The sequence below is a fragment of the Amycolatopsis sp. NPDC114478 genome (assembly GCF_055633805.1).
Window position 1 is genome coordinate 1 of record NZ_JBVKDO010000040.1, and the last position, 56,252, is coordinate 56,252.

Here is a 56,252-nt window from a genome sequence, read left to right on the forward strand (position 1 = left end):
TTGCCAACGGCGATTCCGTGAGAGCCATACCCGGAGCCCCAGGGCCCACCGATCCTACGAATGACCAGTTCAGACCCAACAAAGAAGGTAGGACACTCCCGTGTCGTCTGATGAAGCGCTGGTGTTCATCGTCAGCAAACACACCACTCCGATCCGCCAGCGGGTGCTCTGGCGCGTCAGCGTCGAAGACGCCAAGAAGATCTGCAGCGACTCCCGCACCGCCGGCCCCCACTACATGCTCTGCTTCACCACCAAGAACATCGACGATCCCGCCGCCTTCGCATACGTGCCCGACGACGGCCGCCACGCCGAGGTCCTGCACGACCACCACATCCGAGTCATCCGCGATCACACCACGCGCCAGCCGGCCGCGAAACCTCAACCGCGGTAGGGCCCCGCGCCAGTCCCGGCCGTCGACCGCAGCAGCGAGACCGCCCGAGCACCTGGTGCTCGGGCGCGGACGATCGCTTCCAGGAGAGCACACCCCGGCACCCGGCGCCGACCTCATGCAGCCCGGCGGCGCCGAGCTGCCGAGCGCCGGGGCCCCAGGGTGTGCTGGGTGGGCGCGGTCATCCATACCCGACACGGAGGTTCTCATGACCGCATCCACCGTCCACAACGCCAGTGACCACAGCGATTCCGCGTACGAGCTGGCGTGCCGGCTGATCGAAACCGAACTCGGCGGCCGCCGCATCACCGCCGATCCCGCAGAACTTGGCGGCCACCCCGCGATCTGTGAGGGCCCGACCTACGTCGCCGACCGCGACAACACGGTGGAGGCCTGACCGATGCCCGAGAACCAGCTGTGGTTCACCCACTACGACTGGAGCCGCTCCTACGTGCTGCCCGAGTCGGTCGCCTGCAACATCCCCCGCCGCGGCAGCCTCGACGACCTCGGCGCCTGGAACATCGCGCGCGGTGTCCTCGTCGAGCTGTGCCAGGAGCTGCCCGCGACACCGGTCTCGCTGCTCTACGACGAGCCCGTGCAACGCCGCGACCGGACGCGAGTCACGATCCGGGTCACCGCCCGCGCCCGCCGCCGCGACGGACGGGACGTGATCGTCATCTACCGCAGCGAACGCACCGACACCGACCCCTGCCCGGACTTCTGGAGCGTCGCGGTCAACGGATTCATCCCCGCCTCCGGCCGGGACGTCCGACGACCGTCACCGCCCTGGATCGCCCGTACCGCCGCACAGACGCTGCGCGCCGAACTCGGCCACTGATCCCGAGCCGGTCCCCGCCGACGGCCCTTACTCCCAACTTCCCGGGAAGGACGCTCATGTCCCTCACTATCGCCAGCACCACCGCCATCGTCGCCAGCCTCCCGGCGCTGCTCGGCTTCATCCCCGACGACTCCCTGGTGCTGATCACCGCGCTCACCAACGACGATGGCTCGGTCACCACCGGCCCGCTCGCCCGGATCGACCTCACCCGCCTCACCGGCCACGCCGAGGACTGCGCGCGACACTTCAACCGGCAATGCGGCGACCTGCCCGTCTTCTGCGTCATCGGCATCGTCATCGACGCGGGGGACAAAGACACCACCGGCAACGACTTGCTGCCCCTGGGTGCCGACGTCGACAGCGTCATCACGAAGCTGGCCGAACACGGATTCACCGACGTCGACGTCGTCCACGTGGGAGCCGTCGCCGAGGGCGCGTGCTGGCGCTCCTACCGCGACGCCGACCGCACCGGTGTCCTGCCTGATCCCACGACGACCGCCGCCGCGGTGGCGGCCGTCGCCGCCGGGCACACCATCGCCGCCAGCCGGGACGACCTCGCGGCGCGGTTCACCCCCGCACCCGAGCACCTCCGCGCCCGTCTGCAGCCCCACATCGCCGACGCCGTCGAATCCGCCGCCATCGACGAAAGCTGGCACCTCGCCGCACACCTCCGCCTGGCCCGCGCCGACGCCGCGATCCGCGCCGCCGCCCACGGCGCACTGCCCACCGACGACTCCGATGTCGCCGATCTCGCCGCCACCTTCGCCACCCTGTCGTTCCGCGATGCCCTGCTCGCCGTCCCCGACAACGCGACGCGCCTGGCCGCCGAGAACCTGGTCCTGCACCTGTGGCGCCACAGCTGCGACCCGGTCGCCGGCCAGCTGGCCATCGTCATCGCGGTGCACGCCTACCTGCGTGGCAGCGGAACCGTCGCGCGGATCGCGCTCGAGCACGCCGACCCCAAGCACCCCATGACGCTGCTGCTCTCCACGGTGCTCGACCACGCTGTCGCACCGTCGGAGATCCGACACGTAATCGAGAACGCCAGCGCCGACGCTCGCCGCACCCTGCTCAGCGAGACCGCGATCGACCAGGCATGACGCCCTACCCCCGCCACGCCGGTCGCCCCGCTCGCCGAAGTGCCCCGGCTGAGGCAGCCCGCAGACCGAACTCCTGCCGCGCGTGCTCGGGAGCGTCGTGGGTAGTGGCGCGCCGGCGTGTGGGGTGTCACCGGCGGTGGCCTCGCCCGGCTCGCCGGGTCGTGGATCGCCCGAAGGTAAGCACACCCCGGCCGGGGGCAGTGCGTCCCCGAAGCCCGGACCGATCCGCCCGGGTGAACCAGCCCCTCGCCTTGACGAGCTCCGATGCCGGTCGCGCGCGGGCTGGTTCACGCCGGGCGGATGAGCCGGGCCGGGGACGTCGCCTGAAGGCGACCCCCGGCCGCCGCGTGCTCAGGCTGCGCCGCGTTCCACACCCCAACGAGCACCAGGGAGGCCGCCATGGCCGGCGACACCATCCTCACCATCATCGGCAACCTCACCGCCGACCCCGAGCTGCGCTTCACCCAGGCCGGAAACGCGGTCGCGAACTTCACCGTCGCCTCCACTCCGCGCACCTTCAACCGCGCCACCGGCGAGTGGGAGGACGGCGAGGCGCTGTTCATGCGCTGCACCATCTGGAAGCAGGCCGCGGAGAACATCGCCGAGTCCCTGACCCGCGGCGCCCGCGTCGTCGTCCAGGGCCGGCTCAAGCAGCGCTCGTTCCAGACCCAGGAAGGCGAGAAGCGCACCGTCATCGAGCTGGACGTCGACGAGATCGGCCCGTCCCTGCGCTACGCCACCGCGAAGGTCACCAAGAACGCGAAGAACGGGTCGGCGAAGGTCAACCCGGACCTGGTGACCAGCACGTCCAGCGGCGCGACCCCGGCCGGTGACCCGTGGACCGCGGACGCCGAGCGGGAGCTGGTCGGCGCGAACGCGGGCGGGTTCAGCGACGAGCCGCCGTTCTGATCCAAGCCCGGTGTCCGGCCGGACCTTCCCCTCCGGCCGGACACCACCCCATGGCCGGGGCCAGCTTGACGGCTGGCCCCGGCCTTTGTCATGCCATGCCACGACGTTCCGGAGGTCACGATGCCCGTCACCCACAACACCACCTCCTCCAGCACATCCGATGCGAAGACGAACAGCTGCGGCGCGCGCGAGCGGCGACTGCGCGCCCTGGCCCGGAAATCACCCTTTGGGGTGGGAGAATCGCTTTGCGCTCGAAGTATGAGCATTCGTTACGGCGTCACGATCCCCGGGCTCGTCCTCGCCGGAGGCACCGGCTTCTACCTCGGCATCCAGCCCTTCGGCTACATCGGACTCCTCGTCACACCGTTCACCGACCCCGCCGGCCTGCTCGCCCTCCCCGGCGCGCTCCTGTTCGGTGCGCTGCTCGGGTGCGTCGGCGCCCACCTCAGCCGCAACCGCATCAAGCCGAAACTCGCGCACCGCTACCGCCGCGGCGCCATCCTCGGCGCCGTCACCCTGCCCGGCTACCTGTTCATCGGGAACTTCCCCGGCGCCGAGAACGGAGGTACCGCCAGCCAGTGGGCCGTCGGGATCGCGTTCTGCTGCGGCATCGCCGCGATGATCACCTACTACCAGCGACGCAAGCGCGCCGTCCTCGCCCGCCACGCGCGACGCCTCGCCCAGCAGCAGACCGCGTCGCACTGAACAGCCGACAACATCGCGGCTATTCCGCCGGGATTCTCGCCTCCGGCTCTGCTTCCACCACCGGCTCCTGCAGCGATCCTGCCACCGGCAGATCAGCTGAATCCCGCGTCGTGGCCGCCTCGCCCGCAGCCGAGGCCGAGACAGAGCCCGCAGCCTCATTCTGCCTGCCTCTCACCTCCGACGCGGCGGCGCTACGCGTCAAGGCGGTGACCACCTTCGCCGAGATCCCCAGCAGCGCCGCCGTCTCCGCCGCGCCGACATCCGCCGCACGAATCGCCGCGACCGACGTCGCCATCACCGCGCGCCACTCGCCGATCTCCATCTCCGCATCCGCGCGGACCTGCTCGGCCGAGCGCTCGAACTCCGCGACCCGCGCCGCGCGCTGCCGATCCAGCTCCGCAAGCTTCCGATCCAGCTGCGCACTCAGCGCGCCGATCCGGTCCTCACGCCGGCGCTCCACTGCCTCGATCGCCGTCACCGCATCCGCGAACGGCCCCAGCGCCGCATCAACGCGCCGCTCGTTCTGGCGCTCGCGCTCCAGCTGCTCCGCGCGGCGACGCCGCGCCGCCTCCAACCGCTCCAGCGTCGCCGACGATCGACGCTTCCGACCTGAGGCTGTTGTGTGACGTTCAACCATGACGCACCTCCCGCGCGGGGAGGGCTGCGGTTCTATCCACCAGCCTACCCGCCGCAGCAGCGCCACCGCGCCGTATCGGCGGCGCAGCGCTCACGCCGCCGACAGGACGAACCGGCAGCGTCGACCGTGTTCACGCCGCCAGCTGGCGAGCAAGGAGAATGGCGCGGTACCGCCGCAGTAGCCCCGAAGGGCCACGCCACCGAAGTGGCGAGCTGCAAGACTCGCGGCGGCCCGCTGACGCTCCGCCAGAGGGCCTACGCAAGCCCACGAAGCGCTGGCTGCATGATACCTGCAGGTCAGCAGCCTCACCGCACATGGGGCGGAGCAACCGTTTCAGCTGCTCAGGCGCGCGCTTCTAGGGCACTCAGTCGCGGAAACCGTGAGATGTATGCGTTGCGCCCGCGGGTGGTGGGTGGCCCCGAAATTGTATCGGTCGCTCCCCCAAATACAAGGGCACCCCAAACTATTTTTGACCGAAAAGCGTGGTCAAAAATAGTTTGAGGCCCCACCCTTGTATTTGGGGCCCCTACTCCCTTGGGCAGACATTAAGGGCAGGCCGGGGGCCTGCCCTGGTTGCTTCGGGGCCACCCACCACCCACTCAGCACAAGGTCACCCCTACTGCGCCGACCAGCGACACTAGGCGCAGCTTCAAGGCAGCCAGGAACCACCATGCACGACCCTCGCCAACTTTGATAGCAAATCAGAAGAAGAACTTTTATCGACCCCTCAAATTGCCTGAGATAATGCCTTAAATCCCTTGATTAAAGTGGCATTGAAAGCCGCCTCGCGGTAATATTAATTCGTAAGGCAATCGGGACTGCAAGCCCGAGACCCACAATTCCCTACGTAAAGGCTGGCTATTATGGTTTCGACCATTCATCACAAGCACCACTCCAGCATTATCAACGCGGTAGAGGCGTTGCAGGCGCGGCCGCCGCGTGTCCGGTCCGCGCTGCAGGAGTTGAAGCGGGTGTTCACCGACAGCGGGGCGAACCCGCCCGCGATCCTCACCGCGTGCGCGACCTTGCTCAACACCGATGCCGCGATCAGCGGTGACGTCCTCGCCGCCGTGCGCACCGCTCACGCCGAGTGGGACAGCTACGGTGAGACTGAGCGCGAGCTGATCAACCTGTGCGTCTACAGCAGCGAGAGCCGCCGGACTGTCGCCGTGACCGAGGTCAACGACGTGACGGTGATGCTGCGCGAGACGCCGCCGCGCGTCGCCGACGCGCTCAACGGCCTTCGGTGGCTCAACGCCCAAACCCAGTACACCCACCAGGCCGTGTTCACCGTGTGCGGCACGCTGCTCAAGAACCCCAGCGCCGACCACCCCGCCATCGTCGAAGCCATCCAGACCGCACACACCCTGTGGCCCAGCCTCGCCGAGGACATGCGCACCCTGGTGATGACGTGCGTATACGCGAGCAAGGCACGCGCCGCCCACGCGCGTGCCCGCGTCGCAGCCCGGCAGCAGGCCGCCGAGGCCGAGTCCGAGTCCGCCGACGTCCACCGGTGCGCCAACTGTGACGGCAACCTCGCAGGGCTCCCGGAAATGCGGTACTGCTCCGACGCCTGCCGCAAGGAAGCCGAAGCCGCCGAGCGCCCGACCGACGGCGAGCACACCGTGGCCGTGCCCGCCCACCGGATCGCCGCCAGGCACGAGCCGATCGAGCAGCGCGCCGCGCGCCGCTACGTCGACAGCGCGGCGGAGCCCGACTACGACGAGCAGTGGCGGCAGGTGGAGCACGCGATCCCGTCCGCCGGTCTCGTGCGCAAGAACGAAAGCGGTGTCGACGCCTACGAAGCCGAGCGGCAGCGGCACGGCGACCTTGACGACACCGGCGACGTCCTCAGCGAGCTGAACGGCCAGCCGATGACCGACGACGACTATGACCGGCTCGCGTTGCTCCCGGTCGCGCCCGGCGGGTTGTGCGTGGCGTGCAACCTCGAACGCACCCCGAGCGAGCAGCGCACCCCGAGTACGGACGGCCGGTGCGAGATGTGCCGGGACCGGGCCATGCCGCCGCTGATCGAGTTCGCGCCGTTGCTCGAACTCGCCGCCGTCGCCTGACCACCCGCCGCTAGCGGGGGCACCCGGACCGGGTGCCCCCGCCCCGCCCGACAGGAGCCGCCACCGTGCGCACCTTCCATGACGTGATCACCGACATCGACCGCGAGCTAGCCGCCGCCGACACCATCCCGACCCACGCACCCGCACCCGTCGCCGCGTACCTTCGCGAACTTCTCGCCCGCCACGCACGGACGCTCACCGCGTCCAACGGCCAGCCGTTCGACGTCGTACCCGCCACCGCGATCCGCTGCGAACTGGAACACCTCACCCGGACAAGCCACCCCGCCCGCGACGTACGGCCCACCATCCGGTGCGCCACCGACTGTGGACACATCGATTGCGACAACCGTCCGTTCTAGACCCCCACCCAGCGCACAAGCGGTAGCGCGACCTACGCGCAACGCCCCCTAGCCTCAGGAGAACCATCATGTCCGACACCACCAGCACCCCCGGCGCCCCCGACTGGATCGCCCAGCACGCCGCGCGCCGCACCGCAGCAGAGATTCCGACCCGTCAGCCGCGCGCCGTCGCCGCCTACCTCCGTACGCTGCTCAGCCAGTGCACCGAATACGCCACCACGCCGACCGGCGGCCCGATGACCGAAGTCGTTCCCGTCGAGCAGATCCGTCACGCTTTGCGGCACCTCACCAGCCTGTAGCAGCCCTCGCGCCGACAAAGCGGCCGCCGATCTTACGATCAGCGGCCGCTTTGTCGTGTCGGCACAGCCCGGGGACCGCGCAGGCGCCGGCACACGGCGCCAGGGGCGCCTCAGTGCAGGCGCCGGCGCTCGCTGGCAAAATTCCGTCGCCACCACCTCACCCCACCGCCTACCTCACCCCGCCCACCACCTCACCCCAGCCCGCCACCACACCACCCCCGCACCTCCCCGCCGCCCCTCACCCCGCCCGCCACGCCACCGCCCCCACCTCACCTACCTGCCCCCTGCCCGGCCCACAGCACGTCTTGCAGACGTTCTGAACCGGGTGGGCTCCGCCGACTTTTCGGCGTAGTCTGATGTGGACATGATGGGCTTGCGCAAGCTGAGCCCTGGTGGTCATGAGTACCTCACGAACACGGTGGCGTGCGCTGATCGCGACCGTGAGCTCGAGCCCGGCGAGCTGTTAAGTGACTACTACCTCTCCCGTGGTTACCCGGCAGGCCAATGGTTCGGCGCCGGAGCAGAGCACTTAGGACTCTCCGGCGCAGTCACCCCTGCCCAAATGAACGCCCTGTTCGGCGAAGGCCGCAACCCGCACGCCGACGCCATCGAAGCCGAGCGGATCGCCGCCGGCGCCACCGCCGAAGAAGCCCTGAAGGCAACCCGGCTGGGCCGACGATTCCCGCAGTACTCCGCGCTGGATCACCTACGCAGCCAGGTGGCGCAGGCCTACAAGGACCACAACCGTCTACAAGGCCGCCCGGTCGGCGCGCCGATCTCCGCGGCGATGCGAGCCGAGCTCCGCCGCGGCGTGCAGCTGCAGCTCTACCGCAAGGACCACGACGGTCACGGCCCGGCCAGCGACACCGAGCTGAGCAAGTGGCTCGCCGAGCAGAAAAGCAAACTGAAGTCCGCGGTGTCGGGGTTCGAGATGGTGTTCGCGCCGGACAAGTCGGTGTCGATCGCCTGGGCCATGGCCCAGCCGGCGGAGCGGGAACTGATCGCCGGGATGGTCCGCCAGGCCGCGCGGGACGCCTTGTCCTATGTCGAGCAGAACGCCGCGTTCACCCGTCGCGGGAACATGGGCGAGGCTCAGGTCGACGTCGACGGGATCACCGCGGCGCTGTTCGAGCACTGGGACTCGCGCGCCGCAGACCCGCATCTGCACATCCACGCCCTCATCTCCTCCAAGGTCAGGCGCAACGACGACGGCGAATGGACCGCGCTCGACGGCCGCACCATCCTCGCCGCGACCGTCACCGCCTCGGAGTACTTCGACAACCGCCTGCGCGATCTGTTCCGCGAACAAGGCGCCTCCTGGGTGCAGCGAGGCGCCGAAGGCGTGGACATGAAACGCCCGATCTGGCAGCTCGAAGGTATCCCGGTCGAGCTGGTGAAGCTGTTCTCCCAGCGCCACCGCCAGTTCGAAGCCGCCCGGGCCACACGCATCGTCGAGTTCAAAGCCCAACACGGAAAGGAACCAGCGCCCAAGGACATCTTCGCGATCGACCGGGCTGCGCAGTATGACAACCGGCCCGGCAAACAACCGCCGAAGACACTGCCCGAGCACCTCGCCGCGTGGCGCGAGCACGCTCTCACCCTTGTCCCGGCGACGGTGCTGGACACGCTGAGCCGGAAGGTGTTCCTCAGCGGACACGCTGAGCCGGACGCGCTCGACATCGCCAAACTCGCTGAGGTTACCCGGGAGGTGGTGTCGGACAACTACGCGCACTTCTCGTGGTGGAACCTCGCCGCCGAAGCGCACCGCCAGTCTGCGCACCTGCGGATGCCGGTCGACAAGCGCGGACAGTTGATCGTCGACGTCGTCGACACCATCCTCGCCCAGCCCGACACCCTCGCCCTCGTCGGCCCGACCGCAGTCAACGAGCCAGCCTCGTTGCGCCGCCGAGACGGCGAGTCGGTGTTCGTCGAGCACCACTCGACCCGCTACACCACTACCGCGACCCTCGCCGCCGAAGGCGACCTAGTGGCGTGGGCTCGCCGCGGCGGTGGGCACCGCTTGCGCGTCGACACCGTGGAGAAGGCCCTCGCCGGTCAGGGGTTGAATGCCGGTCAGACAGAGATGGTGCGCCAGTTCGCGCGCTCGGGCCGGCGGGTTCAGCTCGCGCTGGCTCCGGCCGGTGCGGGGAAGACGTCGGCGATGAAGGTCCTGGCGACGGCGTGGCGGCGCACTGGGCACCGGGTCTATGCCTTCGGCCCGTCCGCTCGGGCGGCGCAGGAGCTCGGCTCCTCGATCGGGGCGAAGCCGCACACGCTGCATCAGCTGACCACCGCGCTGCGGTTCGGGTTCGCCCATCGCGCGTTCCCGATGGAGGCCGGGGACCTGGTGATCGTCGACGAGGCCGCGATGGCCGGCACCCACACGCTGCACAAGGTCGTCAAGTACGCCCTGAACAAGGGCGCCGACGTACGTCTGATCGGCGACGACGCGCAGCTGGCCGCGGTGGAGGCAGGCGGTGCGATCCGGTTGATCGCTCACGATGTCGGAGCGATGCGGTTCCGGGAGATCGTGCGGTTCCGCGGCGAAGACCGCAAGGAACAGGCCGCTGCCTCGTTGCAGATCCGGGCCTGGAACCCGAAGGGGCTTGAGTACTACTTCGAGTCCGGCCGGGTCTCCGGCGGGTCGATGGAGACGATGCGTGACGCCGCGCGCTCGAACTGGCAGGCCGATCTCGACGCCGGTGTGCAGTCGTTGCTGATCGTGCCGACCAACGAGGACACCGTCGCGCTGAACATCGACGCCCGCGAACGTCGCCTGAATCAGGGCGCTGTCGACCGCGGCCGGGAAGTGGATCTGCACGACGCCACCACCGCCGGCGTCGGGGACTGGGTCGTCACCCGTCACAACCAACGGCTGCTCTCGCTGTTCGGAGGGAAGGACTTCGTCAAGAACGGCGACGTCTGGACCGTCACCGACGTCCACGCCAACGGCAAGATCACCGTCCAACACAAGGTGCACAAAGCCGCAATCACACTGCCGGCTGGGTACGTCCAAGCCCACGTCGAGCTCGCCTACGCCGCCACCATCAACCGGGTGCAGGGCATGACCAGCACCGGTAACGCCCACCTGCTGGTGCCGCCGACGATGACCCGGGAGCAGTTCTACCCGGGTATCACCCGCGCCATGCTGCGCAACTTCATCTACGTCGTCACCCACCATCACGTCATCGACCAGCACCGCGAGACCCCCGAACCGGTGTCGCCGGAGTCGGTCCTGACCGGCGTGCTGAACCATTCCGGCGCGGAGGTCTCGGCGACCGAGACGTTGCGGGAGGCGCAGGACGAGGCGGTGTCGATGGGCACGCTGGTGCTGCGCTACAACTACACCGCCACCTACCGCGACGAGGATCGCTACCGCGCCATCCTCAGCCGCCACGCTCCCTTCACCGTCGATCTCGACAGTGAGCCGGCGCTGATCCAGACGCTGCGCAACGCCCACGACCTCGGCTGGGAACCCGACCCGCTCGTCGCCGCGGTTATGCGCTGGCGCCAGTCCCTGGATGACGCCGAGAATCCCGGCGCGGCGCTGCAGGCCCGGATCCGAAAGCACCTCGAACGCCGCCGGCCGCCCTCACCGACCGCACCACCGCAGCCCGCCGACGTGACCCGGTGGCGGGGCATCGTCGACGCGATCGCCCCGCACGCAGCTGTCGAAGACCCGGAATGGGAGAAGGTCTGGCTCCGCGCCGCCGGTGCGCTGGCGGTGGGGTTCGACATCGACGCGGCGGTGACCGCCGTCGCGCATCAGCTTGCTGCGCGTCCGGTGGGGCCGGATCCGATGCCGGATGACCGCTACGCCGCCGCCGCGTTGGCCGCCGAGCTGGAGCACCGGGGGGAGCGTGGGGAAGCCCATGTGCGTGCCGTTCCGTGGCTGGCCCGGCCCGACTTCGCCCACGTCCGCCACCACCCAGGGCACGCTCAGTACCTGCACGAGTTGAACAACGCCATCTCCGAGCGCGTCGAGCACCTGCGCGCCGCGGTGATCCGCGACCAACCCGACTGGGTAACAGGGCTCGGGTCGCGGCCGAACAACCCGATCGCTGCTGAGGATTGGGACGACCTGGTCGGCCTGGTCGCCGCCTACCGCGAAACCTTCCGCATCAAGGGCGAAGCGCCACTGGGCGGTAAGCCCGATAGTCACGGAGCGAGGGCACACTCCTGGCGCACGCTGTCCGCGCGGTGGGACTCCTTCGGCGCAGCGCAGACGCCCACGTCTGCCTCGCCCTCACCTGTCAAGGCGCACACAGCCGCCCAGACCGCCCGGATGGACGACGTGTTCGCCGAGTTCGAGCACGCCGAGGAACGCGTCGTCCTCGAGCCCCTTAACGTGCTCATTCGCCGTTACGAGCTGCTGGCCCGTGACGGGGACGAAGACCGCTACCTCGACGTGCTCGCTCGCTATGTCCCCGGCGCGGTCAACGCCGGCGCCGAGCCCGCCGTCCTGAACGCGCTGGCCAACGCCCAGGATCAGGGCTGGCAGGCCCACCGGCTGGTCCGCAAGCTCGCCGATGACAGCGGCTTCGCGTGGGCCAGCGACCCCGCGGCCGTCCTCGCCAAGCGCATCGCCGAGCACGTCAACGAGCACCGGCCGCCGGCGCGCATCGGGGCGCCGACCGACGAGCAGGTAGACCGGTGGCGCAGCATCGTCGCCGAGCACCTGCCGGACGCGACGGTCACCGACGAGCAGTGGGGCATCGTGTGGCGCCACGCCGCGGGCGGGACCGCTATCGGCCTCGACGCCGACACCGCCCTCACCGACGCACTCGCACGTCTGGCCGGCGGCATCTCCGGGGACGGCGCCGACGACTACCGGCATGCCGGTGAAGCACTCGTCGCCGCGCTCACCGACCGCCACCGTGCGGGCGAAGGACTACACGCCGCGCTCCCATGGCAAGCCCACCCGGACCTCGCAACACCCGGTGAGCATCATGGTGCTCTGGAACGCCTGGACGGGCTCAACGGCGAGATCGCCGCCCGCGCCGACCAGCTACTGGACCAGGCACAGCGGGAGCAGCCGCGGTGGGCTGCGCAGCTCGGTCACCGGCCCGACGACTCCGGCCGAGCAGTGAGCTGGGATCAGACTGTCCGGCTGGCCGCGGCGTACCGTGAAACCTACGGCGTCACCACCACCGATACCGCCTCCCCGCTCGGCCTGCGACCCGCTGGCCACGGCCCCAAAGCCGCGGCCTGGGACCAGATCACCACCCAATGGAGGCAGCTGATGACCACACCAGACCGGCAAGACGCCGCATCGGATGCGATGCTGACCGTCGAATCCCGCCGCGACACCCTCGACGCCCTGCGCGACGAATTCACCAGCGGAGTCACCGCCCGCACCCAGCAACTCCAGGACGAGAAGGACCGGCAAGAGGAACGCCGCGACGAGGCCGCCGACGAGTACGACGACCGCGACGAAAGCCTCGGCGACGACCTGCACCGCGGCATGGGCTACTGACCGGCGCGCGTATCCGGAGTGGCCCGCTGACGGCTGTCCAGTATGTAGACTACGGTCGCCTTTCCCTCGCCTGCTGCACGTCGGTCGATCTGGAACAGTGACGTGGCTTCGATCAGTCCGCTGAGTTTCGCGTAGCCGTAGTTGCGAGGGTCGAAGTCCGGGCGCCGCTTGATAATGATGTTGCCGACCGTCGCCAAGGGAACCCAGCCGTCCTCATCGGACACGGCCTCGACCGCGCTACGCAACATCGCTACCAGCTCGGTGTCCGCCTGCAACTCGGCGGCGGATCGCCGTGAGTTCGGCTTTTCCGGCGCGCCCGCGGGGCTCGACGCGCTGGTCGTGCGGGCCAGGTTCTCGGTGTAGACGAACTTGTCGCATGCCGCGACGAATGGTGCTGGCGTTTTGCGTTCCCCGAAGCCGTACACCGTCAGCCCGGATTCCCGCAGCCGCGAGGCGAGGCGGGTGAAGTCACTGTCGCTGGATACCAGGCAGAATCCGTCGAACCGCTCCGTGTAGAGCAGGTCCATCGCGTCGATGATCATCGCCGCGTCGGTGGCGTTCTTGCCGGTGGTGTAGGCGAACTGCTGCATCGGCTGGATCGATGCGGTCAGCAACTGCTCTTTCCAGCCGCGCAGATTCGTGCCGGTCCAGTCGCCGTAGGCGCGTTTGACGTGGGCGGTGCCGTACTTGGCGACTTCGGCCAGCAGGCCGTCGATGGTGGCGGGCTGCGCGTTGTCCGCATCGATAAGCACGGCCAGCTTCGCCGCATCGGAGTTCACCACGAATCTCGTCCCTTCGCCCGCTTCATCGAAAGTCGTACCGGCAACGTGTGCCGAGCGTGCGACTCCGCGATCTGTCCCGAGCGTGCACGACGTCGGCTCCCGTCGCAACGGGACGCCCCGACGTGGCTTTCTGCACTGCCACGTCGGGGCGTCCCGTTGCGCGAACCAGGTCAGGCGTCCTTACTCCTCATCGTCGCTTTCGACGCTGGCCTGTCGTTCGGGAGTAGGGGCCCTTGCTTAGCTCAGTGTCACGACGGAGCTGATCCCGGTTCGGCATCATCGCCCAGTTCCACGACCTGAAGATCCCCTGTCGGTACAGCACGCTTACTTGCGTCGGAGACCTCGTGGGCCTCCAGGGTGAACCGGTCGGCCAACGGCGTCGCACCCACCGGCTTGTGGACCTCGGTGAGACACTGCTGGTGCGTCCACTCGGTGATCATCCGTTCGGCGAACCCCGCGCGCCACCGGTCGTGCCAGTACTGGGCATCGCTGGCCTTGGCGCCCTTGCCGACGTGCGCGGCCCGCCAGGTGTAGGCCAGCGTCGCCAGCTCGGCCACCAATCCGGGATGCTGCGGCCAGCAGTCCGGGATCGCGACCGCGCGGGTCCCGCCTTTGCCGACGTAGACGGCGTTGTAGTACTGCACGAAATTGGTGACCGTGAACACCGGGCTCTGCTCGCGGTGCTGCTTGTCCTCCGCGGCTGGCGGTGCCGGGAACGGCAGCCACGGGGCCAGCCGTGGTTTCTCCTCCGCGTCGTTCTCCAGTTCCGCGACCTTCTCGTGGAGCTGTTCGATCTGCGACTGCTGGTCCTGCACCCGCGCCCACAGCTCCTCGGTCATCGCGTCGAGCTCGGCGCGCGACCGCTCAGGCTGTTGTTGTTCCGGCTGCGTTGCCTCGTCCGGCCGGTCAGGTTCCGGCGTGGTGATGTCGTCGTCCTCGCTCATCGCCGCGCCTCCCGGATGTGCTGACCGTTGACCAGTGCCGGCGGGAGCGGGCGGAGGTGGCCGTCGGTGCCGACCGGGGTGTCGCCGCGGCGGATCGCGGCGACGTCGGCCTGCAGTTGGGGCCAGTCCGGTCGTTGCTCGACATCGACGGTGCGGCCGAGGATGGGGCGGAGGTTGCCGTGCAGGATCAGGACCCGGCCGCGGTCGAGGGTGCGGATGTCGCCGGCGCGCAGCGTCGGGACGGTTTCCTCGCCGGTGGCGCCGCGTCCGGGGCTGAAGATCCCGTCGCTGTGGTGCTGGTGGGTGCGGCGGCGGTGGTGCCCGGCCAGCGTGGACAGCCACTCGAGAGTCTTGTCGTCCTTCAGGCCCGGGAAGGCGGTCAGGGTGAGGGTGTTGTCGATCAGCTGCAGCCGCCCGGGTTCGCCGTAGAGCTCATCGAGCTGGGAGCGCGACTGCGCGGACCAGTGGATCAGCACGCCGCGACCGGCGGAGTCGGCGATGATCGCGGGCAGCCGCGGCACCGGTGTCCCGGCGAACAGCTCGTCCAGGATCGCCGTGGTCGGCGGTTCCAGCCGACGGCGTTCGGAGCGCAGGGCGGTGTCCTGGGCGGTGGTGAGGATCTGGTCGACCAGTGCGGTCAGCACCGCGCGGGCCTGGGGCGCCTGGTGCTCGCCGGCGACGATGAACAGACTGCCCCGGCGGCGCAGGAACTCGTCGATGTCGAGTTCCTCGCCGGGGGCGGGGGTGGCGAAGCGGCGGATGGCGGGGTTCATGAACGGCTCGATCGCCCGTCGCACCGACATCCAGACCGCGTCGGCGGTCTCGGCGACCATCCCGATCTCCGAGCGCAGGTTGAACGCCAGCTCGGGGAACTGGTGCCGCAGCAGTTCGACCGGCTCCTGATCCGGTGGCTTGGTGACCGACCAGACGACCAGGTCGCGCACCGTCCGGTGATGTACTGCCGCGGCCAGCAGGTAGGCCTGCAGCACGATGGTGGCGCGGCCGCGGAACACCGCGTCGTTGCCGCCGACGTCGTCCAGCGCGAGTGAGGACGCTTCGATCAGCGTCTCCGCCCGCCGCAGTGCGACGGCGGGGTCGGCGCAGCCGGTGATCGGGGACCAGCGGGCGTGCGCGGGCCAGGACAGGGTGCCAGTGGCGTCGATCACGAGCACCGGCCCGGCGTCGGGGCGGCGGGTGCGGGCCAGCAGGCACCACTCGGCGAGGTCGTTTTTCGTGGTCGACGCGATCAGGGCGCCCGGCGCGGCGAGGACCTTGTGCACCAGATCCGTCCGCGACTTGCCGGAGCGGGTCGGTGCGATCGTCCCGGTCGGGGTCTCCAGCGAGGTCACCAGCCGCTGGCGCCGGGGGCCTCGATGCAGCGGAACCGCGACCTGCTCGACCGGCGCCGTTCGGCGTTGCTCGTCGGTCAGGTCACCGCGGGTCCACACCGCGGTCTTGCGAGCGGCCGCGACCGACAGGGTCTTGGTCATCTCGCGGCGGGTGGCGTGGCCGGCATCGGTCGGCGCCACGCGCCGCCAGACCGGGATCGCCGCGCCGACGGTGAGGCCGGCCGTCAGCATGGTGATCGTGGTGAACCAGATGTAGAACGCGATCTGGTGGTCGCTGACCGCGCCCAACCACGGGACCGGCAGCCCCGGCCCAGGATCAGCGGCGTGGAACGCGACCGTCAGGGCGAAGCCCGCCCATGCGGTGATCGGCGGCCAGGTCCACGTGCCGGTGAAGAACCCGGTCACCAGAACGGCTGCAGCGACGACGATCGCGCCGAGCGCGCACAGCATCGCCAAGGCAGCGACCGCCAAGCCCATCAGGGCAACGTCGCGGTCCAAATTGAGTGTGTCGGTGCGTGTACGCGGCATCGGCCGCTCCTCCCGGACAGCGGGAGGGCAGCACCACGGCGAAGTTCATCAGAGTGGGCTCCCTCCCGGTGGCGGGGAGGGCGAACTGGGGTTGGCGATCCGGCGGATCGCGACGATCTTCGAGGTCCAGGCGGAGAGGGGTTCGAGGATGACGCCGGTGTCGGTGTCGTAGGCGTCGACGATCAACCCGTGCCCGGCATACATCCCCACGTGCCGTGGCACCTGCGCAGTCCCGAGCGAACCGGGAATGAACAGCAGGTCGCCGGGCTGGACCTGCTGGATCGAGGTGACGGCGTGCCCGGCGTGGACCTGGCTGACGGTGCCGGCCGGGATCCCGACTCCGGCCGCGGCCCAGGAGGCGAGCATCAGCCCGGAGCAGTCGTAGGCGTCCGGGCCTTTCGCACCCCACACGTACGGTTTGCCGAGCTGGCCCAGGGCGAAGCCGACCGCGGCGCGCTGGCGGACATCCGTCGGCAGGGTGAACCCGGGAGGCAGCTTCTTCGGGTCGACCTGGCCCGGGGCACGCGGGACATCGGATCCATCTTGGTCGGGGCACAGCGCCTTCGCCTGCACCGCCTCCGTACCGTCGCCGGGTGGCATTACCGGCACGGGGTTGTCCGGTCCGGTCCAGAACCGATCCACGATCGCAGCGGCGGCCGGTTCGCGTGGGGCGTAGCGATCGGGGAAGCCGCTGCGCTGCACCGCCTGCTCGGCCCGTCCCGGGGCCAGGGTGTCCCAGCCGGGCAGGACGATGAGGGCGTCGAGGAACTTGCCGGTGGCGTAGACCGGGTTGAGGATCTGCTCGCGGGTGCCCCAGCCTTGGCTGGGACGTTGCTGGAACACCCCGAGGGAGTCGCGGTCGCCGTAGGTGAGGTTGCGCAGCCCGGACTCGACCATGCCGGTGGCGGTCGCGAGGACCGCGGCCCGCCGGGGAAGCCGGCGTTGCTGGACGACGTCGGTGATGGTGCGGGCGATGTCCATCTCGCCGGCACCCAGCTGCTGGCGGTCGATCACGACCGAGCCGCCGCCCGGACCGCCCTGTTCGCAGCCGCTCAGCTGGACGATCGTCGCGGTCGCTGCGGGTCCGATCATCAAGGCCAGCGCCAGGATCGGCAGCAACACCACCGCGACCAGAGCACCGGCCACACCAGCGAGCATCCCGTGGGGCCTCATGACGGCATCGCCGAAACGTCGTTACTCGGTAGCAGGTTCGGCTTCGAGACAAGTTGAGAGTTCGTGTCGAAGATCTGCCGCTCGATCCGGCTGAGCACCGTCTGTACTTTGAGGCCAGTCCGGTTCTCGATCTTCCACAACGCGCGGCCTTGCCGGTCGTTGGCCCACCCGGTCGTGGCGTCGTGCTCCTTATCCGACAGAGCAAGGACATCGGCCAGCTCGCTCGCCACGCGGGTCGACTGTCCTAGCAGGACACGGATCGAGCACAGGGCTAGCAGATCCCGGGCGATGGCGACCTCTTGTGAGCCCGTGGCGCCGACGGAGAGGAAGTCGCCGGGCTTGTGGCTGACCAAGATCTGGATCTTGCGTTCCGCGCGCGAGAGCCGTAGTTCGCTGTCCAACGCTTGGACCGCGCGCAGCCCGAGTCGCAGTTGCCGCCAGATCTCGTCCCGGACGACGATCCGCAGTTCCCCGTCCTCCTGCAGATCCGTGGCCAACGAGGACCACGAGCCCAGGCAGGTCAGCGCGACGGCGACGGCCTGGTCGCCGCGGGTACGCAGCCGGGAGAGGTCCAGGCTCTGGATGGGGGCGTTCCAGTCGACGGTGAAGTTGGTGGGGGCGTCGAAGAGTCCGGCCAGGGGGCCGGAGATCAGGTTGGCCAGTGCGTCGGTGATGGATCGGAGGTGGTCGAGGAACTGGCGGCGGCCGGCGAAGCGCAGGCTCTGCCACAGCCGCTCATCCGGGTCCGACAGCATCCGGTGGACGTCGGGAATGGTGATCGGCGTGAGCTGGGTGTAGCCGTCGCTGGCGCCGAGCAGCTGACGCAGCACCGCCGACAGGGCGGCCTCGTCGGTGACGGTGGGCCGGTAGCCCTGCGCTTCGGCCAGCGCGACCAGCAGCTGCACCCACCGGCCCAGAACCCCGTCGAGCTCGTCGCGCTGCCGCTCGATCGGCCAGGCGTCCCAGCGGGCAGCGAGGGGACCGAGGTCGAGGGCGTTGAGGCGGGCGGTGCTGCCGCGGCCGAGCATGATCGGGGTGATCCCGAGGGCGTGCAGCAGCGGGGTGTATTCGCCTTTGACGTCGCCGGAGATCAGGGTGCGGACGCCGGTGAGCATCATCCGCAGCAGGAACGCCACCACCGTGGAGGACTTACCCCGGCCGGGCTCGCCGAACAGGACCATGTTCGGGTTGGTGCAGATCGATCGGAGGACGAACTCGACCGGGTGCAGGTAGAACGCGCCGCCGGAGTGGACGTCGTAGCCCATCCGCGCCCCGACAGCCGGCAGCGGGCTCGCCGCCAGCAATGGGAACAACCCGCCGATCTCGTGCGTGCCGGCCTGGTAGACCTGCAGCGGCGCCGCGACCGGCGACCATCCGTACCCGGGCCGGGCAAACCCGCGCCGCGGCGCGGCCCGCTGGTTCAGGCGAGTGCCGCGGCCGTCCGCGCTTCGGCGGCGTCCGGGTGGGCGGGTGCTGACCGCGGGTCCGAAGGTGGCGAGCAGTTCCGCGGTGGTCCGTTCGCTCGCGCGCCTGCTCACGACGCACCGCCGCGCAGCCGGGGCAGTCCCACGCCGACTGGGAGGACGGCGGCGACGAACCCGGCGTCCTGGGCCAGTTCCATGCGCAGGAGCTGGAAGCGGCCGGCGATGTCGCTCTCCAATTTGGCCGCGTGGTCCTCGACGTTCCACGTATCCGGGATCGTGACCGCGGCGGCGACGGCAAACCGGACGATCCCGTGCCCGGCCGCGACTGCGTGCTCCTGCGCCCGTGCCCCGCCGGCCTCGCGGGCCTCCGCGGCGCCGGAGTTGAAGCCCTTGGAGGACTTCCAGTCCCGCACCACGCCGGTGCGGAACCGCAGCCGGCGCACGGCGTTGCGGGATCGGTGCTGGGACAGGGTTTCGTAGTGGATGGCGAGGCTGCGGCGCTCGCCGGCGGTCTTGACCGCCAGCAGCCCGCCGAGTGATCCGAATACCGTCCCGGCCTCGGGCATCAGCACCGAGTAGGACACGGTGGCGAAGCCGTCGTGGTAGTACGCCCTCGCCGAGGGTGCTGGGGCGTGCACGGGACCGGCCGTCGCCCAGTGCACCCCGGCATCACCCTCGGGTTGGTGGCGGCGCGCGGCGAGCGTGGCGGCGGTGGCCGGGTTGAATCCGGTGCGGATCGCCACCGCCAGGTCCGGGCCCGAGAGCCACTTGACGGTGGTGGCGCCGAGGGACTTGAGCTTGTCCTCGAGTCCGTCCAGGACGCGGTAGAGCACCGCGGCCCGGCCGGCGACCCCGCCCCCAGCCGCAGCAGCGGGGCGGCGGAGGGCGTCTTCGGTGCCGGAGAGGGTGACGAACACTTCGTGCCGGACCGACACCGCCCCGATCAGCCGGTCCAGCTCCGCCGTCGCCTGGCGCGCGAGCGCGGGCGCACCTGGGACGTCGTGGTCGGTTCGCCAGGCCTGGTAGTCGGCGCCGTCGTCGGGGACGGTGCGCACCAGCAGGGTCATCCGGTCGATGACCTCGCGGTGCCCGATCGAGAGCAGCAGGTTCCCGAGCCGGTTGGCCAGGCGTTCGCACTGTGCGTCCGAGAGCATCCCGACCCCGGCGTGGGTGAGCCGGGCGGTGGCGCCCCACCGGCCCTCGCCGGTGTCGTGGATCAGGCACACCCGGCCCACGTCTCGCAGCGGCGGTCCGTCGGGGAACCGCAGCCGGGCCAGCACCCCGGGCAGATCCGGCTCGTCGAGATCGGCGGTCTGGCCGGTGACCGCGCGCGACTGCCACCGCGACCAGCCCAGCGTGATGCCGACGCGGTAGAGCAGCAGATGCCCCAGCCAGCGCAGCGCCGGGCGCCCCCGGACCGGCACCACGACCAGCGCCGCCACTGTGCCGCAGAGACCGCCCAACACCAAAGCTTGGCCGAACCGCCCGGCGGCCAGCGCGAGAATCACCGGGACGGCGAGCCCGACGCACACGAACGCCTGCACGGGAGTCAGCCCGATGATCCAGCCTGCCCGCTCCCTGCGGGACAGCCCTTTGTAGATCCGGGTCGCGGTGCTCACAGCAGCACCGCCGCTTCCTCGGCCTCGCCCGCCGCAGCACCACCGCCGCCGTCATCCGGTGGCCCGCCCGGAGGCTTCGGGACCGGCGGAGTCGGTGGCCCGGTATCTCCTCCCGGATCGGCAGGTGGCGACTCGCCACTGCCGTCGTCACCGTCGGCGGCAGGCGCGGCTGCACCCGCGCCACCGGCATCACCGGTCTCGGCTGTCGGCGGCTCCGTCGTCTCGGCTGCCGGGTCGGTTCCGGAATCCTGTGCGTCGCCGCTGCCAGCCGCGTCGGCGTCGGTGTCGGCCGCGTTGCCGGCGGACGTCGTGACGGCATCGTCCGTCCCGTCAGGTGCGTGCTCGTCACCGGTCGCGTCAGGCGGCCCGGTGGTCGTGTCGTCGGCGGCGGCTTGGTCGAAGCGGTCGACGTTCGCCTGCTCCTGGCTATCGCTGTCTTCGCCGTCGCTGTCGTTTCCCTTGTTTTTCAGGTCTTTGCGGGCCATTTTCCCGTATGCACCCGCGGCGCGACCGGCGATGCTGTTGGCGCCGTAGGAGTCCAGGCCCGCGTCCGCGAGCTTGTCCCGGAACACGCCTTGCGGATCGGAGTCGGGGTCGACGAACGCGAACAGCTTGAACAGCACCAGTGGCACACACAGCGCGAGGAACAGCACCCCGATGCCGGCCAGCAACCCGGACAGGCCCTGCGCGCCGCCGACGATCGCGACGGCCAGCACCAGCACGAACGCCAGCGCGGGCTTCATCACGATCGCGACCAAGGCCCAGCGGACGACTTTCCAGTACCACCGTGCGCTCACCTCCGCGATCAGCCCGGCCGCGGCGATCGGGATCGTCGCGACCAGCACGTAGATCGCGGCCTCGCGGAACACCGCCTCGAACGCGAACCCGAGGCCCGCGGGGATGACCCCGAAGGCGCCGGCCAAGCCGAGCACGATGTTCTTGACCTCATCGGACAGGGCGTCGGTGAAGCCGGTCATGTTCAGCGCGTCGCGGAAGTTCCCCACCCGCAGCCCGGTCGACAAGATCGCCTCGGTCAGGCCATCGGCGGCAGCGAGGAACGCCGCGACCACCCCGACCGTCACCGCGAGGGCGATGCCGTACTCGAAGGGCCCTGTGATCAGGCGGACGAAGCCGCGGCCACCGTGTAGGACGGTGGTGATGATCTGCCAGAAGAACATCCCCAGCGCGATGACCCCGGAGATCCACAATGTCATCGGCCACAGGATCGACACCGGCCCGTCCGTGGTGGAGACGGTGAAGAGGGAGAACTGGTCGACGAGCTCGAACGCGGCCCGCAGGATGAACAGGGCCGCGGCCCATGTGGCCTTCATCAGCGGCTCGAAGATTCCCGCGGCGGTCGCACTGACCGCCTTGCCGGCGAGCCCGCCCAGCGAGTCGAGCAGGTCCAGCGGGCTCACCGGGCACCGTCCCGGCTCAGAGGCCGATAGCCGGCTGCGACCGATTCGGCGCTGCCCGGCCACGCGCAGGCCGCGTAGGCAGCGCGGGCGCCGGGAGCGATCCGCCAGGCGGACCCGGTCCAGCGCAGGGCCTGGCAGTCGCCGATGCCCATGCTCGTGCTCTGGCCCTGGTAGTCGAAGCTCAGCTGCCCGAGCGTGCACACCACCGCGAACTTCCCACCCTCGGCAGTGCCCTTGATCAGGCCCTGGGACACGTCGTAGGTCACCGTCAGGCCGGGTGTGAGCTCGCCGGGACGGATGCCGGCTTCGTCGCGGAATGACGTCAGCAGCGCGAGCGGCCCGCTGCCTTGCGAGGACGGGGCGTGCGGGAGCGCGGAGTCGCCGTACGCCCGCGCGTAGGTGGCCGGGTCGCCGCCGCGCAGCGCCATCTCGTTGAAGTCGGTCAGCCAGCCCAACGCGCCTTCCGCCGTCGCCGGGAAGCCCTCGGAGATCACGCGGTTCGCCATCGGCGCCGGTCGCGGCACGGTGATCGGCGGACCGGCCGTGGCGGTGGTGAGTTCATGCGGCAGGGCTGCCTCGGGCGGCAGGGTCAGCATGTGACGGCTGGCCAGCGCGGTCGCCTCGTCGACCGGCGCTGTGGGTGTCGGCGAGGGTGCAACACCAGGCGGAGTTGTTGCCGTCGGGGACGACGGTGGTGCCGTTGCCTGCCGGGCAACCAGCACCACGGCGACCGCTACGACGAGCAGGACGGCGACGATGATCAGGCGGCGCGCTCGTGTGCGGGAGCGCGGCGATTCCGTGGAGGTGAACATGGCTCAGCCGCCAGCGAAGCTGTTGATCAGCGACCAGCCGATGCCGTAGAGGATCGCGCCGGCGACGGCGCAGAGCATCATGACGACGCCGACTTTCCCGGCCCGGTGGTGATCGACCCAGCGACCACCGGCCCAGACGATCAGCCCGACGAAGAAGCCGAAGACGAGGGCAACACCCGCGCCCCACTTGACGTTGTTGAGCAGCCCGAGGATCTTGTCGCCGCCAACCGGGGGCTGCACCGGTGTCGGATTGGGGATCTGGACGAGCCAGTCGATGACACTGTGCGCGGACATCGCGCCCTCCACATCGCACCGCCCGACGTCACGTCAGGCGGGTCAAGTGGGAGGGCGTTGAAGTTCTTCTCAGCTGGGCAGCGGGATGGGCTCAGCCGGTGTCGCGCTCGGCGACACGGCCGTCACCCCCGCCAGCAGGCGGGGGCCATCGGAGGTGCAGGCGGCGTGTCCGCTGCGGCAACACCCGCCACGAGCGGAGGAGGCGGTCGGCCGGCGTCCGCAGCGAGGCGGGGGTCACGTCCTCGGTGATGCCGTGGGTGGCGATCTCACGATTGTGGGGAAAGAACACCGCGTCGGGTAGCAGGACGCTGGTGCGGCGCCCCGCGGTGCCCGCGACCCCCTTCGGCCAGCGGCGAGCACCGACGACGAGCAGTTGCATGGGCGGGGTGACCGCGCCTGCGCGCACCCACGGGGCGAGGCGGGACAAGACCTGTTCGGCGTGCGCAAGTCCGGGCACCGTGGGCCGGACCACCAGCGCGGGAATCGGTGACGGGCTGCCGACGCGCAGCCACTGCCCCGGCCCGAGCGCGGGGTCGGTCGATAGCCGCCAGGGATCGTGGCCGATGTCGACCACGGTCACGTCAACGGCGCGGCCGCCGCCGGGGTGCCAGTACGGGGGCGGCGGGAACAGCACCGGCTCGACGGCGAGGTCAGCCACGTCCAGGCGCGCCAGGACTGCGCGGGCACGCCGGGAGAACCGGATGCCCGCCGCGAGGCCAGGCCCGTCCCGGCGAGGCCCGTCCGCCCGCGCAGCGCGTCCCAGTCCGGATCGGACGGGATCGCCCGCGTCGACGAGCAGGACCGAGCAGCCCGCCAGCTGCAGCGCATCAGCGATCGCCACGGCGGTGCTCGTGGCGCCGGCACCGGGAGAAGCCGCCAGGACCGGGATAACGCGGCCGAACGGTGCCCAGTCGACCAGCTCGACGGGCGTGGCCTTCTGCCGCTCGGAATCCGGCGGAACCACGCAGGAGGCAGCGTCCACGGGCAGGTTCTCGGATACGGTCATAGCGGGCCTCCCTTCAGCGGTGGTGCGCCGGTGAAGGGTGCGGCGGTCACAGCGGGACCGTGCTCCAACCCCCTGTACGGGGTGGCGTGGGTTGCTTTCCCTCGGTAAACCGAAGATACTCGCAACGAGTGTGGCTCTTTGCATTCGATGGTAGACCGAACTTGCGATGTGTCAAACACGATCCATCGCGGCGAAGTCTGAACCAGACGGTCACGACAACGGGCGGGGTGCGGTGTGGGACGACGATTTGAGGACGAGCCGGTTTTCGACAGCTGGGAATCGACCTCGCCGGCGCACCTGGACTCGCCGATCCCGCACCGCCCCTACGCCGCCCAGCAGCAGCTCACCCTCGAACTGCTCAACCTGGACACCTTCGCCGAGCGGTTGACCTACCTGTTCGAGCACGAATCGACCTACTACGTGCTCGACGGTGAGCCCGTCGTCGATCCCGACGAGATCGCCCGCCTGGCCGCCGACGAGGACCCCGATTTCCGAAGTTTCGTTGCCCGGGTCCCGCTGGTGGCACGCTGGGTCCAGGCCCGCAGCGGAGTCACCGTGACCAAACAGGCCCTACACAACTTCAAGGGCGGGATACGGGAAAACACCCGCCCGTCGATCACCAAAGGCTTGGCCGCGTTCTGGCGAATCCACCGGGACCTGCTCGACCCCCACGTGGGGGCCGCGGAGTTCGAAGTGCCCTACGACGAAACTGACCGCCGAGCGCACGAGCTGATGATCGAGATCGGCGGGGTCGGGGTCAACGCTCGGACCATCGCCAGCCGTCTAGGCGGCGCTCGCGACGCGGACAAGCAGCTGTTGCTGAAGGTGCTGGAACGGATCGCCCGGAATCCCCGCGACACCGGCCACGAGCGGCCCCGCTGACAGTCCGACACTCCGGCACCCCGCCCATCACGTCCGGCTGCCGGCGGCGGGCTGCCGCGGTCCCAACTTCGTCGCCAGCCGCTGGACCCGGCGCTCGCTCAACGCCTCACCGACGGCAGCCAGCCAGACCCGCCGCGTGCCGTCGTCGACGCGCAGGCGCTCGGTTTCCGGCCACCACACCTCCGCCTCCTCGACATCGTCGGTGCTGTCGTCGGCGATGTGCTCACTCGATGGGTGCGACAAGTGCGCGACGAGCGTGGCGATCGCGATCTCGATCTCCACGGCAGTGGCCATCGGTTCGATGTTCAAGCCGTAGACAAGATTCAGGTCCTGCAGGTCCTGCCGGATCGCCCAGCGCGTCGCAGGGTCGATCAGCTGCTCCACTATGAGCAGCGCGTCCTCGATCTCGACCAGCTGCTGAGGCTGGGTCAAGGGGGACCGACGACGGCTGGCAAGCAGGATCCGTGTCCGCCCCCACAGGCGCTCGATCGCGGCGTCCTCGCGTTGCTTGCGGCGCCGGTCGCGCCGGTCGAACGCCCTGCGGGTCACTGCGGCGAACGCCGAGCCCAGAATGAACAGCAGCAGCCCGGCGGCGTCGGTGAACACCCCGAAGTGGCTCCCCCGGGGCAGATGGTGCGGGTCGGCCAGCAGCCGCAGGGCGCCGCCGAAGCGCCAGCACAGCCCGACCAGGGACACCGCGATACCCAGCTGCGCCAGGGCGACCCCGCCGCGGACCCCCGCCACCTCACCCATCGCCACCACGGTCAGTCCGAGCAGCAGCAGCGCGAGCCAGGCGGCCATGTAGCCCAGGTAGATCGCGCTGTAGAGCTGCGACGGCAACGAGGGGTTGCGGGGCGAGGCGAAGAAGGACGTGTGCGCGCCGGCCAGCGCGTACAGCGTGACCATCGCGGCGGCGCAGACCACGAAGATCGTGACCACGCCGGGCATGGGCAGGCGCAACTGGCCGAGGGTGTGCAGGAACGCGGCGACAAACACCATCGCCAGCATCCCCAGCACGTGATGAACGACGATCGCGACGTTGTGCAGGCCGGTCAGGTTGTCGGCCCAGTCCAGGGTCATCGGGTCTCCGGCCGCCATCGACAGGGCCATGCACGCGATACCGGCGGTGAGGAAGTGGCGGCTGAGGGTGTAGCCAACCCCGCGGTTGACCAGCATTTTCCGGGCCGATTCCGCCACGCCTGCGACTGCGGCGCCGTACCAGAGGACGGTGACCGCGTCAGCCATCTGCGCACAGGTGGCGACGGGCGCCGAAGGCGGCGCGCAGGGCCGTGCGGCCGGGCGGGAGCTGGCGGTCGCGGTGGCGCGCGGTCCCGGCCCGCACGTGCGCCTGTAGCAGGTGAGCGAACTGCTCGGCGTCGCTCTCCCGCTGGTTGCCGGTGCCCGTGCGGCGGCTGCAGACGTAGTCGCCCGGGTGATCCAGCACCCAGTGGCCGACCTCGTGGAAAACGATGTGGTAGGCGTGCGTCGGGACGGCGGCGGCCGCGACCCCGAGCAGGCACTCTGTCCGCATGCGCACCAGCAGGCCGCTGGTCCCGCTGCGCCCGGTCAGCATCCGCCCCAGGACCACGGTCATTCCCCGTTGTTTCCCGACGGCCTTGAGGAAGGCGCGTAGCTCGAACGGGTACCGAATCGGCAGCGTGGCGATGATGCTTTCGCAGCGCCGGAGGAACTCCTCGTCCTCGTTTCCTGTGTGATTCAACTTTTCTCCCCTGGATGTTGTCGATCCAGCCGGACTTCACCGGCCCCCTGGTCAACCCCTACCACAATGGATCTTCATCGCGGCAGGTCACAGCGTTGCCGCCATCCTGACGGACGCGATACACCTCAGACGCCCGAATGCGCCCGCCGGATCCCGCAATGTTCGTTTGCGGGGGTCGTGCGGGGTGTTTGCGGTCGTTGCGGGGTCGATGCGGGTCCGCATATTTCCCGCGCGGGCCGCGTTCTTTCCTGGTGGAGGGTTGATTCCGCGGTGTGCGAACGACTAGTCAGGAAGTCATGGTGCTGAATTCGGGGGACGCGCCGACGCGCGGGAATGTCACCGATCCGGTGGCGTTGGCACGGGGGTTCAACCATCTCGATCCCGCGATCGCCGCGACGGCCTACGAGACGCTGGGGGCGATCCGGCGGGGGTGTCCGGTCGCGCGTAGCGGTGAGCTGGATGGGTTCGTGCTGGTCACCGGGTATGACGAGATCCGCGAGGCGGCGCACGCGCCGGACCGGTTCAGTGCCTACGTCGACGGGCTCGGCGCGGCGGCGGTGGTCACCGAGATGCGGGAGGCGGTGGCACCGATGTTCGAGACCGACGAGGAACACCATCAGCAGTGGCGCCGCGCGCTGGTGGACTTCTTCACCCCGGCGGCCGCGGCGGCCCAGGAGCAGTACGTGCGGGCGATCTGCCGGGAGACGCTGCAGGAACTGATCCCGCACGGAGCGGCGGACCTGGTCGGCGGCTACACCCAGCAGGTGCCGCCGCTGGTGATCGGACGGGTGCTCGGGCTGGCCGAGCTGGAGCGGGCGTGGCTCTCGGAGCATGTGCGCGCGCTCTACGGTGCCGAGACGTTGACCGAGGCCCGGCAGATCGGCCGGGTGTACGCGGACTTCCTGCTCGGGCAGATCCGCGACCGCCGCACCCACCCCGGCCGTGACCTGTTCTCGCGGATGGTCGCCGTCGAGGTCGACGGCCGGACGGCGGGCGAGGACGAGCTGGTCAAGATGACCATGCTGATGGTCGCGGCCGGGCACCTGACCACCGCCGACGCCTGCGCCACCGCGATCCTGCAGCTCCTCGAAGACCCGGCGCTGCGCGAGCGTGTGGCGGGCGATGCGGGATCGCTGGGGCCGTTCGTCGAGGAGCTGATCCGCTACGAGCCGGCCGTCGCGGCCACCGGCCGCACCGTCACCGCCGACACCCAGCTGGGCGGGATACCACTCTCACCCGGAGACCGGCTGCTGCTGGCCTGGGGCAGCGCCAACCGCGACGAACGCCTATTCGCCGACGGTGAGGTCTTCCGGCTCGACCGCGAACGCAGCCGGACGCCGCACCTGGGGTGGGGCGCCGGTGAGCACCGTTGCCTCGGCCGGCATCTGGCCCGGGTCGAGCTGCGGGTCATGCTGGAGGAGCTGCTGCGCGCGGTGCCCGATTTCCGGCTTCAGCCGCACGCGACCGTGCGGCGCACGTTCGGGGTCATTCGCGGTGTGGCGGCGCTTCCGGTGCAGTGGAGCCGTCGCTAGCGGCCACGTACGCCTGGTACCACTCGGCCAGCTCTGTGCGGCCGCGCAGGTTCAACAGTCGGTAGATCTTCGTCAGGTCGCCCTCGACCGTGCGCGCCGAATTGTGCAGGGCAGCGCCGATCTCGATGTTCGACTTGCCGTCGCTGACCATGCGCGTGATCTGCCACTGCCGCTCGGTCAGCGCCGGCGAGCTGGGGTCGACGTCGCCGAGCGCGAAGGCCACGATGCGGTCATCCCGCCACCGGCCACCGGCAGCTCGGGCCGCCTCAAATGCCTCCTCGCCGACGCCCGCCTCCTCCCCGGTGCCGCGGATGATCGCGGCGATCGCGACGTCGCGATGATGGCGCCACCCGGGCAGGCCGTTGAACCGGACGCCGTGACGGGCCTGCAAGCTGTCCGACCCGCCATACAGGTACGCCGCGCTGAGATAATCACCAGCCAGCACCCGCTTGCGGGCTTCCTCTTCCACGCCCCACGCGGGGCCCCACAGGTCGCCGAGTTTCACCTGCGCACGCAGCGCATTGCGGGCGCTGGCCTGCGGCTGGGAGCCTTCGGGGAGGCCGCGGGTCCATTCCGCCCAGGTGATGGCCCATTCCGCGCCGCTGGCGTGGGCCTCGGCCAGGCACCACTGCGACATGCGGTCGGCCTCCTCGACCGGGCCGAGCAAGCCGGCGGTGAACGCGTGGAACAGCCCCGCCATGTATTCCGAGCCGTGGGCGCCGGCCGCGCGGAATCCCTCCCGCGCTGCTTCCAGCTTCGCGTAGCCGCTGCGCAGCCCCAGGGCCAGCGCGTCGTAGGTGCCGTCGATGAACTGCACCGACGGGGAGTTCTCCATGCCGATCTGCCGGGCAAGGTCGAGGCAGTCGTCGCGGTGGGCTTTGCCGCGCTCGCGGGCGCCGAGTGCGGTCCAGATCCAGCCGACCATCGCCAGCGCCGAGACCCGCACCGGCGACGGCGTCGTAGGCCCGGTCCGCAACAGCTTCTCGACCTGGCGGCAGACCGGGATCTCGGTGGCGAAGAAGAAGGGCGCTCGGGTACGCAGCAGGTCGAACATGATCGTCAGCCCGCGCTCCACCTGCCCGCGTTCGGCGCACCACGTCACCACCGTGGCGATGTTGCCGGCCTCGGCGTTGACCCCGGTCAGCAGGCACATCTCGCCCGGGCCGAACCAACCTTCAGCCGCGTCCCGCACCAGTTGCGCGACCCACGCGCAGAGGCGTTCCTCGATCGCGTCCTGGTCGCCGAAGTGCCGCAGGCTCCGGCGGCCGTACTCGCTCAGGTAATTGTGCTGCCGGTACCGGCCGTCCGCGGACGCGCCTTCGATGATCGAGTGCTGGACCAGGTAGTCCAAGGTCGTCAGGATCTCGGCACGGTCAACGGCGGCATCCGCGCAGACCTGTTCGGCCGCCTCGAGGGTGAAGCCGCCGGTGAACACCGTCAGCCTGGCCCACACCCGCTGCTGCACCTCCGAGCACAGTTTCCAGGACTCGCCGATTGCCACGTCCAGGGCCAGATGATGGGACTGGACTCCGCGGGTGCCTGGGGCGTACCGCAGCGACAGCCCGCCTTCCAGCCGTTCGAACACCACGCGGGGTGATCGTCCGGTGCTCAGCTGGGCTGCGACGAGTTCCAGGATGAGCGGGATCCCGTCGGACCAGCGCACGAGCTGCACGATCACCGACCAGTCGTCCTCGGCGGTCAGCGGCCGCCCGGCCAGGGCGGCGCGGTCCTGCAGCAACCGGACGGCGTCGCATTCCTCGGCTTCGGCGCGGTCGGCGTTCTCCTCTGGGATGCGGAGTGGATTGAGGTGCACGATCCGTGCGCCGTGGATCTGCAGCCAGGCGCGGCTGGTCGCGATGATCTGCAACTGCAGGGCCTGGTTGATCAGCAGGTCCACGAGTTCCTGGACTGGCCCGAGTAGGTGTTCGCAGTTGTCCAGCACGAGCAGGACGCGTCGGTCGCGCAGGAACCCGGTCAGCACGTCCAAGGGCTGGGCGTCAGGCTGGTGATTGGCGACGCGTAAATCTGCGAGTAGCAAGTTGCAGATTCGCTCGATCGTCGGTTCACTCTCGACTTCGTCGCTCATTTCGGCGAGGCGAATGAAGGCCGCCGCGTCGTAGCGATCGCGTCGCCGCCGGAAGACTTCTCCGGCCGTGCGCGTTTTTCCGACTCCGCCACTGCCCGTCATTGTCACCACGGGAGTGCCTTCGTCGAGATAGCCCTCCACCTCGGTCACCTTGTGCGACTGACCGACGAACGTTGTCGGATAGGCCGCGCCCGGCGGGCCCGTACCCGGCGATGGCTTACGCGCCATGATGCAAGCGCGTCGCACCGGTGGTGACCGTGCTTCGTGCTGCTGCGGCTTGCGCCTCCGGCATTGCTCCTCCTCGCACCGTCCCTGCTCGTCACGGACCTCTAGCGGTTCCCGTCACGCCCCTCGTCGGCGAGCACCGCGTTCACCCCAGGTGTGCCGCGCTCCGCGTCATGTTTCGTACCACGGGTAGCACCGTGACCCTCAAGCGTTAACCAACGGAACACTCAATCGGGTTAATCGTCAACAACCAGGACGCGGTAACTCAGCTACACACGGTAGTCGTACGCGTTTCGGTCGACCGGCAGAAAACAGTCGCACGATGAAGATCACTAACAGCGTCTAATAATATACGTTCTGCAACATAGAGCCTCACGATGGCGAGCTAAGGACGCGAAGTGCGCCCATCTCAGGACACGCACGTTGACTTTTGTCGAGAACTGGCTATTGTTCGTTTCAGCAAGGCTGCTCGTGTTCACGCCGGGGGAGGCGTGATGCAGACACGGCCGCCGACACGTTAGGACTGACACGTGCTCACATCATCGCCGGTATTCCACGTTCTGGCTCGCGGACCGCCGTTGTCGTCTCCATCCGACGACGACCTCCGATGTAGAACCTCTCGGTCGCACCGCGACCGTCACGATGACCAGGCCCCGCAGGGCCGGTCCACATCATCCGAAGTCTCCGCTCAGCCCCTCTTCGCGTATCCCTGGCTGCGGCACGAGGCCCGCCTTTCAGCGCGCCCGCCACTCAACAGACGGCGCGCTGGATGGCTTTCCCTTTCATTCAAGGAGAAACCTCGATGCACAGCCGTCTTTGGCATGCCCTCGCCGCGACCGCGGCCCTACTAGCCTCCACCGCGGCCACCGCCGTCGCCGCACCCAACACCCCCGCTGGCAACACCGGCGACCGCGCCCCGATCGCCGGGAGCACCCCAGCCTGGGCCACCCCCCACACGGAAGTCGCCCGTAGCAACGGAAACACCGTCCGCCACATCCAGGTCGCCCTCGCGCTGCGCGACCAGGACCGCGCCGAACGCCTCGCCGCGCAAGTGGCCACCCCGGGCAGCGCCGAGCACGGAAAGTTCCTGACCTCGAGGGAATTCCTCGACCGATTCGCCCCCACCGAGGACGCCGTCGACCAGGTGTCGCAGTGGCTGGCCAGTCAGGGCCTGCACGTGACAGGCGTCAGCGGCAACCGGCACTTCGTCGACGCCGAAGCTCCGACCACCGCGCTGGAGTCGGCGTTCGGGACGAGGATCGCCGCGTTCCGAGCCCGGATCGATGGCACCACCCGAACCCTCACTGCCCCGGCGTCGCAGGTGACCGTGCCGGCCTCGCTGCGTGCCTCGATCACCGCTGTGCTCGGGCTCGACGACAGCGCCGCTCTTCTCAAGCCGCAGCACACCCGCCCGGCAGCTGCGGCGGCGGAGCAGCACTGCGCGCGGTGGTGGGCCGAGCAGAACAACACCGACGTGCCACAGAAATACCCGGCCGGATCCCAGTCGAACTCGTTGTGCGGCTACACCGGCACCCAGGTCCGCGCGATGTACAAGCTGGGCAACGGAAACACCGGGGCGGGCACGACGATCGGTGTCGTCGGCGCCTACAACTCCGCCACCGTCGTGGCCGACACCAACCAGGCCGCCGCCCAGCTCGGCGTCCCGCCGCTGACCGATGGCCAGTACAGCGCGGTCCTGCCGCAGGGCGGGTTCACCGACGCACAGGAATGCGGCTCCGACGGATGGGCCGCAGAACAGACGCTGGACGTCCAGGCATCCCACACCATCGCCCCAAGCGCGAAGATCCGTTACTACGCCGGGAAAACCTGCAAGGGCACCGGGCTCTACGACGCGTTCAACCAGGCCGTCACCGACAACGCCGTGGACGTGATCAGCAACAGCTACGGCAACGCCGACGGCGAAGCCTCCTTGCCGCAGGCGGCGCGGGACCAGTTCAACAGCATGGCGCTGCAGGCCGCGATCCAGGGCCAGACCATCACCGTGTCCACCGGCGACGCCGGCAACAACTCCGGCCCCGTCGGCCACCCGACCGCCAGCTTCCCCTCCTCCAGCCCATGGGTCGTGGCCGTCGGTGGCACCAGCGTCGGCCTGGACCAGAACAACCAGACGAAGGTGCTGACCGGGTGGGAGAACAGCGGCAACACCCAGTCCGGCAACTCGTGGGCACCGCAGCGAGACGCGGACGGACCGTTCGCCTCCGGCTCCGGCGGCGGCACCTCGGCCCTCTACGACGCACCAGACTGGCAGGCCGGTGTCGTCTCCGGCGCGGGTGCGAAGCGGGCGGTGCCGGACATCGCGGCGCTGGCCGACTCCTACACCGGGATGCTGGTCGGGCAGACCATCAAGGGCCAGTTCGGGATCGGCTCCTACGGCGGCACCTCGCTGGCCTCGCCGCTTGTCGCGGGGCTCGTCGCCGATGCCCAGCAGGCCCGCTCCGGCGCCGCCCGTGCCGGGCTGCTCACCCCTGTCCTTTACAGCCTGCGCGGGTCGAGCGCGATCGCGGACGTCGTCCCGCAGAAGGCGGGGGTGTGGACGCCGATGATGCACGCCTTCGGCGGCGTCGCCGTCCCCGGCGGGCAGGGCAGCTACCTGATCGACTTCGACGCCCGCCCGCAGAACCTGCAAAGCGGCCCCGGCTGGGACAACGTCACCGGCCTCGGCACCCCCGACAGCGGCTTCATCTCCGCACTTTCCCAGTAACCACAACCTCTTTTCGCGGCAGACCCGCTCGGGTGCGGGCGGGCCTGCCGCGCCCTCCATCGACCTTGAGGAAGGACCGTTCTATGTCCGAGATGCCACGACCGGCGCCGAACCGGTGGCGGGTGCTCGCGCTCTGGCTGGCCGGGATCGCGCTGATCGGCACCGCGGGCGTGCTGCTCGCATCGTCTCCGACAGCGCCCGACGCCGCTCGCGGCGGCGGCGAGCCGGTCGAGCTGGGAGTCGAACTCGACGCCCCGGTCGTAGCCGCCCGCGTCGTCCCGAACCTCGCGGGGCTGCCCGAGGCCAGCACCTTCGGGACCACTCCGGCCGCTCCGCAGGACGCGACAGCCGACGAGGTCCCGGACGGGCAGCTCGTCCACCCGACCACTTCGGTGCCGGTGTACGACCAGCCCGGCGGCGCGGCCATCGCAGCCTTGCCGACCACCCAGCTCGGATCCGACACATGGCTACCGGTGATCGCCGACGAACCGGGCTGGGTGCAAGTGCTGCTGCCCTCGAAGCCCAACGGCTCCACCGGCTGGCTGTCCACCCAGGACAACACGCTCGCGATCCGGTCGACAACCGACCGGATCGTCATCGACCGAGCCGCGTTCCGGCTCACCCTCTACCGCGACCACCAGCAGATCGGCACCTGGAGCGTCGGCGTCGGCACTCCGGCCGCACCGACTCCCGCGGGACGGACGTTCGTGCTCGCCTCGATGACCGACGCGAAGCAGAAGTTCAGCCCGGTGATCTTCCCGCTCGGGATCCACTCGGCCACGTTTTCCACCTACGGCGGCGGGCCCGGGACCACGGGCATCCACGGCTGGCCCACCACCGACGTGTTCGGCCGCCCGTCCAGCGACGGATGCATCCGCGTTCCCGCCGACGCCCTCGCCACCTTCACCAACCCGGCCGATCCGGTGCCCATCGGCACCCCGGTCCGCATCCGCTAACCCAACCACACCAAAACTTCTGGAGAAACCAGCCATGAACACCACACGTACCGTCCTCGCCGCCGCCGGAGCTGGCGCACTCCTGATCGGCACCCTCACCTCCAGCTGTACCCCGGCGACCGCGGCGCCGCCGGCCCTCGCGGCCGTCGCAGCGACGTCGACCGCGACCGGGATCTCGGTCTCCGGCGGCGAGCACCTCTCGACCCGGCCGAGCGTGTCCAGCAGCGGCGCGATCAAGACCGCCGGCGGATCGGTGTCCAGTCCCAGCGGCGCGGTCGTGGCCAGCGGCATCAGCCTGCAGGCCGGCGCCGGGTTCGCCGAAGCCCGGGTCGCGTCGGTGCGGATCGGCGGGACCACGGTCGGGCCGTTCACCGCGACCTGCCGCAACGGCGCCATCACCACCAGCGCCCCCAAGGGCGGCAGCGGCAACCTCAAGGTCACCGGCGGCGGCCACGGCACCGCCGGGGTCATCACCGTCACCACCAGCACCGCCCCCACCCGAACCAACGGAACCGGCGGACCGACATCGGCCAAGCCGACCGCGGGCACAGCGATCACGGTGACGGTGGCGACGGTCAGCTGCGGCGCCGGAACCCCTCCGCCGCCGACCGGTAACCCGCCTACCGGCACCCGCCCGGCCCCGGCGCATAAACCCGGAGCTCCCGGCACGTCCCAGCCGAGCAAGCCGGGCAAGCCGGGCAAGCCAGACCAGCGGCACCAGCAGGGCGACAACCCGGGCGACCGGACCGCGCCCAAGCCGCAACCGAAACCCGGCCACGTCGCCGTCACCGGCTGACCATCAGCTGCGCGGGCCCGCGCCCCCACCTCAACCCTCCAACGCGGGCCCGCGCACCCCGTCCGCTCCCACGTCCCCGCCGGGCGCCCCTCCCACGCCCGCACAACCCATCCGACTCACCCACCAGGGGAGATCTCCATGTCCACCCTCGTTTTCAGTCACGCCAGCAGCGACTACCCCGACACCGCCGCGCCCTCCGAAGACGACCGGGCGGTGCATTTCGTCGGCTCGCTGCCCGCCGTCTTGGCCGGCGACCACTGCGCGACGATGCAGTGGTTTCTCGACCACAGCGCCGACACTTCGTTGACTGGGCTGCCGTGTGATCCGGACCCGCGGTGGATCATCGACTGGCTCGACGGCCTCGCCGCCGTTGATGCCCTCGAACCTGTGCGCACCGGCCATTCCGCCGACTACGACGACATGCCGACCTACCGCCTCAAGCGCGGCCGCTGGCTGGAATCCGAGGACCTGTCCCTCGGGCGCGCCGCGCACACCGACGCCGTCATGGCCGCCCGCGCCCAGCTGCGCGACGACCGGGACTTTCCACCGCATCAAGTGTCGATCCCGAACCCGTATGACCTGGCGCTGTTCGCCTTCGGCAGCCCTGCCGCGGCGGTCACGCACCTGCCGGTGTTCCGCCAGGCCGTGCTCGATGACGTCCACACCATCCACCGCCAGCACGGCAGCGGGGTCGTCTTCCAGCTCGAGACCCCGGCGGTGCTCGCGACGTTGGACCGCACGCCGCGGACGCTGTGGCCGGCGGCGGTGCGGGCGCTGGCCAAGCAGGTCGCGCGTGTCTTCGTAGACGGCCCGCGCGAGGCGACGTGGCGGATTCACCTCTGCCACGGTGACCTCGGCCACCAGCCGCTGTTCGCGCTGACCGACCTCGTGCCTGCCGTGCAGTTTCTCAACGCGCTGCACAAGCAGCTGCGGCGGCTGCGGATCCCGATGCCGGCCGTGCACGTCCCGATGTGTACCGGCACCGACGCCCCGCCGACGGATCCGCGGTTCTACCGGGCGCTGCGGCACCTGCGCCGCGACATCGACGTCATCGCCGGACTCGTCGACGAAACCCACCCCAAACACTCTCGCGCCGCGCTCGGGCTGGTTGAGACCGAACTGGACCGGCCCGTCCTGGCGGTCGCCGCCGCGTGCGGCCACGGCCGCCGTCTCGTCCCGGCCGCCGTCGCCAACGCCGCGCTCGCCTGCGAGCTCGCCCACCACACCACCGACACCCCCGCCCGCTGAACTCAACTCCGAAAGGACTGTCGAGATGGAGACCACGACTACGCCGATACCGTCCGCTGCCGGCCAGCTGGCGGACGAAGGCGAGACGCTCACCCCGATCCTGCGCGCCGGGATCGTTCCCACCCGCGCGCTGTCGGGCGGTCGGATGCACCTGCCCGGCGCCACCACCCTCGCCCCTCAGCGCCACGACACCACCGAGACTGCGATCGCGATCATCAGCGGCCACGTGGCCGTCCTCTCCGGCAACGCCATGCAGGCCTTTCACCCCCGTGCCGGGGACATGATCTACATCCCCGCCACGCTGCCGTACGCGGTGGTCAACCTCAGCAACAACGCCTCCGTCCTCGCCCAGGTCTTCCGCACCGACCCCGGCTTCGACACTGACATCCACCGTATGCCCGAACTCGACCGCGCCGTCCGCGACCAGATCCCCGACCTGCGCCGCGCCCACCACAAAGCGCTCCTCACCCGGCGCAGCGGCCGCGCGCGCCGCACCTGACTTCCTCTCGCACCTTCGTCCAGCACCACGCCACTCCGCCGACCGGACCCGTTCGGCGCCTCCCCGTCACCTGGCGTGTCACCCAGACCGGCTCGATCAGGAAGACATCATGCGCACCTGGATCACCGACACCGCCCGCGACCTACTCGATCACCCGCCGCCAGGCGGACCACTCACACTCGATGAGATCGCCGCCTGCGCCGGCATCACGATCCGTCAGCTGCGGGCCTACTACACATCGGTAGGGGCCGTCGTCGGCGATAGCTCCGACATTCCAGTACGCCCGAGCCACGTTGGGCGGTGCTGACCATGCACTGGAAGAACCTCCACCTGCGCGGCGTCGGCGCCGCACTCGGCGACATCGTCGCCGTCGAGAACCTCAAGACCCACCCCACGCTGTACGCATCGACCAGCCAGCGCGCGGTGTCGATCGCCTCAGACAGCACCGGGATGGATCTGGCCGTGCGTGCCGCGCGCAACGCTCTCGCCAGCATGGCCATGACCACCACCGGCCCGCTCCCCGTGCCCGACCTGCACTTCCATGCCGCGATCTGGCGCGGCAGCCGCGGCATCGACTTCTGGTCCCGCGCCGCTTACGTCCGCAGCCGCCTAGGCCTGCCCGCCGGACGCGGCATCGCCTCCGAGCTCAACGCCATGAGCAATAGTCTCGTCGGCGGCATCGACATCTCCGCTCGCGTCCTGGCCGGCAGTCCCGACCTGGATACCGTCCTGCTCTCCGGCGGCGAAACCTTCGGCCCACCCGCCTTCGACCACCTCACCGCCGACCACGGCATCGCCTACGGCGACGGCGGCTCCGCCCTCATCCTCGGCCGCCACCCCGGCCTCGCCCACATCCTCGCCACCAGCTCCTACACCGACCCCACCCTCGAACAACTCCATCGCGGCAACCACCGCTTCCTCCCCGCCGGCACCACCGAGCCCGGCATCGAGCGCATCCGCGAACGCAAACGCCAATACACCGACGCCGTCGGCACCGCCTCGATCACCCGCCGCAACCACGACGGTGTCCACGCCGTCATGGAGGAAACGCTCCGCGACGCCGGCCTGCAGCTCGACCAGCTGCGCTGGGTGCTGTTGCCGCACTACGGACGGCATCTGCTCGACACCCACTGCCTGCAACCCCTCGGCATCACCGCCGAGCGCACCCTCTGCCACGCCGGCAACCAATGGGGACACATCGGCCCCAACGACCAAATCGTCGGCCTCGCCCACCTACTCGCGCGCGGCGCGGTTGTCCCCGGCGACCACGTCGCTCTGCTCGGAATCGGTATCGGCATGACTTGGACCGCCGCGATCCTCCGCATCGACACGGTGCCATCCGGCCTGCGTGTCCTCGCCCCGCCCCTGCGCTGGCCCTGGCGCACCCCGGCCGACGCCCAGCGCTGACCAGCGCCTGGCCCCCTGCAGCGCCGAGCTCCCGAGGACTCCCATGCCCGACACCTACCTACCGTCGCGCCTCGACCAGGCGCTCTTCTGCGCGCCGTTCATCGTCATCGACGCCGACAATCAGGCGCACACGATCACCCACCGCCTCGACGACGCCGCCGGCATCCTCAACGCCGACGGCGCGGCCCGAGCGATCGTCGGCACGCTCCGCGAGCCCCTCCTTGCTATCGACATCGACCCCGCAGACACCGGCGCCAGTGCCGACGCGGGCGACGTTGTCACCGAGCAGTTGCTCCTCTGGGCCGACCGCTACGGCCTGCCCTTGCTCCGGCGCGCCTCCGGTCGCCCGGGCCACACCCACCTCGTCATCAAGGCGCCGCCGTGCCTCCGCGAAGAGCTCGACCGCGTCGTCCGCGCCGTCGCCACCCGGCAGAACGTCTCCTCCACCGTCCGCTCAACTCTCCGGCTCACCTCCTCTCCCCACCGACACGCGCTGCCCAGCCCGATCCTGAACTGCACGTTGACGACCAGCGACGTGCCGGATCTCGTCAGGTATAGGGCCCCGCGGGCTACGCGACCAGCGCGTCGACGCGGCGCCTCGGGCGTCAGCAGGTCTGAGCGCGAGTACGGCCACGCTCTCGCGCTCGCTCGCGCCGGCCACGCCACGGCGCACGCCTGGGCATTCGCCAACCTCGCCGGCACCAAGGCCCGCGAGATCGGGCGGCAAGCCTGGCGACGCTGGTTCTGGGCGCCCGCCACCACGATCACCGCCGCCGAAAGCGGCCTCGCTGAGCAGCAGGCATGGGACCTTTTCCAGCAGGCATCCCCGACGCAGGCCGCCTACGTCGGACGAGACACCTGGCGCCGCACCCGCTGGTTACCCGCACTTCGCGAAGCGGCCGAAAGCAGACCGCGACGACGACGCCTTGGACCATCTCAAACCGGCGACAACCCAGGCGAACCCTCACCGCGTCAACTACGACACGTCCGTGCCGTGCTTCAAGCGGCCGTCGATAGGCAGCTGGCGCGCGGAGCCAGCACGGCGGTGCGAACCGGCACGATCGCCGGCGTACGGGTCGCTAGCTTGCGCGCGGCTCTCGACGCATTCGCGCACGCAGTGCTCGACGCACAAGGCTCAATTTCTATTCGTCACTGGGCCGAGCGCGCCGGTCTCGATCCCAAGACCGTGCGCCGGGCCCGAGATGCCGCGCTCAGGCTGGGCATTCTCGAACGCGTGCACCACTACGCCGGAGGAGAGGCAGACTGCGACGCATTCATCTTGACCGAAGGCGCTACTACCGACCACATCACGGAATTAACTTCCCCCACTCTGTACACCCCCACCCACGGCCAGGCTGACACCCTCAGGCTGCGATCACAGCATCAGCGCGACAGGATCCAATTCGCGCTCAACCGCAACCTGAGGGCCACGGGCACCAACGTCGGCCATCAGGACCCCAAAGAAGAGCCTTTACTTGCCGCCAGCATCGGCGCCGCTCATCATCGGCAGCGTGAACTCACTGGAGTCGACCGCCCTCATTTCCGAGACTGCGACTTCTTCCATCGCGTCGATTGCCTTTGCGGGGATCGAGATACGCCCCCGCGTTCGAATCGCCGGGAAAGCCCCTTCATCTACGGCACGGTAGATGGTCATGGCAGAAATGCCGAGCAGCGTTGCCGCCTGGCCAACAGTCAGGAAACGCGGCGCGCTCGCAGTGGATTCGGACATCACAAACCTCCGGTGCTTCGTAGCCAGGGGAGGCTGGTGACGACGGTCCAGGTGACCGCCCAACATCGACACCATTAACTTCAGCATCCGCCACAAACATCAACTCGTCAACCTGGCCCCGGCGCAACTAAGTCAGGCCTAGCCGAGACCTGCGCCTCCTACATAGCCATCGGCCTCGGTGATGTACCGGCCGGCTTCTCAGCCGTCAACGGCCCGCACGGAGTCGCGGACGAGCAACACCCCCGTCGTCGCCGATTAGCGATTCCCTTCGAACTGACGCGAAGCATGTCGTCCGAGGTCCTGCTATGAGCTCGTGCGCCCGCCATTCCCCGCAGCTCGGCGGGCAAGCCCTCGGCGTGGGTTCCTTGTGGACGTGACCCGCCCGCTCGCCATTTTCAAGAACTTCAAAGCTGAATGCCCGTGCGGCTTAGACGACGGGGCGGGGCGCGGACCTGTGGCCGGTGAACTTGGCTACTGTTCAGGTCATGGACCAGCAGACACTTCGGGAATCCTCGCAGCGTTGGATGCACGCCGCGCTGGACGCGTTCGGCCGCGGCGAGGCCCTCGACTTCGCCGTTCATCATGCTGGCGTCGGCCTGGAGCACCTTCTCAAGGCTTACCTTTGGTCGTTGCACCCGGCCCTGGTCCTCGACGCAGCGCACCTCCCGTCTCTGCTACACGCGGTCGGATACGGTGACCGCTCAAGCGTCCACGAGAGGCGCGCTAAGTCCATCGGGTTGAAAGCAGCGTTCGATCGAACTCGGATGTTGCTCATGCCGAAGGTCGCGGTCACTGAGGCGAAGTTCGAGCCGGTATACGCGGCCCGGAACGGCGTTGCCCACGTCGGCTCACACGACTCCTCAGCCGCGCGCGACGTCATCGGCATCTGTATCAGGGTCGCCACGCCCGTCCTCACTGAGCTCGCGATCGACCCGCGGGATTACTGGGACCACTACATCGGCCTCGTGGAACAACTCGCCGAAGAGCAAATCAACGAACTGCGGTTGACCTACGAGGCGAAGACCACGCGAGCGCGGCGCAGGTTCCAGCAGCGGTTTGATGAACTCGCGACTCGCGAACGAGAAGGACTGATCGCGGCCATCGTCGCATCGGACTTCGACCTCGATGCCTACGGCATTCAGGTCGACTGTCCTGTCTGCGCGAGTAAGGCGCAGCTGGACGGGACCAACAAGGTCATCCGGGATGTCGCCGCCGAGAACGCGACCGGCGACGGTGCTCCGCGACTGGTGTTCTACCCGGACTACTTCCGCTGCGCCGTCTGTGGCCTGGAACTCTATGAAGACGAACTCGAGCTTGCCGGCCTTGATCAACCGCGAGACCGAGACGTCGAGAATCCTTGGGACTACCTTGAGGTCGACGAAGACCTCGCCTACGAGAGCACACGCGAGGACAGATTCGATGGTTGATGGCAGTCAACTACAGCCCGGAAAGTGATCATCTCCCCCTCGGGGCATCCGTCGGAGTAGAGCTGTTTGTCGAGAACAGAGAGTCAGGTGTCCTTTCCGACCTACACAGTCACCTTCTGCCTCGGGCAGGCGGCGGTGCCGGCGCGGCGCATGGCTACGACCCGGCGGGTGCGATCCTCGCGTAAGCTGCGCCAAGCGGTGTTGTGGACGCGGCCGGCGCTGGTGAACGAGCGGCAGTCGGCCTCGGCAACAAGCTTGGGTTCGGGCGGGCGACCCCAGGCGACCTCGAGGCGGTGCGATCGCGGCGTTTGAGTGCGCCGTTCCAGGGGGTCGAGGCGTGCCTGCGGGCAGGCACGGTCGCCTTCCGTGAAGCCTTTGCCTTACCGAACGTCACCACCGAGGGCGACTACGTGCACATCGTGGCGGCTTGCCGGCATTTGGGCCATGATCACATGCTCGTCGCGGCCACGATGGGCCACGCGCCCGCGTACAGGTCGACGGTCCCGCTTCTCGGCGGGGCACGGCCAACTCGTTCCGCGCCCGGATCGCGACGCCGCGCCTGAGCGCCGCGCATCCACCGAAACGGCGCCAACCCGGCAGTCCTGCCGGACCCGGTCATGACGTCGTCGGAGATCGAGTACCCGGGGGCGGCACTTCCCTGGCAATCATTCGCGTCGGTGGCTGAGTGACATGGTAGTCAGGTATGAGCGGGGCAGCTCTGCGAGTGGTGGTCGAGTCGCGGCGAGGCAGTGTAACACACGCCCCGGAAGGGCCGACTCCTACAAACATGTCGAGACGAGAAGGTGTCAGGCGTCGGGCGTACGCCCCGACGATGCTGCTGATACTTGCAGTGGCAGTGTGCTCTTGCGGCGCCAATTCCCTCGCTAACACACCAGAAAGCGGATCTGCGAGCGCGAGCTCAACCGCACAGTCTCCAGCGAGTGGTCCAGCTAAGACTATCGCTGGCATCGCTGTTTGCTCAGACGACCTGGCGATCACCGTGGTCGATGGCACAACTGGCCAAGTCGCGGCCGTCATGGAGCCACCGCCGCAAGGTATCGACGGCAACATCTTCCAGCCAACCGGCTTCAATAGCGCCGGAGGCCTGACAAAGGACCAACAATGTGGCAGCTATAGCTACGATGCCAGCCTCCAAAAGGTTGCAGGCTCCGACGGTTCAGTCAGGTCTGAATATATTGCGGCCTACTTTGACATGCGACTCGGAAAAGTTGTTGATCTGGAGGAATTTCCGAGTTCGAATGGACACTTCTCTGCGCCGGAAAATGAAGGAGTTCCAAGCGTGCAGTTCGACAGCGGAAGCGAAAACATTTGGTGGTATAGAGTAATAACACACCAAGATGATCGCCTTGGCATGGCCTACGACAAGGTCGTAGTCGCGGGTACCGGTCGCAGTATCTCGTATCCACTGAAGGATGTGGGCGGGTGCTGCGAGCAGGCATACTTGGCGATTCCGGCAGACGGGTCCTTCCCAACCCTGGTTGATTCGGAACCGTCTAGCTCTCCCGGTAAAGCCAACTTGTTCAGGTCGAACGGTTCAGTCGCAATCGACCAGGCGCCCCCGCAGCCCGCACCTGTCGATCACCTATCGGCAGAGTTGCTGCCAGCCACAAAGTACACGTACGGCACTATCCGTCCATCTTACGACGGGAAGCATGGAGCCTTCGCGGCATCAGACGACGGCGAGCATTGGTCGATTTGGACCGTGGCGGCGAGTGGCGGCGAGCCGGTCAAAGTCGCAGACCTCCCGCCCGGGCGTCGCTATCGAGATGTCATCCGCTACGGGGCTATCACTGTGGGTGGTCGCCCGTAGACTACTTGGCCGGGGGTGCTCACGGCGAGCCTGGCTCGCACTCAGTACGCCCGTGGCTTCCCCAGCCCGATCGCATGAAGGATCTCGACCTTCGCCGAGGCGCAGCTGGGAGAATCCCGGTCATCGACCTCCGTCGACACGCCACCCTCAAATTGTGTCGCCAGTCACAATCTAGGCAGCCTCACGTGACCCATTTCGTGACCCGAAACCGTGTTCAACCGTGTGACTTCTGGGGTCACGGGAGGCAACCCTGCGGATATAGTTGCAGGTAGAGGCCTTAGACGGCATCGTCACCCACTCTCCTAAAGCGGGTGTCGCAGGTTCGAATCCTGCCGGGGGCACAAAACCCCTGGTCGGGTAGTTGACCAGGGGCTTCGCGCTAGGCCAACCCTTGCTTAACCCTCATCTTTGGGCAGCTCGATCTTCGGACGTTCAGCCAGCGCCGGGCCGACGTCCTCGCCCACAACGCCCCGCTCCATGTAGTCCTCTTGAGTCGTGCTGATTCGCTCGTGTCCGAGGTAATCGGCGATCTCGCGAGCGGTCAGCCCGGCATCATCGAGTACTCCGGCGACATAGTGCCGGAAGTCGTGCGGGTGCAGGCCCTTGTACGGCGTCTTCTCAACGACCATCCGGAACCGCGCCCGGGTGTTGTCCGGATCCCGCAATGTGCCGGTCGCCGACGGGAACACCCACGGCGTCTCAGCCTCCGGCCGACGACGTTTGAGGATGTCCATCACCCAGCCAGGCGGCCGGATCGTGCGCATGCCGGCACGGCTCTTGGTGTGGTCCTGCACGAACAGGCCTCGCCCGGTCACCCGGATCGCCGTCCCGTGGAACCGGATCGTCCCGGCGTCGAAGTTGACCGAGGTGTCCCAGTCGAGCGCAAGCAACTCGCCGATACGGCACCCGAGCCCGGAAAGCACGTCGACCATGTCGACCAAATCCCAGCGCTTCGCACTCTCAGCCGCGTGGAACACCCCGAGAATGGGACTGATGGTCTTCGCGTTGACCGTACGTTCCTTCTTGCGTTTCTTGGCACCCAGACTCTCGATCTCACGGACCGGGTTCTTGTCGAGCGCGTCATGTCGGACGACCAGCGCGAAGATCCCGGACAGCACCACTTTGACATGCGATGCCGCACCACGGCCGTTGCGATCCCGCGTCTCGGTGATCAGGCGATTCACTGTCGAGACACGGATGTCCCGGACTCGAAGGTGCCCCATCGGCGTCGCCAAGTAGCGGTTCCACGTGTCGCGATACTCTCGCTTGGTGCGTGCGGCTTTGCTTGATTCGTCAATCGACTTCAACCACATGTCCGCTGCAACAGAAACCTTGGTCTCCGCCTTGATCTCACCATCACCCGACCTTCGCGCGCGGTCGCGCAGAGCTTCGAGCAGGTTGTTGATCGCCTTGGCCTTCGTCGACCCGACTCGTTCGACCGGTCGCGTGACGCCGTCATAGTCCTTGTAATTCGCCACGGCTCGGTATCCGCCGTGCGGCAGCTCGTACGTGCGGATCTTTCCCCACGTTCCCAGCGGGAGCGATGGCCTGCCCATCAGACCACCCCTTGCTGATCAACCCACGCGTCGACGTCCTCGGAGCGGTACCGGACGTACTTGCCGATGCGGCGGCCGGCCGGGCCATAGCCTTTGGTACGCCACTGGTAGAGGGTGTTCTTCGGAATGCCGAGGTAGTCGGCGACGTCTTCGATGCTGAGCAGCTTGCTATTCATGGTCGTTTTCCTTGCTGTACTTGAGCTTGCGGTCGTCTCGGATGCGTTCGGCGATGCCTGCAGCGAGTTCGCGTTCGGCGTCGTCGCGGTAACCAGCGCCGTTGAACTGCCAGTCGTTGACCACGGCGATCGAGTCGGCGCGATCGTCGAGGCCCAGGCGTTCGAGGGTTTCGGCGAGCCGGAACGCCTGGCGGTCACCTCGGATGGCCTTGAACGTCGTGGAGTAGGCCAGCGACTTGGTGAGAAAGTGGCCCCGGAAGGCGAGCATGTGCGCCCACCGGCGGAGCTTCAGGTCCTCGTACGCGAACAGGTCCCCGAGGTCCCAGGCCGTTTGGATGATCCGGCGGTGGTGCGGGGTCACCTTCAGGTGATCGATGTCGAGCTGGGAGCGGATCGGCCGGTCGGCGGCTTCGCTCTTGCCGGTCCCCTTGGTGGCGTACTTCGCGATGTAGGCGGCGAGCCGGGCTTCGGAGATGTGGCCGTCATCGTCTTCCAGCTCGGCCGACGCGGCAGGCTCGATCCGGCGGACGTCGACCTGCGTGCCCCAGGTGAGCGGCAGCTCGGTGCCGTCCGGGTAGCAGGTGCGCACGAGCACAGCCCTAGCAGCCGCGTAGACGGCGTCTTCGAGCAAGTCCGGGTGCGCCCACCGGGGAGCCGGGGACACCGCCCCATCGGGACCGTCGAGGCGGACCACGGCGTGGAAGTGCACGAGCCCGCGCCGCTGGTATTCGGCGACCTTCCCGTAGGAGAGCCGGGCCTGTTCGGCGAACTCGCGGGCCTTGAGCCCGGCCCGTTTGGCGAGCTCCCGCCGCAGGCGCATCGTGAACCGCTGCCACAGGACCCCGGCGTGGGCCTGCCAGAGCACCGACCCGACGTAGTCGTAGGTCTCCGGGTCCAGCGGGGCACCGAGGCGGGTGTCGTCGTCGTGGTGGTACTCCCCGCAGCCGCACGGCCGCCGCTTCCCGTTACGGGTGATGTGGGCGGTGTGGACGGGCCCGAAGGACGGGGCGGTGAGGGTGACGAACGCGCGCGGCCGGTCGTTCACCGACTCCGGGATGCCCTTGTGACCGCCGATGAGTCCGGCGCGGATGAGGTGGAAGGCGTCGGCGGCGTAGCGGTCGGAGCAGGCCGGGCAGACCCCAGACCGGCGGTTGCCGCACGGGGCGAAGATGTCCCCGCCGTGGTGATGCAGGACGGCGCCGGTGGTGGCGTCCTGGAGCTGGTGTGCGCCGGAGAGGCGGATGGGGCGGGCGCAGCCGTTGACGGCGCGGACCTTGGCGCGCCAGTCGTGGTAGTCGAGGGCTTTCACACGGGCGGCGAGGCGGTCTTCCAACGTCAGCATGTCGGAGCCTTTCGGTTGGCGGGCATAAGAAACGGCGCGGGAACCCGGGTTGGTGGCCGGGCTCCCGCGCCGTAGGCGGGTGCGTCAGGAGTGGTCAGGCGGTCGTGAGGTCCCGCAGGATCTGCGCGGCCATCGGTTCCGGGACACGCACGACGCGGCGGATCTCTTCGATGGTCAGCTCCCGCCCTTCGCTGCGGGCGGTTTCAGCAGCGGTGGTGATCCGGCTGGTCAGCTCAGCGGGGAGCTTGAGCCGGGGCCTGGCCGGAGCGACCACGGCGGCCGGTTCCGGTGCCGGGTCCGCTACGACGTCGGTGCGGGACGCGGTCACGGTGACCGGGCCGGGCTCGGTGGCGAGTGCCGGGTCCTCGGGGGCCGGGGCGCGGCGCATGAGCAGCTTCACGACCACGAGGAACCCGAGTGCCGGCATCGCGGCGACGAGCCATCCGGCCGGGGTGGGTTCGGCGAGCGCGACCTGGGCGGCCATCTGCACCCCGAACCCGGCCACCAGCACCGCCACCGGGAACGTGAGCTTGCGGGAACCTCCGGTGCGGTGGTCGCGCTGGATCTCGAACCCGGCGACGATGACGATGCCCTCGATCACCACCGCGTCGGCCCAGGCGATCCAGCCGAGCTGTCCGTGGTGCACAGCCCAGTCGTGGGTGTGGGTGAACCCGGCCGCCGCACCGATCGTGCCGAGGACCACGGCGACCACGGTCCGGATGAGGTCCACCAGCCGACGAGTCCGGTTCGTACTGTCCGCAGTGGACATCGCGAGTCTCCTCTCAGATCAGTTTTCGCCGCGCCAGCGTGCGGCGTAGCTGCGGTAGTGGTCGGCTTCCTGTTCCAGCAGCCTGACGACCGTGTCGGCCAGTTCGGCGAGACGAGGGTTCTGGTAGCCCGCCTTCTCTCGTTCGCCGCTGGGGATGGCCAGCTCTGCCGTGTAGTACTCGTACAGCAAGCGGTCGATGTGTCCGAAGTAGTGAATTCCGCTCATGGCAACGCCTTTCAGGTCAAGGGTGCGAGGTTGGACCAGCGTTGGAGCATGTCCCGGCCGCGTCGGGTCAGCCGTAGCGGCAGGACGGGTTTGCGGACGACGCCGTGCAGGCACGAGACCGTCTCGCGGGCCGGGCTGCGTTCGACGTAGCCGATCGACACCAGGTGCATCACGACGTCGTCCTCTTGGGCGGCCCGGCAGTGGCCTTCGCCGTCGAGGACCATCACGCGGTCGGTGTCGTCCAGCAGCCCGAACTTCCCCTCTCGGACTTCCGCGAGCACGTCCTTGGCCACCAGCGGGTTACCAGGCGAGCCGAGGGGCTTGCGACGTCCCCGGGCCGGAGGGCACGCGCGGCCGGGGGTCGGTGCCGGCGCGGCAGTGGGGGTGCCAAACAGGCCGAGCTGCCCGGGATCGCGGCGGCTCATCGGATGCGCTCCCGTCCGATGTCGCCGAACTCGCGGTTGCGGAACTCGGTGACCCCGAGGACCAGGCCGAGCCCGATGCAGCCGAACACCGCAGTCACGATCCAGAACAGCGCGGACCATCCCTGCGCGTGGTGGATCAGGTAGAGCACGAGCGCGGCCGGGACGCCGTATTTGGCGTAGAGCCAGGCCCGCCACACGTAGAAACCGAGACGCCACATGATGTTTCTCCCTTGATCACGCGCCGACACGGCGCACCTTGTCGAGTGCTTCTTCGATCAGCACGAAAGCGTCGAGGGCGGCGGCGTACTCGGAGTCATCGATCGGTCCGACGTCACCGACGTGCCCGAGGCGGTGTTCGACGTCCGCGCGGACCCAGTCGCACCACCCGGCTGCCTCCGTGGCCGCGCGTCCCAAGTGGGACACCACCCGCGCGTGGCAGTTCTCCCGATGGCTCATGGTCATTCCCCGCCCGACGGCTGGTGGCGCGGGCAGAAGACGTTCGGGTACTCGGTGACCCAGGTCGGGCACCAGGTGCGCAACGTCTCCTGCAGGGCGTCCCACTCCGCGAACAGGTCCGGCTTGTCCCCGGGCAGCTCGGCACACACCCCGCACCGCGCGAGGTACACCTCGTCCAGCGAAGCGACGTGGGCCTCGTACAGCTCGATCCCGCGTCCCGCGAACTGCTCCGCCGCGACCTGCATCTCCCACACCGCACGGGACCGGTCACGGTGAATCCGGCCGCTGAGCGGGCGGGGGTAGGACCCCACGACGACGTGGTAGTGCGGCTGCCGCAGTAAGGCCGGGTAGGTGACCGTGGTCATCACGCCACCACCGACAGACCCGGCATCGGCCGGCCGGAGCGGATGAACGCGATCAGCTCGTCGATCTCCCGGTCGTCCACGTAGGCGGCCCGAACGCGCTGCGGGACGCGGGTGCGCTGCCGGATCACGTAGCCGATACCGGCGGTGTCCGGAACGTTCGGGATTTCATCCGCGAGCGCCCCCCGCAGCCGGGCGCCGTCACCGAGGACCATGTCCACGTGCGACTGAGCCGTGACCCGCAAGCACACCCGGGTCGGGAACAGCTCCCGGACCGGCACCGTGTCCTTAGTCGGTTCCTGCACCAGCGCGGTCATGAAGTGCCCCGTGGCGCGGCCCTGGGACCCGGCGATGGCGAGCTGCTTGCGCAGGGTCCGGGCGATGGTGCCGTCGCCGTAGGCCAACAGCGCGCCGATCTCGTCGATGATCAGCAGGTTCAGCGGCGTTTCCGGCGAGACCTCGATCTTGCGGCGCCCCGTCGCGGCGAAGGACTGCTGCACCGATCGCAGGTCCGCGATGTACTCCTCCACCAGCGCCGCGCAGCTCTCCTCGGTGTCGGCGTAGCGGTAGGCGACCTGGGCGTCGCCGAACTTGCGGAACTCCAGTTGCTTGGGATCGCAGATCCACAGCCGCACCAGCCCGTCCCGGATCAGCGGGGCCAGCCCGCGCAGCTCGGAGAGCACGATCGAGTTCTTGCCCGCGCCGGTCGCACCCGCGATGAACAGGTGATCGCGGATCTTCAGCCGCCAGTCCGTGCCGTACTCGGTGTCCCCGATGTAGATGTCGTCCAGGTCGACCGCGTCCGACGTCTCGGGCATCTCCGGGGCCGGGATGGTCTCGGTGAACGGCTCCGAACGTTCGATGATCAGCGCGACGTAACCGGGCTTCGGGTGCTCGAACGCGATGCGCTGCACCCGCAGCGTGTCCGCCAGCCGTTCGAGGTTCTCCTCGATCGACCGGCGAGCCTGCCCGCGAGCCAAGGCGAGGGTCACGACATCGACCGACGGGGAGTAGGAGCGCAGCCGGGTGATCCGGGGGAACAGGTCCTCGCCGGTCTTGCGGTCGGTGGCGTACATGTCGCACGCCCGCAGCGCCCGGGTGAAGCGCGGACCGAAGTAGGCCGACCAGCGACGGCGCCAGGCCCGAAGCCGCGGGGCGGCGTAGTGGTCGAAGGTGTCCGGGTGCGCCCGGTACCAGCACAGCAAACTGCCGGCGGTTCCGCCCGCGATGCCGCCGGTGGCGGTCCAGCCGAGCTCGAGACCGGCCCAGAGGACGGCGCCCGGTCCTGCGGTGGCGCCGGGGTGGCGGACGAGCCACTTGAGCGCCTTGACTTCGGTCCCGGTCCGGCGGGACGACTTGGGGGTGTTCATGGCTTGGTGGTCCTCTCGAACAGCACAAGACCGGCCCCGCGTCCCGTAGTGGGAGGTGGCGGGGCCGGTCGTGTGCGCAACGGATCATGTGCGGTTGTTCAGGGTTTGATGGCGGTCCGGGCGTCGGTCAGCTCGGTAGTGAGCGTGCCCATCGCACGGGCCGCGCGGTCGTGTGCGGCCTTGAAGCCGTTGCGGTTCAAGGGCATTCCGCGCATCGACTCCTTGAGCTGCACGAGCGCGGTGTCGAGGTCGTCGACGACCCGGTCGACCTGGTGTGCCATGTCAGAACCTCCAGTCCCGCGAGACCAGCTCGGCCTCGTGCTTCTTGCCCAGCGTCCGCAGGCGGTCCAGTTCGTCGAACGCCTTGGTGCGGAACGACTTCAGTTCGTCTTTGCTGGCGATGGTCCAGGACTCGGCCATCGCGGAGTCGTCGTAGCGGTCGATGAGCTTGTCGACCTCGCCGAGGACTTCGGCGATCATGTCCAGGGTGTTTACGAACGTGGCGTAACGCTGCTGCGCCCGTCGGTTCAGGGTCTTGATCTGCACGTCAGCTCCACCTTTCCGGGTTGTGCGCCAGCGACCACGCGAGGGCGGACAGATCGCCGACCATCAGGCGCACCGAGCGGCCGGCCTGCACCTTCGCTTCCTCCGGAGCGTCGCTCGCCCGGAACTTCTCGAACGCGTCCGTGACCGCGTCCGTCATTGCGCGAATCTCCTGCATGCGCCTCTACCCTTCGCGTGTCGTGGCGACCAGCTCGGCCGCCGAAGTGAGGTCGGCCGCCAGGAACCGCACCGCGTTCCCGACCGCGACCGTGATTTCCCGATCCGGCTCGGAGGCGACGAACGCGCGGTACGCCTCGTTCGCCGCCGTGATGATCGCCAGGATTTCCGACATGTCAGCCCCCGTTCCGGATCACGTGTCGTGCGTGCTCGATGCCTTCGCAGAACCCGGCCTGCCAGGCCAGGTCTTCGGTCGGTTCCGTCATCGCGGCGGCTCGTTCCCGCTCCAGTCGGGCCGCGAGCATCCGGATCACCACGCCGACCTTGACCGGGCGGCTCACCGTCCGGCCTTCCACGCCAGCGCCAGCCCCGAGACCAGCGCGAGCACCCCGAACACCGGGACCGCCCACATCAGCAGCCCCACCAGTACCGCCCAAAACACGTACGTCACTGCTACTCCTCCTCACATGTGCCACTGGCGACCGCACACAGTGCACGTGGCAATCCGTGTCGGTGACAGCCAGAAACTTGCCGAACAGACGTGGTTGGTCTCAGGAATCCCGCTTCGGGCCGTGCGGGTCGTACGACGACAACCCACCCCGAACCGCGTTCATTGCGCCACCCATTCGCCTACTCCTTCCGCTCGAAACTCCGTGGTAGAACCCCAGGACTCCCGGACGACGTGTCCGGCCGGGAATCGAAGCGCGCCACCACAAACAGCGCGGTTTTAGGCATGGATCGGCCCACTGTGTATTTGTCAAAGAACAAGAAGTGCCCTTGCCCGACTCGAAAACGGGCAGCCAACCTATTTGGGAAGGGCTCCAGGGTGGTGATGACGCGACGGCCGGGGAGGTAGCCGCGCGAACCGGTCACCCACCGGTCATTCGGCCGGCATCAGGCGGCGCGCTGCGCAGCACCCGACCCGGCGGGCTTGAGACCCATCGCCTTGAACCACAGACCCGAGCCGGTGATCCGGCCGTCATCCCCCGTCGTCTGCCACGTGTTCAACACCGGGTCGATCAGCTCCACGTACGTGCCCTCGTCGAACCCCTCCCCCGGGTCCGATGCGAGCGTCACCTTGATCTCCTCGCCCTTGCCCAGCCGACGCCCCTCCACCGGACGCGGCTTCGCGAACAGCATCACCACGAACGCCTGGTTGCCCTCGCGGTCGATCGCGGGCTGAAGCTCCCCCTTGACCTCGCGCATCTTCATCGTCGGGGCCTCCGTGACCATGAACCGGTAGCCCGAGCTGACGAACGGGATGTCCTGCATGTCTAACCTCCTGGCCGAGCTGCTAGAGTTGGTACGCCAACTAAGTTGGTACGCCAACTATAACCACAGACGACGAGCTGTTGCAACAAGTTGGTGCGCCAACTTTTCCGTGAAGGGACGACTACCATGAGTGATGAAACGCCAGCGCACGCTTACGAGCGCGTAGCAGGCGCCCTACGCGACCAGATCCTGGCGCGCACGCTCGCCCCTGGGGCACGACTGCCGACGCGGGACGAACTCGCAGAGACCTTCGGTACGTCGGAAACAACGATCCGCCAAGCGCTCGATCTCCTAGAGTCCGAAGGGCTGATCAACCGTGGACGCGGAGCCGCGCCAACCGTCCGCCTGTACGACCCGCTGATTCGACGAGCAGACCAGCACTACAAGTCCGAACCTGGCGCACCTTTTGCCGACGAGGCCATCGCCACTCAGCGCGTGCCCCGTTACAGCCACACCACCCGGCCGGACAGGGCCGGTCTCGAAACGGCACACCGGCTCAAGATCGGTATCGGCGATGACGTCATGCGTACCGAGTACGTCTCCTACGCCAACGACGAACCGATGATGCTCACGACGTCGTTCGAACCGCTCGCGATTACGCGCGGCACACCGATCGAGAAGCCGGAGGAAGGTCCCCTCATGGGCGCCGGCATCGTCGACCGGTTCACGTCGATCGGGATGCGCCCCACCGAGGTCCGAGAACGCCTCCACTCCCGCATGCCGCGCCCCTCCGAGGCCGAACAGCTCAAGCTTCGCCCGGGCACACCGGTCGTCGCGATCGTGCGCACGTCGTTCTGCGGCGACACCCCCATCGAGACGGCAGACATCCTCCTCGCCGCCAACCAGTACAAGCTGGAGTACACCACCAAGGTGGCCCCTCTTCAGGCCGATTCGTAGCAGGCAGTCACCGCCAAACCGTCCGACTCAGCTAGTCGGGTTGTCTTCCTACCAAACCGCACCGACCTGTGGCAGAACTGAAGATGACAATCACCACCGATTACGAGGAGTGCTGGTGTCTCTCACCGTTCCGGCCGAGTTGCTGAGGCAGGCCCAGGAAGGCGACGTGCACGAGGATGACTTCCTCCGCTGCATCCAAGACTCACTGCCATACGCATGGTCCGTCGTGGCGGGCACTGCGGAGAAGGTCAACGCGAACGGTGCGGCCGTCGAGATCAACGAAGACGTACCCCGGAACGATGCCGAGTGGGGGCAGCTCTTCCGCCTCATGGCCAGCGACTCGATGCGCGCGGCGGTCGAGAAGAAGTTCGGCGTGCGACTCGCGTTCCAGAACTGCTGCAAAGTTGGCGTGTTCGCCCCAACCGCGAAGGCCGAGTACGACGAGTTCACGTCCGCCCGCGCCCAAGTTCTCAATCAGAAGCCTGAACTCCTGAACTGCTAGCCTCGTGGACCGAACGCCCCGTAGCTGCCGAGCAGGGCCAAACTCGCAGTCACGGGGCGTTCCCGCGTCCGAAGCAGCCGCCTGAGGAGTCGACGTGCCACCAGATCCGAGCCCGTCCGTCCCTGGCAGGCTTCGCGAAGACGTCGAGGCGCTGTGGAACTTCCACCGCATCGACGACCCGCTACGCCCCGTCGACGTCGCTATCGGACTCGGAAGCCATGACCCGAGCGTCGCTGTCTACGTGGCCGAGCTGTACGGCCGGCACCTCTTCCCACTGATCGCCTTCACCGGCGCCAACGCACCGACCACAGTCGACCGGTTTCCTCGCGGCGAGGCCGTCCACTATCGAGAGATCGCGATGGACAGGGGCGTCCCGGACTCCGCCATTCTCGTTGAGCCGAAGGCCACGAACACGGCGGAGAACTTCGAGTTCACCCGAGACCTACTCCGCCAGCACGGGACCGAGGTCAGCACTGCCCTGATCCTCAGTCGGCCGTACCAGCAGCGCCGGGCCTACACGACCGCGAAGAAGCTATGGCCAGAGGTCGACTTCCTCTGTTCCGCGATCCAGCAGCCACTGGTCGACTACGTCGAGAGCATCGGCGATCCCAAGCGAGTGATCGACATGCTCGTCGGCGACACCCAACGGCTGACGATCTACGCCGACGCCGGGTACGCGATCCCCCAGGACATCCCGGCCGACGTCGAGGCGGCGTACAACAGACTGGTCGCGGCGGGCTACGACAGCCGCCTGATTCCGACCAGTTAGGACCCGAGGACCGTGGAAGCCGACGAGTTCGACCGCGTTCGCCAAGACCTCGACCCGATCCGCCGGGCGAAGCGTTCAACGGCGCTGATCGAGACCTACCGGGACCGGATGGCCGAGCTGTCACGCCTACGCAAGGACGCGATCGAGCAGCCCCACGACACCGGGATGAGCTACACCGAGATTGCCACTTCTCTCGGCATCAGCAAGGGCCGCATCACCCAGATCCGCTCTCAGCCGTCCGAGTCGCTGTGACCGAAGCCCGTCCCACGGGATCGGTGTGTTCAGAGTTTCTTTTCTTGTTCAAGGCGGCCCCTCCGGGGCCGCGCCGCTATCGGCCGGCACGCGCGGGGCCCGCCTCCGGCACCCACGCGACCGGCCGGCGGCTGCACCGGGGGACCGCAGCTCAAGAAGAAGAGAATGTCCTCGCCGGACGGGCAGGTCTCCGAGATGGCCGGATCGTGCGCGGTGGTTGCGTCCGTGAGCGGCCTGTCGCCATCTCGTCGACCTCCCGGAGGGCTATCACGCCGCGTCAAGGGGGCAGTTCTCATCAGCACGCTCAGCCGGATGGAAAGCGCCCCCTTGACCCGGCGCGATCGGGCGTTGCCAGGTCGACGAGATGGCGAAGAGGCCTCCCACTTGCGAGAGGGAGACATCGAACGCACCACTGTCACGAAGGGACTGACTCAACGCGAGGCGCCCGTGTCGCGAACGTGGCAGACCAAGTCTCATCGCTGACGTCATCAACCGAGACTTGCCAGGAGTACCGCCGGTTGGGCTCAAGCGGAACGCCTGGGCCAACAGTCACAACGAACGGTGCAGTCGCTGGAGCGTTCGTCGGCACATCTGCTCGCTTCTCGATGTTCAGATCAGCGGTAGCGACGATCGGGCCCTCACCGTCTTGGAACGTTACCGGCGCACCGTGCTCGTCAACCAAACTCAACTGGACCGTGTGCGATCCTGCTGCTTCTTCCAGCGAATCGAACGTGACGATCGCGATCACAGCCATCGGCCTACTGGTGGGTGCGTCGACGGCTGTCCAACCGATACCCAAGGCGTGAGCCTTGCCCGTACTGGGATCACTTTGGCCAGAGTCTGCGGTGACAACAACAACCTTCATTGACCGATGACCTCGCCGTGACGATGCACTGAAACGTAGAAGTTCCGCCTCTGCACAACCTCGCCAGAGCCGGCATCAGCGCTACGGACTGTAATGCCGTCAGGCTGCTCAGTCTTCACCAGGGGATGAAGGGATGTCGCAGGGAAGACCCTGTGCTTCACTGCCGCGCCGATCGCAAGAGCGTACCGACGCAAAGTCGACAACCGAGGGTCACTGCCCATGGTTTCAATATCCGAAACTACGCTCTGTGATCGCCCCATGGCTTCCGCCACGGCAACCTGACTCAAGCCAAGGCTTCTACGAAGCTTGACCAACTGGTCAACCCATGCGAAGTCCGCTCTGACCAGCTCTTCGGCCAAGGCGTCCTGCTTGCTGCTGGAGTCGATACCGAGCAGCTCATCGAACTCACTCATCGTTCCTCCAGTATCGGTCAAACCCGATAGTAGCTTTACCCCTCACGTTGCCACCACCCCCAGCGCTGCGCAGCGTCGTCTATGTCACTGTCTTGCTGCTCCTTCGACACCTTGTCGTTGAACAGCAGCCCCAGCATCCCCTGGTCCTGGTGTAGCCGAGGAGGCTCGCTGTAGTACAGCCGCCACTCGCGCCTCCTAATGCGCCACTTGATCTCCATCGTGCCTGGTTGACGCGCTAGGTACGGGCGACCGTCTTCAGGCTCGTTTAGCTCTCCGCGCTTGGCGCGATCTAGCTTCACCTTGATCAGCGCGCGGAAGTCGCTGGCGGCGATTGAGCCCTCGGACGCCTCGATCAGGGCGGCATGCGCTAGCACTTCCGAGATCGGGATCTTCTTCCCGTCTTCCTCATACCAAAACCAGACGCCTCCACAGCTGAAGGCAAACGAGACCCGACCGGACGTCACGCAACCTCCTTCATCTCGGCGTGCGTGGTGTATCACCCGGGGTGGGCAATGCGTTACACGTTCGACGTCCCCGCTGGCAACCCGCACGTACTCCACTCCCAGTCGTAAAGCCATGATCAGTTGTATCAACCAGGTGTGCTCTGTCGACGGATTGTTACGGACCAGTTGCCTACGGCGCCGAAGCCCACGCTTTACCCTCTCCAATGGTCGCAAGACGACCACAGT

At 68.7% G+C, this 56,252-nt stretch carries 59 protein-coding genes; 24 read left to right on the forward strand and 35 right to left on the reverse strand.

The annotated features are described in order from the left end of the window. Positions 1-100 precede the first annotated feature (100 nt). From ACZ7OH_RS49765 to ACZ7OH_RS49790, 6 genes are all read left to right on the forward strand, one after another. Positions 101-391, forward strand: a complete 291-nt coding sequence (locus tag ACZ7OH_RS49765) for a hypothetical protein (RefSeq protein ID WP_470287356.1) — start codon at positions 101-103, stop codon at positions 389-391. Between the two features lie 205 nt (positions 392-596). After that, positions 597-785 carry a hypothetical protein gene (locus ACZ7OH_RS49770; RefSeq protein ID WP_470287357.1) on the forward strand — a complete coding sequence of 63 codons (189 nt, stop codon included), beginning with the start codon at positions 597-599 and terminating at the stop codon, positions 783-785. A 3-nt stretch (positions 786-788) separates the two neighbouring features. Continuing rightward, positions 789-1,226: a hypothetical protein gene (locus ACZ7OH_RS49775; RefSeq protein WP_470287358.1), complete on the forward strand. Its 438-nt coding sequence runs from the start codon at positions 789-791 to the stop codon at positions 1,224-1,226. A gap of 56 nt (positions 1,227-1,282) precedes the next feature. Further along, positions 1,283-2,326: a DUF4192 domain-containing protein gene (locus ACZ7OH_RS49780; protein WP_470287359.1), complete on the forward strand. Its 1,044-nt coding sequence runs from the start codon at positions 1,283-1,285 to the stop codon at positions 2,324-2,326. A gap of 399 nt (positions 2,327-2,725) precedes the next feature. Further along, positions 2,726-3,235 carry a single-stranded DNA-binding protein gene (locus tag ACZ7OH_RS49785; protein ID WP_470287360.1) on the forward strand — a complete coding sequence of 170 codons (510 nt, stop codon included), beginning with the start codon at positions 2,726-2,728 and terminating at the stop codon, positions 3,233-3,235. Between the two features lie 258 nt (positions 3,236-3,493). Beyond that, positions 3,494-3,940, forward strand: coding sequence for a hypothetical protein (locus ACZ7OH_RS49790; RefSeq protein ID WP_470287361.1), 447 nt, complete (start codon positions 3,494-3,496; stop codon positions 3,938-3,940). A gap of 19 nt (positions 3,941-3,959) precedes the next feature. Here ACZ7OH_RS49790 and ACZ7OH_RS49795 read toward each other — a convergent pair whose 3' ends face one another. Further along, entirely contained in the window at positions 3,960-4,577 is a 618-nt protein-coding gene (locus ACZ7OH_RS49795; protein ID WP_470287362.1) for a hypothetical protein, read from the reverse strand. A 971-nt stretch (positions 4,578-5,548) separates the two neighbouring features. On the opposite strand from ACZ7OH_RS49795, the gene ACZ7OH_RS49800 reads away from it, so the two are divergent. The 4 genes from ACZ7OH_RS49800 to mobF all read left to right on the forward strand — a co-directional run bounded on the left by ACZ7OH_RS49800 (position 5,549) and on the right by mobF (position 12,783). Continuing rightward, positions 5,549-6,649, forward strand: a complete 1,101-nt coding sequence (locus tag ACZ7OH_RS49800; RefSeq protein ID WP_470287363.1) for a hypothetical protein — start codon at positions 5,549-5,551, stop codon at positions 6,647-6,649. Positions 6,650-6,732: 83 nt separating this feature from the next. After that, the gene (locus ACZ7OH_RS49805) at positions 6,733-7,008 is read left to right on the forward strand and encodes a hypothetical protein (RefSeq protein WP_470287364.1); all 276 of its coding nucleotides are present in this window, start codon (positions 6,733-6,735) and stop codon (positions 7,006-7,008) included. Positions 7,009-7,076: 68 nt separating this feature from the next. Beyond that, complete coding sequence (locus tag ACZ7OH_RS49810; protein ID WP_470287365.1) at positions 7,077-7,307, forward strand: hypothetical protein; 231 nt, start codon at positions 7,077-7,079, stop codon at positions 7,305-7,307. A 367-nt stretch (positions 7,308-7,674) separates the two neighbouring features. Beyond that, positions 7,675-12,783, forward strand: a complete 5,109-nt coding sequence (gene mobF / locus ACZ7OH_RS49815; protein WP_470287415.1) for a MobF family relaxase — start codon at positions 7,675-7,677, stop codon at positions 12,781-12,783. Here mobF and ACZ7OH_RS49820 read toward each other — a convergent pair. The 10 genes from ACZ7OH_RS49820 to ACZ7OH_RS49865 all read right to left on the reverse strand — a co-directional run bounded on the left by ACZ7OH_RS49820 (position 12,777) and on the right by ACZ7OH_RS49865 (position 24,132). Next, positions 12,777-13,565 (reverse strand): NYN domain-containing protein, encoded by a 789-nt coding sequence (locus tag ACZ7OH_RS49820; RefSeq protein WP_470287366.1) that lies wholly within the window; start codon positions 13,563-13,565, stop codon positions 12,777-12,779. The two genes, mobF and ACZ7OH_RS49820, sit on opposite strands and share 7 nt — an antisense overlap. 248 nt (positions 13,566-13,813) lie before the next feature. Beyond that, on the reverse strand, positions 13,814-14,509 hold the full coding sequence (locus tag ACZ7OH_RS49825) for a hypothetical protein (RefSeq protein WP_470287367.1): 696 nt from the start codon (positions 14,507-14,509) through the stop codon (positions 13,814-13,816). Beyond that, on the reverse strand, positions 14,506-16,386 hold the full coding sequence (locus ACZ7OH_RS49830; RefSeq protein WP_470287368.1) for a type IV secretory system conjugative DNA transfer family protein: 1,881 nt from the start codon (positions 16,384-16,386) through the stop codon (positions 14,506-14,508). Before ACZ7OH_RS49830 ends, ACZ7OH_RS49825 begins: the two co-directional genes overlap by 4 nt. Positions 16,387-16,434: 48 nt before the next feature. Next, positions 16,435-17,532 (reverse strand): C40 family peptidase, encoded by a 1,098-nt coding sequence (locus tag ACZ7OH_RS49835; protein ID WP_470287369.1) that lies wholly within the window; start codon positions 17,530-17,532, stop codon positions 16,435-16,437. A gap of 23 nt (positions 17,533-17,555) precedes the next feature. Continuing rightward, a complete protein-coding gene (locus ACZ7OH_RS49840; RefSeq protein WP_470287370.1) occupies positions 17,556-19,097 on the reverse strand; it encodes an ATP-binding protein in 1,542 nt (513 codons plus the stop codon). Beyond that, a complete protein-coding gene (locus tag ACZ7OH_RS49845; protein ID WP_470287371.1) occupies positions 19,094-20,602 on the reverse strand; it encodes an SCO6880 family protein in 1,509 nt (502 codons plus the stop codon). Before ACZ7OH_RS49845 ends, ACZ7OH_RS49840 begins: the two co-directional genes overlap by 4 nt. Further along, on the reverse strand, positions 20,599-22,083 hold the full coding sequence (locus ACZ7OH_RS49850) for a hypothetical protein (protein ID WP_470287372.1): 1,485 nt from the start codon (positions 22,081-22,083) through the stop codon (positions 20,599-20,601). The genes ACZ7OH_RS49845 and ACZ7OH_RS49850 overlap by 4 nt, the downstream gene beginning before the upstream one ends. Beyond that, positions 22,017-22,832 carry a hypothetical protein gene (locus ACZ7OH_RS49855; protein WP_470287373.1) on the reverse strand — a complete coding sequence of 272 codons (816 nt, stop codon included), beginning with the start codon at positions 22,830-22,832 and terminating at the stop codon, positions 22,017-22,019. The genes ACZ7OH_RS49850 and ACZ7OH_RS49855 overlap by 67 nt, the downstream gene beginning before the upstream one ends. 3 nt (positions 22,833-22,835) lie before the next feature. Next, positions 22,836-23,126 (reverse strand): hypothetical protein, encoded by a 291-nt coding sequence (locus ACZ7OH_RS49860; protein ID WP_470287374.1) that lies wholly within the window; start codon positions 23,124-23,126, stop codon positions 22,836-22,838. Between the two features lie 91 nt (positions 23,127-23,217). After that, on the reverse strand, positions 23,218-24,132 hold the full coding sequence (locus ACZ7OH_RS49865; protein WP_470287375.1) for a hypothetical protein: 915 nt from the start codon (positions 24,130-24,132) through the stop codon (positions 23,218-23,220). A gap of 234 nt (positions 24,133-24,366) precedes the next feature. On the opposite strand from ACZ7OH_RS49865, the gene ACZ7OH_RS49870 reads away from it, so the two are divergent. After that, on the forward strand, positions 24,367-25,014 hold the full coding sequence (locus tag ACZ7OH_RS49870) for a hypothetical protein (protein ID WP_470287376.1): 648 nt from the start codon (positions 24,367-24,369) through the stop codon (positions 25,012-25,014). A gap of 27 nt (positions 25,015-25,041) precedes the next feature. On the opposite strand, the gene ACZ7OH_RS49875 is transcribed toward ACZ7OH_RS49870, so the two are convergent. Both ACZ7OH_RS49875 and ACZ7OH_RS49880 read right to left on the reverse strand, forming a co-directional pair. Then, entirely contained in the window at positions 25,042-26,259 is a 1,218-nt protein-coding gene (locus ACZ7OH_RS49875) for a hypothetical protein (RefSeq protein WP_470287377.1), read from the reverse strand. Further along, positions 26,252-26,734, reverse strand: coding sequence for a hypothetical protein (locus ACZ7OH_RS49880; protein WP_470287378.1), 483 nt, complete (start codon positions 26,732-26,734; stop codon positions 26,252-26,254). The genes ACZ7OH_RS49875 and ACZ7OH_RS49880 overlap by 8 nt, the downstream gene beginning before the upstream one ends. 296 nt (positions 26,735-27,030) lie before the next feature. On the opposite strand from ACZ7OH_RS49880, the gene ACZ7OH_RS49885 reads away from it, so the two are divergent. Then, a complete protein-coding gene (locus ACZ7OH_RS49885) occupies positions 27,031-28,266 on the forward strand; it encodes a cytochrome P450 (RefSeq protein ID WP_470287379.1) in 1,236 nt (411 codons plus the stop codon). Here ACZ7OH_RS49885 and ACZ7OH_RS49890 read toward each other — a convergent pair. Continuing rightward, positions 28,220-30,502: an ATP-binding protein gene (locus ACZ7OH_RS49890; protein WP_470287380.1), complete on the reverse strand. Its 2,283-nt coding sequence runs from the start codon at positions 30,500-30,502 to the stop codon at positions 28,220-28,222. The two genes, ACZ7OH_RS49885 and ACZ7OH_RS49890, sit on opposite strands and share 47 nt — an antisense overlap. 877 nt (positions 30,503-31,379) lie before the next feature. Between ACZ7OH_RS49890 and ACZ7OH_RS49895 the strand changes: the two genes are divergently transcribed. From ACZ7OH_RS49895 to ACZ7OH_RS49925, 7 genes are all read left to right on the forward strand, one after another. After that, positions 31,380-33,299 (forward strand): S53 family peptidase, encoded by a 1,920-nt coding sequence (locus ACZ7OH_RS49895; protein ID WP_470287381.1) that lies wholly within the window; start codon positions 31,380-31,382, stop codon positions 33,297-33,299. An 83-nt stretch (positions 33,300-33,382) separates the two neighbouring features. Further along, entirely contained in the window at positions 33,383-34,255 is an 873-nt protein-coding gene (locus ACZ7OH_RS49900) for a L,D-transpeptidase (protein WP_470287382.1), read from the forward strand. A 34-nt stretch (positions 34,256-34,289) separates the two neighbouring features. Further along, a complete protein-coding gene (locus ACZ7OH_RS49905) occupies positions 34,290-35,051 on the forward strand; it encodes a relaxase family protein (protein ID WP_470287383.1) in 762 nt (253 codons plus the stop codon). Between the two features lie 138 nt (positions 35,052-35,189). After that, complete coding sequence (locus ACZ7OH_RS49910) at positions 35,190-36,299, forward strand: hypothetical protein (protein WP_470287384.1); 1,110 nt, start codon at positions 35,190-35,192, stop codon at positions 36,297-36,299. Positions 36,300-36,324: 25 nt separating this feature from the next. Then, positions 36,325-36,798: a cupin domain-containing protein gene (locus ACZ7OH_RS49915; protein ID WP_470287385.1), complete on the forward strand. Its 474-nt coding sequence runs from the start codon at positions 36,325-36,327 to the stop codon at positions 36,796-36,798. Between the two features lie 109 nt (positions 36,799-36,907). Beyond that, on the forward strand, positions 36,908-37,105 hold the full coding sequence (locus tag ACZ7OH_RS49920) for a hypothetical protein (protein WP_470287386.1): 198 nt from the start codon (positions 36,908-36,910) through the stop codon (positions 37,103-37,105). Between the two features lie 2 nt (positions 37,106-37,107). Continuing rightward, a complete protein-coding gene (locus tag ACZ7OH_RS49925) occupies positions 37,108-38,205 on the forward strand; it encodes a 3-oxoacyl-[acyl-carrier-protein] synthase III C-terminal domain-containing protein (protein ID WP_470287387.1) in 1,098 nt (365 codons plus the stop codon). Between the two features lie 58 nt (positions 38,206-38,263). Here the strand turns inward: ACZ7OH_RS49925 and ACZ7OH_RS49930 are convergent, their stop codons facing one another. Both ACZ7OH_RS49930 and ACZ7OH_RS49935 read right to left on the reverse strand, forming a co-directional pair. Continuing rightward, positions 38,264-38,560 carry a hypothetical protein gene (locus tag ACZ7OH_RS49930; RefSeq protein ID WP_470287388.1) on the reverse strand — a complete coding sequence of 99 codons (297 nt, stop codon included), beginning with the start codon at positions 38,558-38,560 and terminating at the stop codon, positions 38,264-38,266. A gap of 1,116 nt (positions 38,561-39,676) precedes the next feature. Then, a complete protein-coding gene (locus tag ACZ7OH_RS49935; RefSeq protein WP_470287389.1) occupies positions 39,677-40,021 on the reverse strand; it encodes a helix-turn-helix domain-containing protein in 345 nt (114 codons plus the stop codon). A gap of 398 nt (positions 40,022-40,419) precedes the next feature. Between ACZ7OH_RS49935 and ACZ7OH_RS49940 the strand changes: the two genes are divergently transcribed. Beyond that, positions 40,420-41,361: a hypothetical protein gene (locus tag ACZ7OH_RS49940; protein WP_470287390.1), complete on the forward strand. Its 942-nt coding sequence runs from the start codon at positions 40,420-40,422 to the stop codon at positions 41,359-41,361. A gap of 2,226 nt (positions 41,362-43,587) precedes the next feature. On the opposite strand, the gene ACZ7OH_RS49945 is transcribed toward ACZ7OH_RS49940, so the two are convergent. From ACZ7OH_RS49945 to ACZ7OH_RS50020, 16 genes are all read right to left on the reverse strand, one after another. Further along, positions 43,588-44,670 (reverse strand): site-specific integrase, encoded by a 1,083-nt coding sequence (locus ACZ7OH_RS49945; RefSeq protein ID WP_470287391.1) that lies wholly within the window; start codon positions 44,668-44,670, stop codon positions 43,588-43,590. A 77-nt stretch (positions 44,671-44,747) separates the two neighbouring features. Continuing rightward, on the reverse strand, positions 44,748-44,924 hold the full coding sequence (locus tag ACZ7OH_RS49950) for a helix-turn-helix transcriptional regulator (RefSeq protein WP_470287392.1): 177 nt from the start codon (positions 44,922-44,924) through the stop codon (positions 44,748-44,750). Continuing rightward, complete coding sequence (locus tag ACZ7OH_RS49955; protein WP_470287393.1) at positions 44,917-46,266, reverse strand: replication initiator; 1,350 nt, start codon at positions 46,264-46,266, stop codon at positions 44,917-44,919. Before ACZ7OH_RS49955 ends, ACZ7OH_RS49950 begins: the two co-directional genes overlap by 8 nt. Positions 46,267-46,360: 94 nt before the next feature. Continuing rightward, positions 46,361-47,035 (reverse strand): DUF2637 domain-containing protein, encoded by a 675-nt coding sequence (locus ACZ7OH_RS49960; protein WP_470287394.1) that lies wholly within the window; start codon positions 47,033-47,035, stop codon positions 46,361-46,363. Between the two features lie 18 nt (positions 47,036-47,053). Further along, on the reverse strand, positions 47,054-47,260 hold the full coding sequence (locus ACZ7OH_RS49965) for a hypothetical protein (protein ID WP_470287395.1): 207 nt from the start codon (positions 47,258-47,260) through the stop codon (positions 47,054-47,056). An 11-nt stretch (positions 47,261-47,271) separates the two neighbouring features. After that, complete coding sequence (locus ACZ7OH_RS49970) at positions 47,272-47,553, reverse strand: hypothetical protein (RefSeq protein ID WP_470287396.1); 282 nt, start codon at positions 47,551-47,553, stop codon at positions 47,272-47,274. A 128-nt stretch (positions 47,554-47,681) separates the two neighbouring features. After that, positions 47,682-47,903 (reverse strand): hypothetical protein, encoded by a 222-nt coding sequence (locus ACZ7OH_RS49975; protein WP_470287397.1) that lies wholly within the window; start codon positions 47,901-47,903, stop codon positions 47,682-47,684. Positions 47,904-47,919: 16 nt separating this feature from the next. Beyond that, entirely contained in the window at positions 47,920-48,141 is a 222-nt protein-coding gene (locus ACZ7OH_RS49980) for a hypothetical protein (protein WP_470287398.1), read from the reverse strand. A 2-nt stretch (positions 48,142-48,143) separates the two neighbouring features. After that, complete coding sequence (locus tag ACZ7OH_RS49985) at positions 48,144-48,506, reverse strand: hypothetical protein (protein ID WP_470287399.1); 363 nt, start codon at positions 48,504-48,506, stop codon at positions 48,144-48,146. Then, positions 48,506-49,873: an FtsK/SpoIIIE domain-containing protein gene (locus tag ACZ7OH_RS49990; protein ID WP_470287400.1), complete on the reverse strand. Its 1,368-nt coding sequence runs from the start codon at positions 49,871-49,873 to the stop codon at positions 48,506-48,508. The genes ACZ7OH_RS49985 and ACZ7OH_RS49990 overlap by 1 nt, the downstream gene beginning before the upstream one ends. Before the next feature lie 98 nt (positions 49,874-49,971). Further along, the gene (locus ACZ7OH_RS49995) at positions 49,972-50,154 is read right to left on the reverse strand and encodes a hypothetical protein (RefSeq protein ID WP_470287401.1); all 183 of its coding nucleotides are present in this window, start codon (positions 50,152-50,154) and stop codon (positions 49,972-49,974) included. A gap of 1 nt (position 50,155) precedes the next feature. Further along, positions 50,156-50,419 carry a hypothetical protein gene (locus ACZ7OH_RS50000; protein ID WP_470287402.1) on the reverse strand — a complete coding sequence of 88 codons (264 nt, stop codon included), beginning with the start codon at positions 50,417-50,419 and terminating at the stop codon, positions 50,156-50,158. Between the two features lies 1 nt (position 50,420). After that, a complete protein-coding gene (locus ACZ7OH_RS50005) occupies positions 50,421-50,576 on the reverse strand; it encodes a hypothetical protein (RefSeq protein ID WP_470287403.1) in 156 nt (51 codons plus the stop codon). 24 nt (positions 50,577-50,600) lie between these two features. Beyond that, the gene (locus ACZ7OH_RS50010; protein ID WP_470287404.1) at positions 50,601-50,768 is read right to left on the reverse strand and encodes a hypothetical protein; all 168 of its coding nucleotides are present in this window, start codon (positions 50,766-50,768) and stop codon (positions 50,601-50,603) included. A gap of 1 nt (position 50,769) precedes the next feature. Then, positions 50,770-50,934, reverse strand: coding sequence for a hypothetical protein (locus tag ACZ7OH_RS50015; RefSeq protein WP_470287405.1), 165 nt, complete (start codon positions 50,932-50,934; stop codon positions 50,770-50,772). Positions 50,935-51,487: 553 nt separating this feature from the next. Beyond that, a complete protein-coding gene (locus ACZ7OH_RS50020) occupies positions 51,488-51,865 on the reverse strand; it encodes a hypothetical protein (protein WP_470287406.1) in 378 nt (125 codons plus the stop codon). A gap of 126 nt (positions 51,866-51,991) precedes the next feature. Here ACZ7OH_RS50020 and ACZ7OH_RS50025 point away from each other — a divergent pair, with 126 nt between their 5' ends. The 4 genes from ACZ7OH_RS50025 to ACZ7OH_RS50040 all read left to right on the forward strand — a co-directional run bounded on the left by ACZ7OH_RS50025 (position 51,992) and on the right by ACZ7OH_RS50040 (position 54,285). Continuing rightward, on the forward strand, positions 51,992-52,762 hold the full coding sequence (locus tag ACZ7OH_RS50025) for a GntR family transcriptional regulator (protein ID WP_470287407.1): 771 nt from the start codon (positions 51,992-51,994) through the stop codon (positions 52,760-52,762). Between the two features lie 115 nt (positions 52,763-52,877). Next, positions 52,878-53,264 carry an SCO5389 family protein gene (locus tag ACZ7OH_RS50030; protein WP_470287408.1) on the forward strand — a complete coding sequence of 129 codons (387 nt, stop codon included), beginning with the start codon at positions 52,878-52,880 and terminating at the stop codon, positions 53,262-53,264. Positions 53,265-53,358: 94 nt separating this feature from the next. After that, the gene (locus tag ACZ7OH_RS50035; protein WP_470287409.1) at positions 53,359-54,033 is read left to right on the forward strand and encodes a YdcF family protein; all 675 of its coding nucleotides are present in this window, start codon (positions 53,359-53,361) and stop codon (positions 54,031-54,033) included. Between the two features lie 12 nt (positions 54,034-54,045). Beyond that, complete coding sequence (locus tag ACZ7OH_RS50040) at positions 54,046-54,285, forward strand: sigma factor-like helix-turn-helix DNA-binding protein (protein ID WP_470287410.1); 240 nt, start codon at positions 54,046-54,048, stop codon at positions 54,283-54,285. Positions 54,286-54,700: 415 nt separating this feature from the next. On the opposite strand, the gene ACZ7OH_RS50045 is transcribed toward ACZ7OH_RS50040, so the two are convergent. From ACZ7OH_RS50045 to ACZ7OH_RS50055, 3 genes are read right to left on the reverse strand one after another with little or no spacing between them, the layout of a single operon-like run. Continuing rightward, on the reverse strand, positions 54,701-55,150 hold the full coding sequence (locus ACZ7OH_RS50045; RefSeq protein WP_470287411.1) for a DUF6941 family protein: 450 nt from the start codon (positions 55,148-55,150) through the stop codon (positions 54,701-54,703). Further along, the gene (locus ACZ7OH_RS50050; RefSeq protein WP_470287412.1) at positions 55,147-55,563 is read right to left on the reverse strand and encodes a helix-turn-helix domain-containing protein; all 417 of its coding nucleotides are present in this window, start codon (positions 55,561-55,563) and stop codon (positions 55,147-55,149) included. Before ACZ7OH_RS50050 ends, ACZ7OH_RS50045 begins: the two co-directional genes overlap by 4 nt. Positions 55,564-55,598: 35 nt before the next feature. Further along, entirely contained in the window at positions 55,599-56,027 is a 429-nt protein-coding gene (locus ACZ7OH_RS50055) for a hypothetical protein (protein WP_470287413.1), read from the reverse strand. Between the last annotated feature and the right edge of the window lie 225 nt (positions 56,028-56,252).

What these genes read in the sequence shown, in the direction of transcription:
- ACZ7OH_RS49825 (WP_470287367.1), bottom strand. Translation starts at nt 14,509, where the DNA reads ATGAGCGAGGACGACGACATCACCACGCCGGAACCTGACCGGCCGGAC.
- ACZ7OH_RS50025 (WP_470287407.1), top strand. Translation starts at nt 51,992, where the DNA reads ATGAGTGATGAAACGCCAGCGCACGCTTACGAGCGCGTAGCAGGCGCC.
- ACZ7OH_RS49885 (WP_470287379.1), top strand. Translation starts at nt 27,031, where the DNA reads ATGGTGCTGAATTCGGGGGACGCGCCGACGCGCGGGAATGTCACCGAT.
- ACZ7OH_RS49905 (WP_470287383.1), top strand. Translation starts at nt 34,290, where the DNA reads ATGAACACCACACGTACCGTCCTCGCCGCCGCCGGAGCTGGCGCACTC.
- ACZ7OH_RS49770 (WP_470287357.1), top strand. Translation starts at nt 597, where the DNA reads ATGACCGCATCCACCGTCCACAACGCCAGTGACCACAGCGATTCCGCG.
- ACZ7OH_RS49925 (WP_470287387.1), top strand. Translation starts at nt 37,108, where the DNA reads ATGCACTGGAAGAACCTCCACCTGCGCGGCGTCGGCGCCGCACTCGGC.
- ACZ7OH_RS49895 (WP_470287381.1), top strand. Translation starts at nt 31,380, where the DNA reads ATGCACAGCCGTCTTTGGCATGCCCTCGCCGCGACCGCGGCCCTACTA.
- ACZ7OH_RS49965 (WP_470287395.1), bottom strand. Translation starts at nt 47,260, where the DNA reads ATGAGCGGAATTCACTACTTCGGACACATCGACCGCTTGCTGTACGAG.
- ACZ7OH_RS50005 (WP_470287403.1), bottom strand. Translation starts at nt 50,576, where the DNA reads ATGACGGACGCGGTCACGGACGCGTTCGAGAAGTTCCGGGCGAGCGAC.
- ACZ7OH_RS49875 (WP_470287377.1), bottom strand. Translation starts at nt 26,259, where the DNA reads ATGGCTGACGCGGTCACCGTCCTCTGGTACGGCGCCGCAGTCGCAGGC.
- ACZ7OH_RS49860 (WP_470287374.1), bottom strand. Translation starts at nt 23,126, where the DNA reads ATGTCCGCGCACAGTGTCATCGACTGGCTCGTCCAGATCCCCAATCCG.
- ACZ7OH_RS49775 (WP_470287358.1), top strand. Translation starts at nt 789, where the DNA reads ATGCCCGAGAACCAGCTGTGGTTCACCCACTACGACTGGAGCCGCTCC.
- ACZ7OH_RS49915 (WP_470287385.1), top strand. Translation starts at nt 36,325, where the DNA reads ATGGAGACCACGACTACGCCGATACCGTCCGCTGCCGGCCAGCTGGCG.
- ACZ7OH_RS50045 (WP_470287411.1), bottom strand. Translation starts at nt 55,150, where the DNA reads ATGAAGGTTGTTGTTGTCACCGCAGACTCTGGCCAAAGTGATCCCAGT.
- ACZ7OH_RS49910 (WP_470287384.1), top strand. Translation starts at nt 35,190, where the DNA reads ATGTCCACCCTCGTTTTCAGTCACGCCAGCAGCGACTACCCCGACACC.
- ACZ7OH_RS49780 (WP_470287359.1), top strand. Translation starts at nt 1,283, where the DNA reads ATGTCCCTCACTATCGCCAGCACCACCGCCATCGTCGCCAGCCTCCCG.
- ACZ7OH_RS49865 (WP_470287375.1), bottom strand. Translation starts at nt 24,132, where the DNA reads ATGACCGTATCCGAGAACCTGCCCGTGGACGCTGCCTCCTGCGTGGTT.
- ACZ7OH_RS49810 (WP_470287365.1), top strand. Translation starts at nt 7,077, where the DNA reads ATGTCCGACACCACCAGCACCCCCGGCGCCCCCGACTGGATCGCCCAG.
- ACZ7OH_RS49960 (WP_470287394.1), bottom strand. Translation starts at nt 47,035, where the DNA reads ATGTCCACTGCGGACAGTACGAACCGGACTCGTCGGCTGGTGGACCTC.
- ACZ7OH_RS50020 (WP_470287406.1), bottom strand. Translation starts at nt 51,865, where the DNA reads ATGCAGGACATCCCGTTCGTCAGCTCGGGCTACCGGTTCATGGTCACG.
- ACZ7OH_RS49980 (WP_470287398.1), bottom strand. Translation starts at nt 48,141, where the DNA reads ATGAGCCATCGGGAGAACTGCCACGCGCGGGTGGTGTCCCACTTGGGA.
- ACZ7OH_RS49790 (WP_470287361.1), top strand. Translation starts at nt 3,494, where the DNA reads ATGAGCATTCGTTACGGCGTCACGATCCCCGGGCTCGTCCTCGCCGGA.
- ACZ7OH_RS49955 (WP_470287393.1), bottom strand. Translation starts at nt 46,266, where the DNA reads ATGCTGACGTTGGAAGACCGCCTCGCCGCCCGTGTGAAAGCCCTCGAC.
- ACZ7OH_RS49830 (WP_470287368.1), bottom strand. Translation starts at nt 16,386, where the DNA reads ATGCCGCGTACACGCACCGACACACTCAATTTGGACCGCGACGTTGCC.
- ACZ7OH_RS49985 (WP_470287399.1), bottom strand. Translation starts at nt 48,506, where the DNA reads ATGACCACGGTCACCTACCCGGCCTTACTGCGGCAGCCGCACTACCAC.
- ACZ7OH_RS49950 (WP_470287392.1), bottom strand. Translation starts at nt 44,924, where the DNA reads ATGAATAGCAAGCTGCTCAGCATCGAAGACGTCGCCGACTACCTCGGC.
- ACZ7OH_RS49900 (WP_470287382.1), top strand. Translation starts at nt 33,383, where the DNA reads ATGTCCGAGATGCCACGACCGGCGCCGAACCGGTGGCGGGTGCTCGCG.
- ACZ7OH_RS49920 (WP_470287386.1), top strand. Translation starts at nt 36,908, where the DNA reads ATGCGCACCTGGATCACCGACACCGCCCGCGACCTACTCGATCACCCG.
- ACZ7OH_RS50050 (WP_470287412.1), bottom strand. Translation starts at nt 55,563, where the DNA reads ATGAGTGAGTTCGATGAGCTGCTCGGTATCGACTCCAGCAGCAAGCAG.
- ACZ7OH_RS49785 (WP_470287360.1), top strand. Translation starts at nt 2,726, where the DNA reads ATGGCCGGCGACACCATCCTCACCATCATCGGCAACCTCACCGCCGAC.
- ACZ7OH_RS49935 (WP_470287389.1), bottom strand. Translation starts at nt 40,021, where the DNA reads ATGCTGAAGTTAATGGTGTCGATGTTGGGCGGTCACCTGGACCGTCGT.
- ACZ7OH_RS49990 (WP_470287400.1), bottom strand. Translation starts at nt 49,873, where the DNA reads ATGAACACCCCCAAGTCGTCCCGCCGGACCGGGACCGAAGTCAAGGCG.
- ACZ7OH_RS49855 (WP_470287373.1), bottom strand. Translation starts at nt 22,832, where the DNA reads ATGTTCACCTCCACGGAATCGCCGCGCTCCCGCACACGAGCGCGCCGC.
- ACZ7OH_RS49975 (WP_470287397.1), bottom strand. Translation starts at nt 47,903, where the DNA reads ATGTGGCGTCTCGGTTTCTACGTGTGGCGGGCCTGGCTCTACGCCAAA.
- ACZ7OH_RS49940 (WP_470287390.1), top strand. Translation starts at nt 40,420, where the DNA reads ATGGACCAGCAGACACTTCGGGAATCCTCGCAGCGTTGGATGCACGCC.
- mobF (WP_470287415.1), top strand. Translation starts at nt 7,675, where the DNA reads ATGGGCTTGCGCAAGCTGAGCCCTGGTGGTCATGAGTACCTCACGAAC.
- ACZ7OH_RS50010 (WP_470287404.1), bottom strand. Translation starts at nt 50,768, where the DNA reads ATGTCGGAAATCCTGGCGATCATCACGGCGGCGAACGAGGCGTACCGC.
- ACZ7OH_RS49995 (WP_470287401.1), bottom strand. Translation starts at nt 50,154, where the DNA reads ATGGCACACCAGGTCGACCGGGTCGTCGACGACCTCGACACCGCGCTC.
- ACZ7OH_RS49795 (WP_470287362.1), bottom strand. Translation starts at nt 4,577, where the DNA reads ATGGTTGAACGTCACACAACAGCCTCAGGTCGGAAGCGTCGATCGTCG.